This window comes from Shewanella sp. WXL01 (genome assembly GCF_012263345.1).
GTDB lineage: Bacteria > Pseudomonadota > Gammaproteobacteria > Enterobacterales > Shewanellaceae > Shewanella > Shewanella maritima.
On the sequence record NZ_JAAIKQ010000003.1, the window covers coordinates 403,699 to 449,174 of the forward strand.

A 45,476-nucleotide genomic window follows, 5' to 3' on the forward strand; every position below is an offset into this window, starting at 1 on the left:
ATGCAGCAGCAAGCAGATTCTGCCGTCGTGTTGTTAAAAGCATTAGCCAACGAGCGCAGACTGTTTATTTTGTGCCATTTATTGAACGAAGGGGAAATGTGTGTAGGTGAGATGAACAAGAAACTAGGTTTAAGCCAGTCAGCTTTGTCTCAACATTTAGCGTGGTTAAGAAAAGACGATCTCGTTTGTACTCGTAAAGAAGCGCAAACGGTTTTTTATTCCCTGAAAAGTTCCGAGGTTCGCGAGTTAATCCAAGTTTTGGATAACATGTACTGCCATTAGTATTATAAAGGAATCGTTTTTTTAAGCTAATTAACCCGCTATTAGCGCCTTGATACCTGTGGATCAGCCACAGCATATTGAGGCGTTTTTTTATGGTTGGGATATTAGCCCTATTCGTATTAACGCTTAAAACTGCTGTTGAGCAAGGTATAGGGCAAAAAACAGGCAAAAAAAAACCGACTATAAAGTCGGTTTTTTGCATTTATTAACAAAAATTAAGCAAGAGCTTTGATTTTTGCATTTAGACGCGCTTTTTGACGAGCAGCTTTATTCTTGTGAATAAGGCCTTTAGTCGCCATACGGTCAACAATTGGTTGTGCAACTGCGAACGCTTCGGTAGCCGCTTTGTGGTCACCGCTTTGGATAGCAGCGATAACTTTTTTAACGTAAGTACGTAACATAGAGCGACGGCTTGCGTTATGCTGACGACGCTTTTCAGATTGAAGCGCGCGCTTCTTTGCAGACTTGCTATTAGCCAAGGTGCAACTCCTAAAAACTGGATTTGATACTTTTAAAGGCCGAGGAATATGCCTGCTTTTAACCATTTTGTCAATGGTTATGTTGGAATAATCGTCATATCAACAAATTATTCACTCGAGCATGCTTATCTTCAACCCAACTCGTGTAAAATGTGGCGCAATTCTACCAGCTCTTGCGCTCGCGGGACAGGGTTGGAAAGCAATATTTGTCATAAATTCGATTATTTTTTGAAGCATTCGCATCATGGTGGAGGCCAATTGAGCAAAAAATTGTTTAAATCAGGGATGATAGTCAGTTCGATGACGCTGATTTCTCGGGTTCTTGGCTTGATCCGAGATGTTGTTATTGCCAACTTAATGGGAGCGGGCAGTCAAGCTGACGTATTTATTTTTGCTAATAAAATCCCTAATTTTCTGCGCAGATTGTTTGCTGAGGGCGCATTTGCGCAAGCATTTGTGCCAGTTTTAACCGAGTATCAAGAGAAACACACGGCAGAAGAAACCCGTGAGTTGCTCAGTAAAGTGGCGGGGACATTAGGGCTACTTGTTTCTATTGTGACTTTATTTGGTGTTATTGGATCGCCAATTTTGGCCGCATTATTTGGCGGTGGTTGGTTTATGGAGTGGCTTAATGATGGGCCAGAAGCCGACAAGTACCTGCAAGCGCAGTTGATGCTAAAAATCACTTTTCCCTACCTCTGGTTTATTACGTTTACCGCGCTGGCTGGCAGTATCTTAAATACCCGTGGTCGTTTTGCTGTTAGTGCTTTTACTCCTGTCTTCTTGAATATTTCAATTATTGCATTTGCCATATGGTACGCCCCTACGCTGCAGAGCCCTGAAATTGGCCTCGCCTGGGGTGTTTTTGTGGGTGGTTTAGTGCAGTTTTTGTTTCAGATTCCTTTCCTGGCGCGTGAAAAAGCACTAGTAAAGCCAAGTTGGGGCTGGAATCATCCTGGTGTTGTAAAAATTAAGACCTTAATGATCCCCGCGCTATTTGGCGTGTCGGTGTCGCAAATAAACTTATTACTCGATACTTTCATCGCCAGCTTTTTAATGTCTAGTTCGATCAGTTGGTTGTATTATTCAGACCGTTTACTTGAGTTTCCGCTTGGATTATTTGGTATCGCAATTGCCACGGTTATCTTGCCTGCGTTGTCTAAAAAGCACGTAAATGCTGAAGGGGAAGCGTTTAAGCACACAATGGATTGGGGCATTAAAGCTATTCTATTGTTGGGTGCACCTGCGATGATGGGACTCATTGTGTTAGCTCAGCCTATGCTAATGGTGCTATTTATGCGCGGCGCGTTTACTGTTGAAGACACCCAAATGGCTTCTTACAGCCTAATGGCTTATGGCACCGGCTTATTGAGCTTTATGATGATCAAGGTATTGGCACCTGGCTACTATTCGCGACAAGATACCAAAACGCCGGTGCGCTATGGCATTATCGCCATGATTAGTAATATGGGCTTTAACCTGATTTTTGCCATTCCTTTTGGCTATGTTGGCTTGGCGATTGCGACATCTTTATCAGCGTTACTAAATGCAGCCATGCTTTATCGAGGTTTGCATAAACTCGGCGTGTACCAAATTAACGCCTCTACATTGAAGTTTGCACTTCAGGTTATGAGTGCAACTGCGGTAATGGTTGCAGTCATTGTTTACTATTTACCTAGCGAGCTACAGTGGCTTGATTGGGCATTTTCCCAACGGGCGTTGACTCTTGGCGCACTTATTATAGGTGGTGCGACTGTATACTTATTAAGCTTAGTCGCTTTTGGGGTAAGAATTAGGCACCTTAAGCAGGCGGTTTAATGTGCTTGTGCCTTTATGTATGGCTCGGTTTGGGTATATAATCTGCCGATTTGAAATAATTAGAATCTAGGTGTAATGGAATTAATTCGCGGCATACACAATATTTCACCATCACATCATGGTTGTGTGCTTACCATAGGTAACTTCGACGGAGTGCACCGTGGCCACGCCCAAGTGATTAAAAATTTGGTGGAAAAAGCCCAACACTTTCAATTGCCCGCGATGCTAATGACATTCGAGCCACAGCCTCGAGAGTTGTTCTTAGGTGACAAAGCGCCTGCTCGATTAAGCTTGTTGCGCGACAAAATTAGTTTGCTTGATGAATTAGGTATTGAGCGCCTAATTTGTGTGAATTTCACGCCATCGTTTGCCCAGCAGCCTGCCGATCAATTTATCGAAGACTTATTGGTAAAAAAGCTCGGGGTTAAATACCTAGTAGTCGGCGACGATTTTTGCTTTGGCAAAGGCCGCGAAGGCAACTTTGAAATGTTAGTACATGCCGGGGCCAAGTTCGGTTTTACTGTGGTGAGTACACAAAGCTTTTTAGTTGGTTCGCAGCGTGTTAGTTCAACGGCGGTGCGCGAGCAATTAGCATTAGGAAACCTTGAGCAAGCAAGGCGTTTGCTAGGTCATCCTTATATGTTAAGTGGCCGCGTGGCCCACGGGCAAAAGATTGGCCGCACCATAGGTTTTCCGACTGCTAACGTTGCGTTAAAAAGGCAAGTTGTGCCTGTTCGCGGCGTGTATGCGGTAAAGCTACGCTGGCAAGATAGCGATGAATATGAAGGGGTAGCGAATGTTGGCTACCGCCCGACAGTGCAAGGGCAGAAATGCCAATTAGAGGTTCATCTTTTTGACTTTGAAGGTGACCTTTATGGCAAGCGAGTTGAAGTTGAGTTGGTGGCGAAAATTCGCGACGAGCAACCATTTAGCTCGCTTGATGCGCTAAAAAAACAGATTTTGAATGATGCAAATGAAGCGCGCGCTTTGTTTGGCAATGATGCAAGTTGATAAATTCAGCTTTAAATTAACGGTATAGGATCAATGAGCGACTATAAACCTACTCTAAACTTGCCGGAAACAGAGTTTCCGATGCGTGGTAATTTGGCTAATCGTGAGCCAAAAATGCTAAATCGCTGGACTGAAGATGGTCTTTATCAAAAGATCCGTGACAGCCGCAGTGGTCGTGACCCGTTTATTCTTCACGACGGCCCACCTTATGCTAACGGTAGCATTCATATTGGTCACTCTGTTAATAAGATCCTTAAAGACATTATTGTTAAAGCTAAGACGATGTCTGGCTTTGATGCGCCTTATATTCCAGGCTGGGACTGCCATGGTCTACCAATTGAGCTTAAAGTTGAGCAAAAGGTTGGTAAGCCAGGTCATAAAATCTCTGCTGCTGAGTTTAGAGAAGAGTGTCGTAAGTACGCTAAGACGCAAGTTGAAGGTCAACGCGATGACTTCGTGCGTTTAGGTGTGTTAGCCGACTGGAACAAGCCTTACCTCACCATGGATTATGCAACTGAAGCCAACATTGTACGCTCACTTGCTAAGGTAATTGATAGTGGTCACCTACATAAAGGTGTAAAACCAGTTCACTGGTGTACTGACTGTGGCTCTGCGCTTGCTGAAGCTGAAGTTGAATATGAAGATAAAACCTCTCCAGCGATTGATGTTGCCTTTAATGCCGTAGAGCCACAAGCTGTTGCAGCTAAGTTTGGCGCTGAGGTGACTGGCGATATCGCTATGGTTATCTGGACCACAACGCCGTGGACTTTGCCTGCTAACCGCGCACTATCAATCAGCCCTGATTTAGATTACACCCTGGTTGAGTTTACTAAAGAAGATGAAACTAAAACGCTTATTCTAGCGCAAGTACTAGTTGAGTCTTGTCTAGAGCGTTTTGGCGCTGAGTCGCATAAAGTGCTGGGTGAAGTGAAAGGCGCTGAGCTTGAGCTAATGCGCTTTAACCATCCGTTTTATAGCTTTGACGTGCCAGCGATTTTGGGCGATCACGTAACAACAGATGCAGGTACTGGTGTGGTTCACACAGCGCCTGGTCACGGTCAAGATGACTTTGTGGTTGGCCAAAAGTACAACCTTGAAGTGGCAAACCCAGTTGGTGACAACGGTGTGTATAAGCCTGACACTGAGATCTTCGCAGGTCAGCACGTATTTAAAGCTAACAAAGCGATTGTTGAGCTGTTAGCTGAAAAAGGCGTATTGCTGCACCATGAAAACTATCGCCACAGCTACCCACATTGCTGGCGCCATAAAACACCGATTATCTTCCGCGCAACACCGCAATGGTTCATTTCTATGGACAACAATGGTTTGCGTAGCAATGCCTTATCTGAAATCGAAAAAACGCAATGGTTACCAGATTGGGGTCAAAGCCGTATTGAGAAGATGGTTGAGAATCGCCCAGACTGGTGTATCTCACGTCAGCGTACTTGGGGTGTACCGATCACCTTGTTTGTTCATCGCGAAACCGAAGAGTTGCACCCTGATAGCGTCTCGCTAATGGAACGTGTTGCGCACCGTATTGAGCAGCAAGGCATTCAAGCTTGGTGGGATTTAGACGCCTCGGAATTATTAGGTGATGAAGCTGAGCAGTACCGTAAAGTGACTGACACATTAGATGTATGGTACGACTCTGGTTCGACGTTCTCATCAGTAGTTGATTCGCGTCCTGAGTTTAATGGTCACGGCGTTGATTTATACCTTGAAGGTAGCGACCAACATCGCGGTTGGTTTATGTCATCATTAATGATCTCAACTGCAATGAATGGCAAAGCACCATACAAGCAAGTGCTAACTCACGGCTTTACTGTAGACGGTAAGGGCAGAAAGATGTCTAAGTCTATTGGTAACGTGATCACGCCGTTGCAAGTCACTAATAAATTAGGTGCTGACATCCTACGTTTATGGGTTGCAGCGACTGATTACAGCGGTGAAATGACGGTTTCTGATGAAATTCTAAATCGTAGTGCTGATGCGTATCGTCGTATTCGTAACACAGCACGTTTCTTACTGGCTAACTTGAATGGCTTTAACCCTGAAACTGACATGGTTGCGCCACAAGAAATGGTGGCACTGGATCGCTGGGTTGTGCGCCGCGCAGCTGCGCTTCAAGAAGAAATTATTACTGCCTACGATCAGTACAATTTCCATCAAGTGACGCAAAAGTTAATGCAGTTCTGCTCGGTTGAGCTAGGTTCATTCTACCTAGACATCATTAAAGACCGTCAGTACACAGCTAAAGCAGAAGGTCATGCTCGCCGTAGTTGTCAATCTGCGCTTTATCACATTGCCGAAGCTATGGTGCGCTGGATGACGCCAATCTTGAGCTTTACCGCTGATGAAGTGTGGCAGTTACTGCCAGGTGAGCGCGGTGAGTATGTGTTTACTGAAGAATGGTACCAAGGTTTAGAGTCGGTCACTGTTGAAAACGATTTAAGTGACGAATATTGGCAGCAACTACTGACTGTACGTACTGAAGTAAACAAGGTGATTGAGCAAGCTCGTCGTGATAAGCGCATTGGTGGTTCACTCGAAGCTAACGTAACGCTTTACGCTGATGCTGAGTTAAAACAAGCGTTAGCTAAAGTGGGCGACGAGTTGCGTTTTGTGTTGCTAACTTCAGGCGTGACGGTGGTTGACTTAGACCAAGCTGGTGCAGACGCAGTTGAAACTGAGTTAGCAAACCTTAAGCTTGCTGTGGCCAAGAGCGAAGCACACAAATGTGAACGCTGCTGGCATTACCGCGATGAAGTCGGTTCAATCGAAGCGCATCCAACACTATGTCAACGCTGTGTAACCAATATCGAAGGTGACGGCGAGAAGCGTGACTTTGCATAAGGATTAACAATGCCTCTTAAGTTAATGGAAAGTGGCATTCGTTGGTACTGGGTAGCTGTATTAGCCTTTGTGGCTGATCAGCTATCTAAGCAATGGGTGTTAGCAAATTTCGAGCTGTACGAACGTGTCCAGCTTCTGCCTTTTTTTAACTTTACCTACGTACAAAATCCAGGTGCAGCGTTTAGCTTTTTAAGTGAAGCGGGTGGTTGGCAGCGTTGGTTTTTTGCCATTATCGCGATTGGTTTTAGCGTGGTATTGACTTACTGGTTGCGTAAGCAACCTGCCAGTATGTGGCGCGCTAATTTGGCATACACCCTTATTATTGGTGGCGCCTTAGGTAATTTAGTTGATCGCTTGATGCATGGTTTTGTGGTCGACTTCTTAGATTTTTACTGGAATACCAGTCATTTCCCTGCATTTAATATTGCGGACTCTGCTATTTTCGTTGGTGCAGTACTCATCATCTGGGAATCATTCAGCGCTGAAAATCAAGACTCCGGTAACGAAAAAGCCAAAAAAAGCTAGTCGAGTAAAATCGCTAAACAACGAGAATAACAAGTGAGTGATAGTATGTCTGAAGCCTCTGCCATTGTTTGTCATATGAATATCAAGCTAGAAGACGGCTCGACCGCTGATAGCACTCAAGCTTCAGGTAAGCCTGCCAAGTTGAACCTGGGCGACCAGAGCTTGAGCCCAGCCTTCGAAGCCCAGATTAAAGCGCTAAAAGCTGGGGATAAGCACACCTTTACGCTTGAGCCCGTCGACGCTTTTGGTGAGTCAAACCCGGATGCTATTCATCATCTCGACCGTAGCCGCTTTCCTGCTGATATGAAATTGGAAGAGGGCGTGATTGTCAGTTTCGCAGGGCCTGGCGGCAGCGAAATTCCGGGTATCGTTAGAAACCTTGCTGGTGACTCGGTTACTGTTGATTTAAATCATCCACTAGCGGGTCACAAGGTGACTTTTGAGCTTGACGTGGTTGAAGTATTAACCCAATAGGTATTGAACCAAGACGACTAGCTATAAGCTAGTAGGACTAACCATATGTTAAAAGTAGATCCAACTTCTCCAGAGTTAAATATCTTATTGGCTAACCCACGTGGTTTTTGCGCCGGTGTTGATCGCGCCATTAGCATCGTTGAGCGTGCACTCGAGTTATTTGAGCCGCCAATCTATGTTCGCCATGAGGTGGTGCATAACCGTTATGTGGTTGAAAACTTAAAGCAGCGTGGTGCAATTTTCGTTGATGAACTGCACCAGGTACCAGATGACTGCATTGTTATTTTCAGTGCCCATGGTGTGTCTCAAGCCGTACGTAAGGAAGCAAAAGATCGCGGTTTGAAGGTATTTGATGCAACCTGCCCATTAGTGACTAAAGTACATTTACAAGTCACTCGAGCCAGCCGTAAGGGCATTGAGTGCATTTTGATTGGTCACGAAGGTCACCCAGAAGTCGAAGGTACCATGGGTCAATATGACAATAAAAATGGTGGCGTGTACTTAGTAGAGTCTCCTGAAGATGTGGCTGCATTAAAAGTTAACGACCCTGATAACCTATGCTTTGTGACTCAAACTACACTGTCAGTGGATGATACCCTTGATATCATTGCTGCACTGCAACAGAAGTTCCCAAGTATTGAAGGCCCGCGCAAAGATGATATTTGCTACGCGACGCAAAACCGTCAAGATGCGGTACGTAACATGTCGAGCGATGTTGACTTAATGGTCGTAGTTGGCTCAAAGAACAGTTCGAACTCAAACCGTTTACGTGAACTTGCTGAAAAGCAAAATGTACAAGCTTATCTAGTCGATAACGCTGATGATGTTGATGTGAATTGGTTTAATGATGTTAAGCGCGTTGCCGTTACCGCTGGTGCCTCTGCTCCTGAAGTATTGGTTCAACAGGTAGTAGAAGCCATTGCTAAACTTGCCCCAAGTGCAGTCACTGAAGTTGAGGGCCGTAAAGAGGACACAGTATTTGCTGTACCTGCAGAGTTAAGATAAACAACAGCTTACATAGCTCCCACCTTTTCATCGAGGTTGTGAGCCAGAGAAAACGCTGCGTAATATCCCTGAAAACCTAAAGCCTAGCTTTAGGTTTTTGTTTATCTGACGATATAAACTTAATAGATATAGGTGTAATAACACTTGTGTAGTCAGTCTTTCGATTGAATATATCAAATATGTTTAATATACAATTTTGATACTAGATGAGATTAGCCAGTTCGGTTATGATGGTTAATTAATCGTAATTAGCTAAGTTTAAGATTTATAAAGGTAAACGTCGATTAGCAAGGTCAAAAAACTGACAAATTATGGAGGATTGACGTTGAGGTCAGTTAAGCAAAAAGGTTTCTCGTTGATTGAAGTAATGGTTTCCCTGGTCATTCTGGTCATTCTGGTGATTGGGTTAATTGGTATTTTTAATCTTCATATTGTCTCCAAGCAAGGTAGTTTTGAGTCGTTCCAACAGACTCAGGCGTCTTATTATGCCAATGACATTATTAACCGCATGCGCTTAAACGTGGCTGAATTGGCGAACTACGGTAGTGCTTCAGGTACTAGCTACACTGGGCAGTCATTAGTGACTCCGGGAAAAATGTGCGACGAAGGTGCAGTGTGCACTGCGATTGAAATGCGCGAATGGGATCTATTTGACTGGCAAAAACTATTTATTGGTGATGCAGAAATGTCGGGCGGCTCAGGAGTTGGTGGTTTACCTGACCCAACCGCTTGCGTATACGTAGAGGGTAATAATGTAACCGTAGTGATGACCTGGGCAAGCGTACGCAAATTTAACTCAAGTCAGCAGGGGCAAACTGACTACGTGAAAAACTGTGGTGGTTCGAATAACAAGAAACGAACCTATGAAATTCAAACGGCAATCTTTTAGGCAATGACTATGACAAAGTTAATACATCAACGAGGCATGTCATTAGTAGAGTTAATGGTCGCGATGGTCATCAGCTTATTTTTGTCTGCCGGCCTATTCACCATGTTTAACATGTCATCGTCTAACGTGACCACGACAAGTCAGTTTAATCAACTTCAAGAAAATGGCCGTATCGCGCTGACATTGATGGAACGTGATATCAACCAATTGGGCTTTTTCGGCGATTTAACTGGCACAGAGATGATCCTCAATACCAATACTACCAACAGCGCCACTGCGGTAACTTCTGATTGTGTAGGTGGTGGTGTCAATAATGAGACCTTTCCTGAAAATGTTCCTGCTCACTTTCGCAGACTTTGGGGCTTTGAGTATAAAACTACGGTCGAGATAAACTGTAACTCTGCGTTAACGCCGGATAAAGGCACAGACATTATTCAAGTTAAGCGCTTGATGGGGCCATCACTCGCTGCTGCTGATTTAGAATCAAACCGATATTACGCTTCGGTGACTTCCAATGAAATTGAATTTTTTAATGGTAGCGCCACGCCTCCTACCAAATTAAATAGCCGTTTGTGGGAGTATCAGCATCATGTTTATTTTGTTGAAACTGACAATAATATCCCTGTGCTTAAACGCCGAAGCTTAAACATCTCGAATGGTATGAGCAATGAAGAACAGTTAGTTGAAGGTATCGAAAATTTACGCTTTATGTATGGTTTTGATAATGATGGTGATTCAACACCGGATGTGTTTTTACCTGCTGAAGATGTATCCACGTTTATGTGGGACAACCAGGGTTTTCAACGCTTAGTCGCGGTAAAGATATTCGTGTTAGTCAGATCAGTTCAACCAGACCGCACATATAGTAATGATGTTACTTATACTTTAGGTGACAAAGAGATCAGTGGTGCTTCAAGTGCTAATAGCTCAGACCCAGATTATGAGCACTATCGTCGCCGTGTGATGTCGACCACGGTTGTACTAGAAAACCCGGTATTAATAAGAACCTAAACAAAATAAGGGTCTGCAAATGAAGAATTTGAGTTCAATAAGGCGTCAGCAAGGGTTAGTGTTATTTTTCTCGCTTATTGTGCTGATTTTAATGACGATTATAGGGGTTGCACTTGCTGTCAACTCTTCTCAGTCGCTGCGAATGGCTGGTGCCGGCGGTGACAGGGTAGCTGCAACAATGCAAGCGCAGGGTGGCTTGAGTACTGTGATTGATAAAAGTGACTTTTATCAGTTCAGTACCACAAATACAGCAGTGCAGAACGTGAGCGAGATGGACGGCTCGCAGACAATTTCATTAATGCCTTTAAACGACCCAGGTATTGAGGTGAGTTGTCAACGCAGTGAGAAGGCAAGCGCTGCAAACTTAATTGGCTGTCGAAGGATCGAGGTCAGCAGCACGGTCGAATTTGGCCGAGGTGGTTATGGTGAGCTCACCGTAACATCAGGTATTGAGCAAGAAGTGCTCAAAGGGAGTTAGGATATGTTATTTAAACATTCGTTTTTTGCCGCGACCTTTTTGGCTATTGGTAGCGCTGCAACCTCTATGGCACCAGCTCTAGCTGATGATACTGAGTTGTACGTATTGGAGTCTTCAATTCGTAGTAACGATAACCCGCAAGTACTTATTGTCCTCGATACCTCAGGAAGTATGGGCGATAACAAGTTTACAGCACCCACATTTCATGACCAGCCGAGCATTAGCTCATCGACCAAAATCTACTTTTCTCACGATGCGAAAGAAGTTCCTGAAGCGACTAGTACGCAGTTCTTTACCTATGCAAAAAATGGTTGCCATGTATCCAAAGAATTTCTAAAAGACTACGGTACTTATACTGGTTACTTCCGACACTACTTTAACTCTAAATGGTCCAAGTTGCCGCTTTATGACGGTTCACATATCTCAGTGTTAGATTGTTATGAAGACATTGCCGAACAAGAGACCCGTAACGGTTCTGGGCAGCCTACTGGTTACCCAGTTGATGACCTTAGTTCACCTTATAACAACGATATCGAGAAAGCTAAACTTACCGAGTTTGGTTTAGGTGATCCTGTATACCTTTATACTAAAGAGTATATTGATTGGTATCATAAAGATAACAAGCCAAATGGTTGGCCTAATGGTAGTTCTTATACTCGTATGGATGTTGCAAAACGGGTATTGGAAGAAATCGTAGTTAACACCCCTGGTGTTGACTTTGGCTTAGCAATTTTCAATAAAAACTCTAACAATAGTCAGGATGGTGGTCGCATCATTCAAGGTTTCCGTCCTGACAGTATTGCCAACAAAAATGCCACCATTGATATCATTAAAAACTCTTATTCGATCAATGGCAACTACACGCCCCTTTGTGAAACCTTATATGAAGCCTATAGTTACTTGTTTGGTAAGCCAGTTAAGTTTGCCCATGAAACTAGTGGTTCGACTTCAAACCCAACTTATGATTCATCGATTGAGTCAAATGGCGTGTATAAAAACCCTTTCGAAAATAAGCTCTGTCAGTCAAAAGCGTCCATCATTTACGTAACTGATGGTATTCCCAATAATGATCACAATGCTGATGCTGATATTAAAAAACTTCCAGGTGTTGATTTATCTATCGGTGTAGATGTTGTTTGGAGTGGCAAGACAACTACTAATTTAATGCCTTCAGTTGCGAAATGGATGTACACCAATGACGTCAATAGTAATATTCCTGGTATTCAATCAGTAACTACCCATACCATTGGTTTTAGTTCTGGTGCCGCGAACGCCGCGCCAATACTCAAAGCAACAGCTGAAAATGCCGGTGGTAAGTATTACCCAGCTAATTCTGCACAAGAGCTTAAAGCATCCCTACTCAATGTGCTTGCTGAGATTAATAGCCAGGATGCTAGCTTCACTTCACCATCTGTAGTGCTTGATAAAACTCAAACAGGTGATGCCGCTTATTTCGCTATGTTCCTTCCAGATAAAGGACCTCGTTGGTCGGGTAACTTGAAGAAATTTAAAGTGCAATCTGACGGCAATGTGGTCGACAAAAATGACAACGATGCTATCGACTCTACTGGCAGCATCGCAAAAGATGCGTGTCCGCTTTGGACAACGGACTGTAGCGGCAGCGATTACGCTGGTTATAACGTAGAAGATGGCGGTGTGGCTGCTGTAATGCGCAGTACTTACAGAACCAGCGTATCTAGTCGTAAAGTTCTTATCAATAAGGGTAATTCGGGTGATCTTGTTACCTTTAATAAGACCAATATTAAGTTAAATTCAGCGCTGAACACTGACACTAAGCTTGCTGATTATATGGGCGTAACGAAAGACGATATTGATTCGACTCTGGATTGGGCTCGTGGTGTTAACGTTGACGATGAAGTATACAGCGATGAAGCTGGCGCTTCAGCACCGTATCTACGCCAGGATATTATTGGTGACCCTCTCCATTCACGCCCACTGGTGATTAACTATGGCACCGAAGCGTCGCCTAATATTCGTATTCTCATGGGTACCAATCATGGCTTTATGCACATGTTTAAAGATACCGAGAAAGATGGTAATGGCAGTGTTGAGGAGTCATGGGCATTCATGCCTCTCGAGTTACTGCCAAATGTAAAAGGTTTGCGTGATAACCCACAAACTGGTGTTCACTCTATTTATGGATTAGACAGTTCCCCAGTTGCTTATATTGAGCGTAATAACAGCGGGACGGTGAAAAAAGCTTGGGTCTTCTTTGGTATGCGCCGTGGTGGTACCTCATACTATGCTCTGAATGTTACAGATCCTGACGCTCCTAAGCTCAAATGGGTCAAGAGCGTAAGCAATTACTCTACTATGGGTGAAAGTTGGTCCGAGCCTGTCATCACTAAAGTGGCTGGGTGGCCTGCTGGTGCTACAACGGCTGGTGATGCGAAGCCTGTGCTAATTGTTGGCTCAGGATATAACCCGACCACAAAAGACGGTGCTTCAGTAGGCTCAAATGATACCACGGGAGCCGGGGTTTATATCCTAGATGCTAATTCTGGATCTAAGGTACACATGTTTGGCCAGTCATCGACTGGTGCTGATACTGTAATGCCCGGTCTAGTTGACAGTGTTCCAAATAAGGTTGCTGTATTAGACAGTGATAACAACCAACTGACAGACAGAATCTATGTGACCGATACTGGTGCAAATGTTTGGCGTTTGGATTTACCTGGGTTACCGACTGATACTAGTAACCCTTGGTCCGCTTTCAAATTTGCAAGTATGGGCGGGAATACCACATCGTCAGATAGACGTTTCTTTGCGGAACCTGTTATCGCGCAAACAGCATTTAGTAATGTTGCTGAGCATACGTATACAGATACTCAGGGCGTAGAGCATGTGACGACTCAACATCAGAGTATTCCGTATGACGCTATAGCTATTGGTACCGGTCATCGACCTCATCCATTGAATAAGACTCGTCAAGACAAGTTCTTCTTGTTCCAGGACCGGAACATTGTGTCTAAGTCTTTTAGTAGCGCTGCGGGTAATGATACGCCTGATACTCTTACAATCAGCGATTTATATGACGTAACAGCTACGCCTCCAGCGAGTGAGAGTGAATTAATTACTTTTGGCACTAAAAGAGGTTGGTATTATAGTTTTGCCGATGCGGGTGAGAAGTCGCTATCCGCTGCGACTATTGTTCAAGGGCGGGTGTTCTTTACATCTTATGTGCCAGAAACAGGCGCAACTGACAATTCTTGTTTAGTTCCAGGGCAGGGTAGACTATATGGCTTTGACTTGCATAAAGGTGTTCGAGCATACAGCCATTCTAAGGACTACTTTGATATTGGTGAACAAGTGCCGGATACGCCAACATTGATTATTCCAAAGAATGGTTCCAGCGACAGCTATATGTACCTTATTGGTATTGGTGATGCCGCCAACCAAATGGATAAGGAAGATGCGTTACTTGATGACGGGTGTCCTCCCGGTGATGACGCTTGTGTTGGTGGCGGCCTTGGGGTTAACCAAATTTACTACCACTTGAACGAGAACTAGAAATGACAATTAAGTCACATAATCAACACGGTTTTACTCTTATTGAGGCCATGATAACTGTAGTTATTATTGGTATTTTGGCCTCAATTGCTTACCCTTCGTATACTCAGTTTGTTGCTAAAGGGGCTCGTTCTGATGCACTTGCTGCTCTGATGAATGCATCCAACAGGCAGGAACAGTATTATTTAGACCACAAAACGTACACTAATAATATGCGACGTTTAGGTTTGAATGCTCCTACTAACAATAAGACCCATGAGGTTGAAAACGGTTTGTATGAGGTAAAGGCAACAACCGCAAATAGCAGCCGCTTTGTACTGGTTGCTGCAGCTATCGGTGTGCAAAAGACTAGAGATGATGCATGTAAAGAGATACAACTTGATTCTGACGGTGTTAAATCACCAGCGGCTTGTTGGGCAAACTAGATTAAATACTAAAAGTTAGGCGTATTAACACCAATATAAAATGGGCCTTGCTAATTACCTAGCAAGGCCCATTTTAGTGTTGGTTTTAAAATTGTAAATTGCGGTTTCAAGTTTCTATCGTTATCCACTTAGCTGGTTGTAACGCCTTTAACTGCAATTAACCGTAGTCGTTGCCGAGCTAATCTTACCTGAAACACTAACAACGATACCTTTAGAATATTCGCTGGTTTTACTCTCTGGACAATAGTTAATGGTAATTTGCGATGTACCATTAAGCATGCCATCAGCATTAAATGAGATTGGTGAGCTAGTCGATACTTTAATGAAGTCTTTATCGTTAAATCCATCTAGCACGCGAAGAGCATCTGTATTTGCATCTTTAGTCCCGTTTGAGGCAGAGTCTAAAATAACGTTATAGCCATCAATCCAATCGCCAGTGCAACCACCACCCGTACCTGGGCAAATACTCACATTGCGGCTGAAACTAACCGCCTGGCTGCGGCCAAACATAATCGCAGACTCGATACCACTAATTGCTGATTTGGCGCGTGTGCCATAGTACAAATTGGTCAGAGAAGGCACTGCCACTGCTATTAAGATACCAGCGACGATAAGTGTTACCATCAACTCTACAACAGTGAATCCATTTTGCCGTTTCATGTGATTTTCCTTTTTCTTATATATGAATAAGTATAAAGGAAAATCAGCGTCAATACAGTATTGCGATGAACTTGCCAGAGCTGAGAATTAACTCTTACATTCAATTTTCTTAGCTGTAGAAAATCTCACTCTGCCAGCTTGATTGACGATCACAGCCCTAGAGTGGGGACTAGTGTTAGTATCTGGGCAATATCTAAAAGTGCCATTGGTGCCAGATGCAAAGCCGTCGATTTTAAAACGGATGGCTTTGCGGTTGTAATAGGCAATATCTTGCGTGGGAAAAGCCTCGAAAACCTTGATAATTTTGTCATCCCCATCTAACTGATTTCTCGTTCCTGAGTCAAAAAAAGCGGTCATGCCTAATTGCCAGTTATTGTCACAGCGATTATTTTCTAGATGGCAAATCGTCACGGGTTTGCCATAAGTGAGGGCATGATTACGGCCTAATTGAATAAAGCTCTGAACTTTACTTACATGGGTTTGGCTGCGGATTTTTTGCTTTAAAGCCAAAAAGCTTGGTAGTGCTGTGAGGGTAAGTGAGCTAGCAATAACTAAAGTCGTCATTAGCTCAATTAGGCTAAAGCCCTGAGTGCGAGTATGCATATGTTTCATCCTTGAATGTTGTGCTTAATAAAAGCGCCCGCCAAATCCTGTGGCAGGAGTGAGAGTATAGTCGAGGTTTTTTGTTTGTGCCTTGCTATTTGAAATGATTGAGTAAATTGGCGCTTATGCAGTAGACTATTGCAATATTCGTCCTTTGAAACCAAGCTAACGGTATTCAAAAGGAGCATTCGCGTAATTTAAGGAGTGAGTAAATGAAAAAGGTCGAAGCGATCATTAAACCGTTTAAATTAGATGATGTTCGAGAGTCTTTGGCTGATATCGGAATTACGGGAATGACAGTTTCTGAGGTAAAAGGCTTTGGTCGTCAAAAAGGTCATACTGAGCTTTACCGTGGTGCTGAGTACATGGTTGATTTTTTACCTAAGGTAAAAATTGAGCTTGTTATTCAAGATGATGTACTAGACCAAGCACTTGATGTGATTGTTGACACTGCTCGCACTGGTAAGATTGGCGATGGTAAAATCTTTGTGACTGATGTAGAGCGCGTTATTCGTATCCGTACTGGCGAAGAGAACGAAGACGCGGTTTAAGCTTTTATCTTGCCATTGCAATCAAAAATAGCCTCTTAATGAGGCTATTTTTATAGGCGACTTTTGGTAAATTGGGCTATAACTTGTCGCGAATACTCTGGTTTTAATGAACCACTAGCAAGGAGCCTGAGTCGAATCCCTTATCACCGGCTCTGGGGTAAACACTTTAGTATTGTGTTTAAGTGTTTTGCGGTGTTTATCAATGAGTAAATCGGTTGCGACCTTAGCAATTTCAATATTCGGTTGATGCACCGTTGTTAGTTTTGGCAGAGTTTGACGCGAAAACGGGCTATCCTCAAAACCCACAATAGATAGTTGCTTTGGAATATCGAGCCCAGCTAGCCTTGCTGCAAACAATGCACCAGCCGCTATTTCATCGTTACAGGCTACGATTGCGGTTGGTTTATATGCTAGCTCTAGCATTTGATTGGCGCAGTTGACACCTGACTCAAACGAATATTGTCCTTGTAGGATCCATTCGGGTTTTACTTCCAGTTGATGCTTCTCTAGCGCTAGCTTAAAGCCATTAAAACGCTCAATGGTTGATTCATGCTGCTGATCACCGCTAATAAATCCAATATGCTGGTGGCCAAGTTCAATGAGGTGTTCAGTAATTGCTGTCGCACCATGTTGGTCGTTAACCAGCACAGTTAGCGCATCTTCGCTGTCTGAGTTTTCTCCAGCAATAATACGCACATAGTTAGCGTTTATTGAGTCGAGCGCTGCTAGAATATTTGGGTCTTCCGACATAGGCGGCGTGAGCACTAATCCAGCTAGTCTAGACTGCTTGACCATAGAGGTGAGCTCTTGACAGATATTTTCTGAGCGGGAGTTACACGGATGAATCAGCAGTTCAAAGCCTTTATCACGGCAAGACGACAAAATACCATTTTGCATATCAATTACGTAATAAGCATTTGAATTGTCATAAATAAAACCAATAACGTAAGAGCTGGTGCTGGCAAGGTTACGCGCAGCAACATTAGGTTGATAGTTCAACTCTGCAATAGCTTTGTTAACCTTATCGATTGTTGCCTGTCTTACCGAAGGCTCTTTGTTGGTCACACGCGAGACGGTTTTTATGGACACGCCAGCATGTTTAGCAACGTCATTAATAGTAACTTTCATATTGATGCTCAAAGCGCTCTTATCGAACCACGCCTAGTTAATCGCGGGTAAAATAGGGCAAGTTAAGTGTATTTGCTCTAAAGTGGCTATTCTACACAAGTTTGCGTAATTGTTAAAAATCCATAGTGCGCAGTTTTTGATGATTTGGCAATGATCATTTGCTTTCTATTAAACCTCTCTAGGTTGATTCTCCGCTTAATTTGACCTGAATATAGTGGCGAATTTGTCTTTTAATAATGTATTACAAATAAGCCTACTTTCGATGAAAAAAGTGCAATTTATTTACTTATGCCAAACTTGGTTGTTTTATAAACGAAAAAATCTGAGTAAATTTCATCAATAAATCCATGCTTACTAATCTATTGATTTAAATCACGAATAGTTTAAATCTAGTTTGATGCTTGTCACGCTGGATTATGGTTTTGTGATCAAATTGGTTATTTTGTTGTGGCGCAACTGTTAATTATTGTGTAATGTTTAGCCTAGACATGACAGCGTTGTCATTTCTTCGGAAATGGTTATGAACATAAAACGATAATAAGTTATGGAAAGGGAAACAAAGATGCGACCATCTACCTTAAAGAAAACACCACTAGCAACTACTATTGCTCTGCTTATGGGCGGCATGATCTCAACAGGAGTGACTGCAGCAGAGCCAGTAAATGATGAGAATATTGAAAAGATTGAAGTGCGTGGCATGCGCGCATCTTTGAAAGCTTCGGTGAACGAGAAGCGCTTTTCTAACTCTGTTGTCGATGCGGTTACCGCAGAAGACATTGGTAAGTTCCCCGATAGTGATATCGGTGAGTCATTAGGTCGAATTCCTGGCGTTTCAGTGAACCGTCAGTTCGGTCAAGGCTCGCAAGTATCGATTCGTGGTGCTTCAAGTCGCCTAACTCGTACGCTACTTAATGGCCACAGTGTTGCTTCTACTGGTTGGTATGATCAGCAAGATATTGACCGCAGCTTCAACTACAGCCTACTTCCACCAGAAATGGTTGGCTCGATTGTGGTTCATAAGTCTTCTCGCGCCGATATGCCAGAAGGTGGCGTGGGTGGTACTGTGATTGTTGAAACTCGCAAGCCACTAGACTTAGATTCAAATACCGTGTTCTTAAGCGCAAAAGGCGATTATGGCTCAATCTCTGAAGAGACAGACCCTGAATTATCAGGCCTTTACAGCTGGAAGAATGAAGACGAAACATTTGGTTTCTTAGTATCTGCAGCAGGCTCTGAGACAAACTATCAACGCAATGGTATTGAGTCACTTGTTGGCTGGGGTGATATTGTTCCATCAACATTTGAGCAAGAGCGTGAGCGCACTGCACTGAATGCCGCTTTCCAATATCGACCAACTGAGCAGCTTTCTCTTGGTTTGAACTTAATGTCTTTAGACATGAAAGCAAACAATGCTAATACCTCGTTGTTCGTTATGTTCCCTGATGATAAAGATGCTGCTTGTGAACAGCGCAACGCATCAGGTACTTGTACTTTCTATCGCCGTGACGCTAACGATACTAACCCTGGCTGGGCACAAACCTGGGCACGTAAAGCGAGCATGGACTCAAAAACGGTCGACTTCGACTTCGCTTATGAGGCTGACAACTTTACCCTAGAAGGTCGTGTGGGTAACACCAAATCTGAAGGTGGTACTGACTTAACTGCAAACTATGGTTTCTGGTTAGGTACACCTGCAGACTTTGCTGGTACTTATGATGCAACAGGCGATGTGATCAACATTGATATTGCAAACAAGAACTTCACTGCAGAAGATTTTGGTGGCCAATTATCACCAGCAGGTTGGTCGCTTAAGAAGCAGCCAAACTCAGATGAAGAAACCTATGCTCAGTTTGATGTCACAGTCCCAGTAGAGCTGGGTGCGATTACTTCGTTTAAATCAGGTGTGCGTTATGCAGACCATGATGTAAAGCAGCTAACGCTACCTGCAATTGTCGCTGCTGATGTTGCCGCTAAAGACGCTTCAGCATATTACAATGGTCAAGTTTCTTCAGGCGCCGGTTTTACACTACCTAAGCCAAACCTTGATGCGATGATTAACGATGCATACGCAGCTATCGAAGGTTTCTCAAGTGAAGGTGCAGTATACAAATCGGGTTACGGTACCATTAATGAGAAGAACCTAGCGCTTTACTTAATGGCTGATTTTGAAGCTGAAGGTATCCGCGGTAACTTTGGTTTACGTTACATCTCGACTGATGCTGAATCTGACTACTATGCCCTGCAAGCTGATGGTACTTATGCGGATAACCTCAGCAAAGACAAAGCTAGCTTCAGCGACGTGTTACCAAGCATCAACGTTGCGTTTGACGTGACCCAAGATGTGATTATTCGTGCATCGGCTGCGCAGGTTATTTCGCGTGCTAACTATGCAGATATGTTCGCATCTTCAGCGTTAGTGGGTTATGCGGATGGTACTGCTGGTAATGAAGTGGTTAACACGGGTAACGTTGGCCTTAACCCTTACAAAGCTACTCAAGCCGATTTAGGCGTTGAGTGGTACTTCAGCCCTGATGGACTTGTAAGTGCTACATACTTTATCAAGGACATTAGCTCATTCATTACGACAGAGCAGCTGCTTGATCAGCAAGTGGGTATTGTTGACCCAGATTCTGGTGTAGATAACTGGACTGTATCAACCAAAACAAATGGTACCGGCGGCACAATTAAAGGTATCGAGTTACAACTTCAAGATGCGTTTGATAATGGCCTAGGTTATTCAGCTAACTATACATTTGCAGAATCTGATGCCCCAGCATCGAACTACCCTGATGAAATCAGCGTGTTCTCAGATTCATCTAAGCACACTGTTAACCTAGTTGGCTTCTATGAGATGGATGATTTTGCAGCGCGCGTAGCTTATAACTGGCGTAGTGAGTATATGATCCGCGAGCTGCCATACTTCTACGGCAACCGTGAGCATGAGGCATACGGTACACTTGATTTAAGTGCTAGCTATGCAATCACTGACTACCTAGGTGTGACCTTTGAAGTAGTTAACCTACTTGAAGAAGACAGCATTCAAAAAGGTATCGCGCCATCTGGTGCTGAGGTGAAGCCTGAGCTTAAAGATGGTTACCCGGCATGGAGCTTTGAAGGTGAGGCTCGTTACAAGTTAGGTATGACGTTAAGATTCTAATCTCTGATTTGAAAGTCTTTAACTAAGCAAAGCATCAAAGCCAGTTACCCCAGTAGCTGGCTTTGTTTTTTAGAGGATGGATAAGTGCAAATATCTAAAGTTGCTATTATTGGCGGCGGCACAGCAGGTTGGCTTGCTGCGAATCACTTAGGGCTAGCTCTTGCTGGACGAGGTATTCAGCTAACGCTTATAGAGTCGCCCGACATTCCAACAATTGGTGTCGGTGAGGGTACAGTGCCGTCTATTAGACAGACCCTAAAGCGCTTTGGGATCCGTGAAACCGAGTTTATTCGTAGTTGCGATGTGTCGTTCAAGCAATCGATTAAATTTCAAAATTGGCTTAATAAACAGCTTCATGGCGAGGGTAACTTTTATCATCACTTGTTCGACAATCCATTTCGGTTTGGCGAGCAACACTCAAAGGCGTGGTATCAAGATTGGCAAAGTAGTCAAACAGATAGCGCTTATGCTCAAACCGTTTCACCTCAGTTTGCCGCCTGTGAAGCCAATTTAGCCCCTAAGCAAATCACAACGCCTGAATATGAATCTGTTTGTGGCTATGCCTATCACTTAAATGCCGCTAAGTTTGCCCAGTTGCTAAGTGACAATGCCAAGGGCAAATTTAATGTCGAGCATGTTAAAGCGAACGTACTTGATGCCAAGCTGCACGCCAACGGCGCGATTAAATCGCTTATATTGGATAAGCACAGCGCGCAGCCTGAGCGTGAGTTCGACTTTTATATTGACTGCAGTGGTTTTGAGTCGATTTTGCATGCCAAGGTGTTAAAAAGTGATTTTGTGGATAAATCCTCGCAGTTGTTTGTTAACCAAGCGCTGGTTGCTCAGGTGCCAACCGATGAGTCAAAAGCTTTGCCGCCTTATACGCTAGCAACAGCTCATCAAGCAGGGTGGATTTGGGATATCGCACTGCCGAGCCGCAGAGGTTGCGGTTTAGTATTTTCAGACAATTATATCTCAAGCGAGCAGGCACAAGATAAGTTTGCCAAGTATTTAGGCGCGGCAGCTGCACAAGCCAGCATTCGACAAATACCCATGAAGGTGGGTTATCGAAAGCAGTTTTGGCAGCAAAACTGTGTGGCACTTGGCTTAGCCCAGGGGTTTCTTGAACCAATTGAAGCAACCTCAATTTTGCTCACCGACTTTAGCGCTGATTACCTCGCTAAGCGTTTCCCAAGCTCAACTGAACAAATAAGCTTATTTCGCGAGCGCTTCAATCATACGATGACTTACGCATGGGAGCGGGTAGTGGAATTTGCCAAACTGCATTATTGCCTATCTGACAGAATTGATAGCCAGTTTTGGATTGATAATCGCACTGCTGAATCTATCCCTGATGGGTTAAAGCAAAGGTTAGCACTATGGCAAACTGCAATGCCGATTACGGATGATTTTTTCTCGCGCTTTGAAGTGTTTAATTTAGACAATTATTTATACGTCCTTAATGGCATGAAGTTTAAGGGCGACTTTGTGGCTGCCTCTTCACAATCAAACAAAAGTGCAGGCAAAGGCAATCCGGCTATCGAGTCAATGGCTAATCAGTTATTAGCTGAGTTGCCCGAACATCGAGATTTAATCAACAAAATCCACCAATTTGGGCTGCAAACGGTTTAGTTTGGCGCTTTTTTGACCGAACCCCATTCTAGTCAGCAGTTAATGATAAATTCACTTGTAATTCGCAGGTAAGTTGGTAGTTTCAAGGATGTTCAAATTCATTACAAAAAGCACATGTCCTACATTTGATGATTAAGTGCTATTACAGGAGTAAAAATGGCTAACCAAATTACATTATTAGACCATGCTAAACATGGCGAACTAAAAATTACTAACACTGATTTCGCCCACGTAGCTGATCAACACATTGTGCCTATTTCACTACATGAAATTTCTCGCGCAGCCATTGAGTATCCTGTGGTATTTGTTAAAAACGCAGAGTCTGGTGAGTTCCAGTCTGTGGTTATGCTAGGTCTAAAACCAGGTCAAAACCTGAGTGTTAAAGACGGTAAGTGGCAAGGCCTTTACGTACCTGCTGTTATTCGTGACTATCCACTAGGTCTAGTACTTAACCCAGAAGTGAAAGACAAAGTTTGGATTGGTATTCGTGAAGAAGCTAAAGAAGTGAGCAAAGACGAGGGTCAGCCACTATTTGAAGGCGAGAAAGAAACTCCGTTCTTAGAAGCACGTAAAAAAGCGCTAATTGAGCACTTCGAGCAAGATCAAGCTACTCGCAATATTCTTGGTTTCCTAGGCGAAAAAGAGCTACTGAAGAGCCAAGCTATCACTGTTGAAGTAAACGGTGAAAAGCGCAATATCAACGGTTTATACATCATTGATGAAGCTAAACTAAACGATCTTTCTGACGAAGATTTCCTAGAGCTACGTAAGCGCGGTCTACTAGCACCTATCTATGGTCACCTAACGTCAATGAATCAAATCAACCGTTTAGCTCGCACTGAAGCTATGGGTTAATGGTTGCGCTGCAGGGTTCTCATTGAGAATTCGTTAAGCAAATAAAAAGAAGCCGGTTTCAACTGTGAAACCGGCTTTTTAATACCTGGAGGCAATGGGTGATGAATGGACCCTAGACCAGGTTTTTCAGGACGTACTTATTATAAAAATCCATAGTCCAAATTAGCTTTAGCGCCTTGAACCTCAATGGCGACTTTAAAGTTCTCTACATCTGATTGCCAATCAACATCATCCAGTGTTAGCAGGTAAGTCCCTGATTGCAGCTCTTTTACGCTTAGTTCGCAATCTTGTTGCTCAATACATTTACCCTCATAGGTTTGGTGCCAGGCAAGTTCATATTTAACCGAATGCGCTGAGTCATTTGGGTAACCCATTAACAATAAGTTGAACTCAGTTGCACCGGTTATCGCAAGGTCGTCATCGCCCGTGAGCTTAACCGTAATTTCGCCTTGTTTAGGTAAGCTTGTGACCAGGCCAACCTTGATAGTGTTGGTTTCATCAATCGCAATTGTGGTGACAGGCTCAGGTGTTGGCACCTCTGGCTCTTCGATAACATCATCATCACTGTTACAGGCCGTTATCCCGCTAACGCATGCACCGATCAGCAACAAATAAATTAACTTTTTCATTTGTCTTCTCCTTGTTAGTGGCCGCCATGGCAAGTGTCACATGCCATATTGGTTTTCACACTAGGTGCAAAGGTCGAGCTTGAAGTGTGACAGCTCTGACAGCTTTCAACAGTGCTTGAGATTGGGTGAGCATCAACCGCTTGACCGTCAAAGGCATCGTTGAGCATAGAAACCACTTCATAAACTACAGAAGCAGATAGTTGTTTACAGCGCATGCCTTTCTCGCTGAATGATTTGCCATTCTCACGCGCCCATAAGCTGATAGATGAGTGACACAGAATACTGTTTGCTTTGGTTGGCGTACCAACTTGTTCAAGCGTTGTTGCTTTATCTTCACCAATACCAGCTAGGAATTCATCAGTTTGAATTGGCAAGGCTGTATTTTCGTAGTAGCGCATGGTTTGTCCGAGCAAGACATTAGCAGGTTCGCCATTAACTGACAGCAAATTCATCAACATAGCGGTGGCGTTAATATTACCGCAAACCGTGCCTTCGCCTAGCATGCCTGCATAGCCATAGTGCGCCATTGCGGTAGGCACTTGAGCAAATTTGTCGGCATCAGCAGAGCTTGACTCTGCAAGGCTTGCGATAATGCTGTCGAACACCTGGAACATACAGCCATTACCTGTCTCGTAAGCACGTTTTGCTACTGCCATTGGATCAAGTTTTGCGTAGGCTAAGCGAGTACCTACTTCGAGTTTCCACTCACCTGTGTTGTTAGTTACTGCGGCCAAAACAGGATTGGCGAGTATTGCGCCACCTGCTGCCGCTGACGAAATACCAATAATACGACCAAGTGCTTGTCTTCTATTTAAGGTGTCCATAAGTACGCTCTCCACTGTTTTTGTCATCATTTTTATTAAGCTGATTTCACTACTAACTGGCTGTCGTTACAGAGTGTGGCTAGTGGTTGATAAATCAGCTTTGTTACTGGGTTAATTAGATGATGGCAGGTTGTGAAAACCGAAATGGGATCTTGGTCATAGTAATTTTGCACTTGAAAAAGCTGCTCTATTAGATTTTTCTGTTGAATTAATGTGCTACTTAATTGTTAGGTTTTAGATTTTAATTCCAATAATTTATTGTTGTGCGATATGTAATCTCAATTACTGGGTTTTACAGCAAAATTTACATGATTTTTAGTGTGATTGAACTCACAAACCCTTGAGTTGGCAGGTGTTAATCTGTAACCGCGAAGTGACTAAGTAGTAAATAGCTTGAGGTAGGTTGGAGCAATATGAGGTTAGATGATTTTGAATTAGACCTGAGTAACAGCTTACTGATCAATAGCCAAACTCAGCAGCAATATCACCTCACAAGAACCGAGTTGCAAGTGCTTGAGCAGTTAGCTTTGCATGCCAATCAAGTGATGACTAAAGGTCAGTTAGCGTGTGCAGGCTCAGGCGAGCCTGTAATGAGTGAGTCTGCCGTGGCCAAGGCGGTTTTTACGTTGCGAAAGCACCTTGGTGAGCATTATGAAAACATCATCGAAACCGTACCTAAGCAAGGGTATCGTTTAAACCTGCGTGAGCAGTCTCCAGAGTGGCTGCAAAAGCGTAAGAAGCACCTGTTAGTACTCGGCGTTGGTTTACTCGTATCACTCATCGTGCTGATGATGAGTATTGCTGGTATGCATAAGTACATCTGGTTTGAGCAGGCAAAATCTCCGGTAAAACAAAGTCGTAACGTCACCTTGGAGAGTCAGGAGCAGCTACATTTGGTTTGGTTAACATCTCCAAAAGCTTCTTCCGATCAAATTGACCATATGGAGCGCAGTATTCTTAGTGCATTGAATAAATGCGCTGAAGTTCAATGGCGGTACGTATACCTAGCGATTTCTAATGATATGCAAGTGCTCAATATTTCGATGGAAGGTGTCGACGATGATGGACATTCCCACGTAAGGAATATTAAAACCAGCGACTTCTCTCTTGCCCCGACCTACATATCATCCTTATGGCTAGAGGAGGTATCGCTCTGTGGTTAGTAAGAATCAGTGGATAGCAATTGTCCTTACGTTGGCGTGTGTTATTGGCGTGATAGTATACCAGCACCTTAAAGCGACCGAAGTCTATATCGTGCTGTCTTGTCGCAATGAGCTGGTGGCAAGTGACCCAGATTCGGGGCTATTGCAAAAGCATGGTTTAATCGCTGATTTTACCCTGCAGAATCGCTCAGCAAGCATTAGCTATCGCTACTTTACTCATGCTGGACTTCCGATTGCTACCCTGCATTTACAAGGTGACATACTCAGCGCTCATAAGGCTAAAGATGTGTATGTTCTTAACCTGGTTCATAGTGAGCTAGTGCGTCATCATCCAAGTATCGAGCTGCCGCAACATGCTAATCATCTGCAGGCTTTTGCTAATCGTAATATTGATAAACAAGGCGTGCACAATCTAACGATCAGAATATTAAAAACCATGGATAAGCAAGATCTTGCACTGTTGTACTTTCTGCCGAGCACTAACATTTGTGCCTGTAATTTGGTGAAGATGCGTTAGCTTTGAAATTACTCGTAAATAAGTCTGCTTATGAATTTTTGTTAGTAAGTGGTTATCGAGGCTAATGACATTGGTAGTTAGTTACCTCTCCCTATCAGTAGGGCGAGGTAGCTGCAGAAGTTACATGGCTATTTAACTTCGAGGTCAAAGACTACATTGATTGAAGCTGAAAAGCTGATTGTAGTTTGAAGATACCTTCCTGGGGCAAGGTCTGCGTGCTTAATGCGAGAGCCTGTTACTTCAATCCGTTCTACGTCCGCAGAGCGGTAACCATAATTGTAGCTACTAGAGTTGGGATTAATGCTATAGATTTTACCTAGTTTTGCTCCAAATGCATTGGCAAGAGACTCAGCTTTTTCCTTAGCATTGGTAATAGCTAAGTTGTTTACTTTGTCTTTTAGAGAAGCTGCTTTTGAAGAGATAAGCTCAATGTCATCTAGTTGATTTATTTCAACACTCAGTGCGAAATCAATGAGATCATTAAGCTGGTCAATTTGCTTGAGCGTTATCGTAATGTCTCGGCTGGCTACATGTCCTTTAATAACGTCATTTCCGTCATCGTCGTAAGTTAGATTTGGCTCAACGACAAGCTTTGACGCTGATACGCCGCTTTTATCTACCTTAAAATTCTCAATGCCAGCTAGAAGTCGATTAATTCTACCATCGACTTCTTGTTTAGCTTTCAGAGCTGAGTCTTGAATACTGTTCACTTCAAATGACACTTTTGCTTGATCGGGTTTTGCTGTGATTTCGGCATAGCCTTTCAATTGGATGTGGCGGTGGTTGGGTAGAGGTGAGTTGGCGTGGCTATTGACTGAAATCAATACTAGTGTTGCTAGCAGGGTAGTTAATACCACGGTTGAACGTATGGTGCTCATTGGACATCCTTGTTTGATATTTTCGTTGTGTGGTAGAGGTGTTCTAGGTTTGGACTTTTGTACAAGTTATCAGTAGTTATTAATTAGTACAATATTGTTTTTAAACAAAAAAGCGAACCAAAAGGTTCGCTTTGAATGATACTATTTTTGTCAAAACTCGACTAGAACACCATCTCAGGTACGTTATCTGGTACTACTAGCTTGCCTGCTGTTTTGGCTTTGATTTCTTCAACGCTCACACCTGGTGCGCGCTCAAGTAGATGGAATGCACCGTCTTTAATTTCTAAAAACGCCAGGTCTGTCATCACACGTTTGATACAGCCGAAACCTGTGAGTGGTAACTCACACTGTGGTAGTAGCTTAGAATTGCCTTTTTTGTCGGCATGCATCATGGTGACAATGATGTTATCTGCGCCGGCAACTAAATCCATTGCGCCGCCCATGCCTTTAATTAGCTTGCCTGGGATCATCCATGAGGCGATTGAGCCGTTAACGTCGACTTCAAATGCGCCCAGCACAGTTAGGTCAACATGACCGCCGCGGATCATGGCAAAGCTCTCTGCCGATGAGAAAAATGATGCGCCATCTACCGCTGTTACGGTTTGCTTACCTGCGTTAATGAGGTCTGCGTCAATGGTGTCTTCGGTTGGGAACTCGCCCATCCCCAGTAAACCATTTTCTGATTGCAGCATAACGTTCATGCCCTCTGGTACATAGTTAGCCACCAGCGTTGGAATACCAATACCTAGGTTAACGTAGTAACCGTCTTGCAGTTCTTTCGCTACACGTTGAGCAAGTTGTTCTCTTGTAAGTGCCATGTGCTTGCTCTCCTTATTCTGCCGCTTTTACGGTGCGTTGTTCGATGCGTTTTTCAAAGTTGGCTTTGATTAAACGGTCAACGTATATGCCCGGTGTGTGGATATGATTAGGGTCTAACTCACCCGGCTGAACAATTTCTTCTACTTCAACCACAGTGACTTTACCGGCGGTGGCCATCATAGGGTTAAAATTGGCGGCGGTTTTGCGAAATACCAGATTACCCATGGTATCGGCTTTCCAGGCTCTAACTAGCGCAAAGTCAGCGGTTAGTGACTCTTCAAGTACATAGTTACGGCCTTTGATTTCGCGGGTTTCTTTGCCTTCAGCGACCGGTGTACCGTAGCCCGTTGCGGTGAAGAAGGCGGGAATACCTGCGCCGCCAGCACGGATTTTCTCAGCGAGTGTGCCTTGAGGCGTTAAAATCACGTTAAGCTCACCCGATAGCATTTGCTGTTCAAAGGTGGCGTTCTCACCTACATACGAGGCGATCATGGTTGAGATCTGACGCTGTTGTAGCAGCAAACCTAAACCAAAATCATCAACACCAGCATTGTTTGAGATAGCGGTTAGCCCACTTACGCCCATGGTCACCATGTGGTTGATTAAGCCTTCTGGGATACCGCATAAACCAAATCCACCTACCATGATGGTCATGTCGTTGCTTAAGCCTGTTAAGGCTTCCTCATAGGAGTGGACTACCTTGTTGAATCCAGCCATGTGTTTATCCTTTTCTTTTGTTTTCATTACTCGCTAACACTGCAAGTAACGGCAAATTGGTTGTGCTTGTTCTTTGAGGTTTAGAGCAGGGCATTAGCGACTTTCGAGCCGTTTGTTCTACCAAGAACCTGACTAATAGCGTGACCTGCTTTAGCGAGTTTTGTCAGGTCGATATCTGTTTCTATGCCCATACCATTAAGCATATAAACCACATCCTCAGTAGCAAGGTTACCTGAGGCCCCTTTAGCGTAAGGGCAGCCACCCAGTCCTGCTACCGATGCGTCAATGACACTGACACCGGTTTCTAAACAAGCAAGAATATTGGCAAGCGCTTGACCATAGGTGTCGTGAAAGTGCAGCGCAAGCTTATCTACAGGTACCTGTTTTGCCACGGTTTCCACCATTCTACGGGCCTTTACTGGCGTGCCAACGCCTATGGTGTCGCCAAGTGATATTTCGTAACAGCCCATGTTGTAAAGGATGGCAGACACGCGAGCCACTTCAGCTACATCTATGTCGCCCTCGTACGGGCAGCCAAGCACACAAGACACATAACCTCGCACTGGAATATTTAGCGATTTTGCTTTTTCCATCAAAGGGATAAAGCGCTCGATTGATTCTTCAATCGAGCAGTTAATATTCTTCTGGCTAAAGCTTTGTGAAGCGGCACCAAATATTGCCACCTCATCAACGCCTGCATCGAGGGCAAGCTCGAAACCTTTTAAATTTGGTGTTAGGGCGCTGTATTGCACGCCTTGTTTGCGCTTAATTGACTTGATAACCTCGCTAGAGTCAGCCATTTGTGGCACCCATTTAGGTGATACAAAGCTGCCCGCTTCAATGCGGTTAATACCCGCATCGGCTAGGTTTTCAATCAGCTGTACTTTGGCGTTACTCGATACGGGCACTTCATTTTGCAAACCGTCACGGGCACCAACTTCAAAGATACTGACTTTATTTGGCAACATTTAGCTTTCCTCGGTGTTTGGTGTCACATCCAGCAGCTGCGCACCATCAGAGACTAACTCGCCACTTTGAAAGTAAAACTCGCTTACCGTGCCGTCGTAGGGCGCCTCGATGGTGTACTCCATCTTCATGGCTTCCATTACCAGCAGACCTTGGCCTTCGGTAACGCTATCTCCCACTTGAACTAAATGGGTGACGACGGTGCCATTCATTGGCGCTTTGAGCTTTTCTGCACTGTCGACGGTATCTTGAGCGAGCTCAGCTACTACAGATTTAAACTGATAGCTGCCAGAAGCTAAAAACAGGGTTAACTCGTCAATCTGCTCGCTCACTGCCACCTTCATCTTGTGACCGTTTATTTCGCCGTGAAGCATGCCATCAACAATCTCGCCGCTTAGTTTCAACGCTTGACCATTTAAGCCAAGGTGAAGGGCATGGCCGAGATCGGTTAACACTAAATCGTGCTGATTATGGTTATCTTGTGCATCAAGTAACGACACATAATGCACTGCGGCGCTGTTGAGTCTAAAGCCACTGACTTGATTCCAAGGTGAGTATGGGTCGTGGCTATTTATCGCATTTAGTTTGGCAACTTGCTGGCGCTTTAACACCTGGTACAAGGCGGCTAGGGCAATCGCGTTGTCAGCTTCGTTATGAACTTGACCAATCAAGGTGTCGCCGTAACGGTCAATAAAGTCGGTGCTAAAGTCTGCATCAACAAATGCTTGATGCTCAGCGATGTTAGTCAGAAACTCGATGTTATGTTTAAGGCCGCTGATTTGATATTCGCTTAGTGAGTGGCTTAGGCGCTGTAATGCGCGCGGGCGCGACTCATCCCAAACGATCAATTTAGCGATCATCGGGTCGTAAAAGTTACTGATGACATCGTTTTCACGAATGCCGCTGTCGATGCGCACATAGCGGTTTTGATCAGGCTCGCGCAAATAGTTGAGCTTACCTGAAGCTGGTAAAAACTCGTTATGCGGGTCTTCAGCGTAAATACGAGCTTCAAATGAGTGACCATGAATGGTGACTTCATCTTGCTTTAGCGGTAGCTCACCGCCACTAGCCACAACCAGTTGCCACTTAACCAGATCTTGACCTGTGACCAGCTCTGTAACCGGGTGCTCTACCTGCAGGCGGGTGTTCATTTCCATGAAGTAGAAGCTGTCGTCAGTATCTAACAAGAACTCGACTGTGCCTGCACCTTCATAGTTAATCGCTTTAGCAGCTGCGACTGCAGCTTCACCCATTTGCTTGCGCAGTGCGTCGCTTAAACCTGGCGCAGGCGCTTCTTCAACTACCTTTTGGTGACGGCGCTGAATAGAGCAGTCGCGATCAGACAGATAAATGGTATTGCCAGCTTTGTCGGCAAACACTTGAACTTCAACATGGCGAGGCTGGCGCAGGTAGCGCTCCATCAATAGTTTATCGTTACCAAATGATGATGCAGCTTCACGGCGAGCCGAGTTAATTGCATCTAGCACTTCACCTTGGCTTTCGACAATACGCATGCCTTTACCGCCGCCACCAAAGGCCGCTTTAATCAACATTGGGAAGCCAACTTTTTCAGCCTCTGCGAGTAATACTGCATCGCTTTGGTCATCACCGTGATAACCAGGCACTAGCGGTACATTGGCGTTGCCCATGATTTCTTTAGCAGCACTTTTGCTACCCATTGCATCGATAGCATCGCTACTTGGGCCAATAAACTCGATGCCATTTTGCTCACACAGAGAGGCAAACTCAGCATTTTCAGACAAGAAACCATAACCCGGGTGGATGGCTTGCGCGCCTGACTGTTTGGCGATTTCAATAATGACGTCGCCTTTGAGGTAAGACTCAGCTGGGGCACTGCCACCTAGATAAAATGATTCATCGGCCATGGCAACATGGCGAGCTTCTCTGTCTGCATCTGAATATAGGGCAACGGTGCGAATGCCCATCTTGTTGGCCGTTTGGATAATACGGCAGGCAATTTCACCGCGGTTAGCAATAAGGATTTTAGTAAACATTATTCGGCTCCTTGCGGCTTACTGCCTGATAGCTGCCAGTTTGGCATACGCTTTTCAAAGAATGCATTGAGACCTTCCTGGCCTTCATCTGAGACGCGGATTTTGGCGATTTGCTCACTGGTGTAATTAAGTGTGTTTTGGTCGATAACGCCATCTTCAAGTTTGGCAACCAGGGTTTTCACCCACGCCATGCCTTGTGGACTATTTGCTTTAAAGGCGTCGATAAAGGGTTTAGCTGCCGCTTCTAGGTCATCATTAATCTCATGGATAACTTGATGGCTTAGTGCGGTTTGTGCGTCAAAGCGCTCAGCTGTGAGCATATAGCGGCGAGCTTGACGATTACCCATGGCGCGTACCACGTAAGGGCTGATCACAGCGGGAATAAGTCCGAGTTTAACTTCGCTTAAACAAAAGCTGGCGCGGCTGTTAGCAATAGCGATATCGCAGCAGCAAATAAGCCCTAGTGCACCGCCAAATGCGGCGCCGTTAACCAGTGCAATTGTTGGCTTGGGAAATTTATCTAGTACATGCATGAGTTTAGCAAGCTGATTGGCATCACTAAGATTTTGCTCAAAGTCCATTTGCGCTTGTTTGCGCATCCAGTTGAGATCGGCCCCGGCGCTAAAGTTTTTGCCATTGGCTTTTAGCATTAGCATTTGGCAGGCGTCATCAGCGGCGAATGCTTCAATCGCAGTAATCATCTCAGCGATCATGACTTCATCAAAGGCGTTGTGCTTTTCAGCGCGGTCGAGAATTAACTCACCAATCCCTTGATTCAGCTGACACTCAATATGCTCAAAGCTTGGATTTATTTTTGTCATAGTTGTCATCCTCAGCTTACATGCGGAACACACCAAACTTGGTGTCTTCTATTGGGGCATTAAGTGCGGCAGATAAAGCTAAACCTACAACGTCACGGGTTTGTGCTGGGTCGATGATGCCATCGTCCCACAAACGTGCGCTGGCATGATATGGGTGGCCTTCTTTGTCGTATTGCTCAACAATTGGTGCGCGGAATTTTGCCTCATCTTCACTTGACCAGTCTTGACCTTTGCGGGCTAAACCGTCACGGCGCACGGTCGCAAGTACGCCAGCGGCTTGCTCGCCGCCCATCACTGAGATTCGGGCATTTGGCCACATCCACATCATGGTAGGGTCGAATGCGCGGCCACACATACCATAGTTACCTGCGCCATAACTGCCACCAATAATGACGGTAAATTTAGGCACGCTGGCACAAGAAACTGCGGTCACCATCTTAGCGCCGTGCTTGGCAATGCCTTCATGCTCGTATTTTTTACCCACCATAAAACCGGTGATATTTTGCAAGAACAATAGCGGCACTTTGCGCTGACAACATAGCTCTATAAAGTGAGCGCCTTTTTGTGCCGACTCTGAGAACAAGATGCCATTGTTAGCGACAATACCCACTGGATAGCCATGAATACGTGCAAACCCACATACCAGAGTGTTGCCATAGTTAGCTTTAAACTCGTCAAAGTCTGAGTCGTCAACTAGGCGGGCAATGACTTCTTTTACATCAAACGGTTTCTTTAAGTCAGTGCCAACAATGCCGTATAGCTCGTTGATGTCATACTTTGGTGGTTTTACTGCACTAAGCTGCGCCGCAATTTGTTTTTGATGATTTAGACGGGCGATTGACTTACGAGCTAGCTCAAGTGCGTGTTCGTCATTTTGCGCCATGTGATCGGCAACGCCTGAAATTTTGGTATGCACCTCAGCGCCACCAAGCTCTTCTGCTGATACTTCTTCACCAGTTGCAGCTTTAACTAGTGGTGGCCCGGCTAAGAAGATGGTGCCTTGCTCTTTTACAATAATTGACTCGTCTGCCATCGCAGGTACGTACGCGCCACCTGCGGTGCAAAGCCCCATGACCACAGCCACCTGCGGAATACCTTTAGCCGACATTTGCGCCTGATTAAAGAAGATACGACCAAAATGATCTCTATCTGGGAATACTTCATCTTGGCGGGGCAAGTTAGCGCCGCCTGAGTCCACCAGATAAATACAAGGAAGATGACAGCGATGAGCAATATCTTGCGCGCGCAGGTGTTTTTTCACGGTCAGTGGATAGTAGGTGCCGCCTTTTACGGTCGCATCGTTTGCGATAATCATGCACTCAACGCCGCTAACACGGCCGATACCCGCAATTACACCTGCTGCTGGGACTGCCTCGTCGTACACTTCAAATGCAGCGAATTGTGAGATTTCTAAAAATGGCGAGCCAGCATCAAGCAGCTTTTCTACGCGCTGGCGTGGTAGCAGCTTGCCACGAGACAAATGGCGCTCGCAGGCAACGGGGCCACCACCTTGTTCGATTTGGCTGAGTTTTAGTTTTAGGTCATCGACAAGTGCAACCATGCCATCAGACTTGGCTTTAAACTCATCACTGCGGGCATTAATACGGCTAGTTAATTGCGTCACAACTCATATCCTTTATGAAGCAAGTGCTGCGAGCGCGTAACCAAGTGGAAAGGGGAAGTCTTAGTCACGCGCCGCATTGCACTTATATGTGGCTAATGCAGTATTTGGCAGCGGTTACCGCTGCTTCTATTTATTGGTTTTGAATTAGTACTTGTATTGGTACTTCTATTTGTACTAATTGGGGCACTCATTTCACGTGCATCCTAACAAGTGCATGTGAACGAGTGCCTGGATCTTAGCGTTTATTTAGATTCGTTATATAGCTCTCGGCCAATCAGCATACGGCGAATTTCTGATGTGCCTGCGCCAATCTCATAAAGCTTGGCATCACGCAACAGTCGCCCTGTAGCGTACTCATTGATGTAGCCGTTACCGCCTAATAGCTGAATAGCATCGAGCGCCATTTTGGTGGCTAGCTCTGCGCTGTATAAAATGGCGCCAGCAGCGTCTTTACGGGTGGTTTCACCGCGGTCACATGCTTGAGCTACGTTGTAAACATAGGCTTTAGCTGCATTCATACCCGTGTACATGTCAGCGAGTTTGCCTTGTACCAGTTGGAATTGACCAATAGATTTACCGAACTGCTCACGCTCATGAATGTATGGCACGACTATGTCCATACAAGCATTCATAATGCCTAGCGGACCACCAGACAGCACAACGCGCTCATAATCTAAGCCGCTCATCAGCACTTTAACGCCATTGTTTAGGCCGCCTAGAATGTTCTCTTCTGGTACTTCACAATCTTCAAATACCAGCTCACAGGTGTTTGAGCCACGCATGCCGAGCTTGTCTAGCTTTTGCGCTGTGCTAAAGCCTTTAAAGGTTTTCTCAATAATGAATGCGGTTATGCCGTGTGGGCCTTTGTCGAGGTCGGTTTTGGCGTAAACAACCAGGGTATCGGCATCAGGACCGTTAGTGATCCACATTTTGTTGCCATTTAGAATGTATTTGTCGCCTTGTTTGCGGGCAAATAACTTCATTGATACCACATCAGAACCCGCATTAGGCTCGCTCATCGCAAGCGCGCCAATATGCTCACCGCTAATAAGTTTTGGTAGGTACTTGGCTCTTTGCTCGTCGTTGCCGTTGCGGTTAATTTGGTTTACACATAGATTTGAGTGGGCGCCATAGCTTAGGCCGATAGAAGCAGAAGCCCGTGAAACTTCTTCCATAGCGACAACATGCGCTAAGTAGCCCATGCCTGCTCCGCCAAACTCTTCTGGGACAGTCACACCAAGCAAGCCCATTTCACCTAGCTTTGGCCACATGTGATTCGGAAAGGCATTTTGCTGGTCAACTTGCTCTGCAATTGGCGCGATTTCGTTGCTAGCAAAGCTGGCTACGGCGTCGCGCAGCATGTCGATATCTTCACCTAAACCGAAGTTTAGGCTTGAGTATAGTGATGTCATTGCTTGTGTCCTGTTGAAAGTGTACTGCTTTTGTTAGTACTTAATTTATTTGTAGTTTTAGTTGAGGGCTTCGCTCTTTGGTGGCGTTTAGCCCTATTTTGTCATTGTTTTTTATTGTTATCTTTTAACGCTATTTGTTGTCTAAATATTTGGTGTTAAGGGTCTTACTAAGGTGTCTTTAATGAGCACTTTTATTAGTTACTTTTCTACCCGTTTTTATCTTTTTGCTGTTGCTGTCTATTTACTCGCAGTCTCTAAGGCATCACGACATTGCTGCTCTGCTGAGTTCAGCTCCATCAATACCACTTTAATGTCGTCCATTTGCTGCTGCAGCGCGGCTTTCTTTTCATGTACTAGTTCGAGCATGGTGTTTAGCTGAGTCGTACTGGTCTTGTCGGCATCGTAAAGTTCAAACAAGCGGCGCGTTTCAGCCAGTGAGAAGCCAAGACGTTTACCACGTAGAATGAGTTTTAGACGTACTCTATCTTTCAGGCTGTAAATTCGGGTTTGCCCGCGACGTTTTGGCTTGATCAAGCCTTGATCTTCGTAGAAACGAATACTACGAGTGGTGATATCAAACTCTTTTGATAAGTCACTTATGGAATAGGTCGATTGCTGGGAAATGCTTGTACTCATCAGGGCACCAAAAATGTTTCTTTTGATGCAAGATATATGAAGTTTACGTAAAGGTAAAGTTTGCGCAGGAGTTTGTGTTGTGCAAGTGTTAATTCAAGTTGCCAGTTAAACAGTGTTCTAAGATAAAGCTATTATTAATTAATGTATTGCGGCTAATTTCAAATGGAAGTTAAGTGCTGTTTAGTACTTGCTGATGTATGAATTCAGGCAATAGTGTACTGTCTTATCCCTAAGTCTAATAGGGTTAATGGTTGAAATTTGCTCATAATCAGTTACTAAGCGAAGTCAAAATTCAAAGTGTTAAGTCATGAGTTTATTAATTCTGCAGTAGATTAGGTGGTGAGCATGGATCAAGGATTAGAGTTACATACCCGCTCAATTGAGCAACCAGAAGCGTTTTGGGGTGAAGCTGCCAAATTAATAGATTGGCAACGCAATGCCGAGCAGGTGCTGGATTCATCCGCTGCGCCGTTATATCGCTGGTTTAGCGGCGGAGCCTTAAACACTTGCTATAACGCCGTTGATCGTCACGTAGAAGCAGGGCGTGGTGAACAGATTGCAATTGAGTATGTGAGTCCTGTTACTGGACATAATCGCTCTATTAATTACTTAAGCTTGCAAAAACAAGTGGCGCGTCTGGCCGGATTGCTTAAATCATTGGGTGTGGAGAAGGGTGACCGAGTTGTCATCTATATGCCTATGGTGCCAGAAACAGCCTTTGCTATGTTGGCTTGTGCTCGTATAGGTGCGATTCACTCTGTAGTGTTTGGCGGTTTTGCTGCCAATGAGCTGGCTACGCGGATAAATGATGCTAAACCTAAAGTTGTGTTAAGTGCCTCTTGCGGCATTGAGCCTTCCGGCGTAGTGGCTTACAAGCCATTATTGGATGATGCACTAGCGCAAGCTAGTCACAAGGTTGATAACTGCGTGATTTTGGCACGGCCGCAATATCAGTGTGACTTAACTGATGGGCGTGACCTTGATTGGTATAGCGCTGTTGCTGACGCACCCGAAGCAGAGTGTGAAGTCATTGCCGCTACAGACCCGTTATATATTCTTTATACCTCAGGTACTACTGGCACACCTAAAGGCGTGGTGCGCGATAATGGTGGTCACGCTGTAGCGCTTGCCTGGTCAATGAGCCATATCTATAACATTGAAGCGGGTGATGTATTTTGGGCAGCGTCTGATGTTGGCTGGGTTGTGGGTCACTCTTACATCGTATACGGGCCGTTATTGGTGGGGGCGACCACGTTGTTGTATGAGGGTAAACCTGTAGGTACGCCTGATGCAGGTGCGTTCTGGCAAACCATTGCCAAGTATAAGGTCAAAAGCTTCTTTACTGCGCCTACGGCTATACGTGCAATTAAGCGTGAAGATCCAGATGGTGAGTTGATTAAACCGTATGACCTATCTTGCCTTGGGCAAGTGTTCTTAGCTGGAGAACGTTGCGATCCAGATACCCTTGAGTGGTGTCAAAGCAAGCTTGATAAACCTGTGATTGATCATTGGTGGCAAACCGAAACCGGTTGGCCTGTTGCTGCAAATCTGATGGGTGTTGCGCCTTTGCCGGTTAAGCCAGGCTCGCCGGCGCGAGCTGTACCGGGTTATCAAGTCGAGGTACTTGATGCTATGGGTGAACAAGTTGGCGCAAATGAGACTGGCAATGTGGTGATAAAACTGCCATTGCCGCCGGGCACTTTGCCAACATTGTGGCAAAACGATCAACGTTATCAAGATAGCTATTTAAGTATGTATGACGGCTATTACTTAACTGGTGATGCGGGCTACATAGATGAAGATGGCTATCTTTATATTATGAGCCGTATTGATGACATCATTAATGTCGCCGGGCATAGGCTGTCTACTGGGCGCTTTGAAGAGGTCTTGTGTCAACATGACTCAGTCGCTGAAGCTGCGGTTATTGGCGTAAGCGATAAGTTGAAAGGGCAGCTGCCGCTAGGGTTAGTGGTGTTAAAAGCAGGCGCAAGAGCCGATCACGATGTTTTATATAAAGAGCTATTAACTCTGGTTCGCTCTGAAATTGGCCCTGTAGCTGCATTTAAACTAGTCAGCGCAGTGCCTAAACTGCCTAAAACGCGATCAGGCAAAATCTTGCGCGCCACCATGCGTAAGATAGCCGACAATCAGGATTACAAAGTGCCAGCGACCATTGAAGACCCGCAAACCTTAGATATAGTGCAAAATACCCTAACGCGAATGGGTTACAGCAAGGCATTAACTCAAGCGGTAAGTTAACCAAAGCGTACAGCATATAAAAGCCATTGCTGCATTAACTGTAGCAACGGCTTTTTAAACTAAGAACAATGAAGCTTTAAGTGGGTACAAGAGGCGATGGTGCTTTATCTATGCGCTATCGTATTAATTTGCTGTGAGATTTTTACACCGTACTCAAACACCTCTCTCAAGTCGATTTGACGCTATTATCATCATTTGTAAAACAGATATATCGCTACAGATTACAATTGTTAGTGAGATGCATTATCGCTGGTAATTTAGTTACCAAAATCGCTATAATTGCGCCCCATTATAGAGTGCCCTAGAGGCATCACCCTCTGACCTGCGGAAAATAATCGAATGAATACCCACGCCCAAATGTCAAATATCGGGGTTATCGGCCTCGGTGTAATGGGAAAAAATCTCGCGCTTAATATCGCTGATAACGGCTACCATGTAGCCGTTTTTGACCTTGACCATCAAAAGGTTATCGCCACAGTTGAGCAAGAACAAGCTGAGCGTTTGGCAGACAAAGCGCCGCGCATGTTAGCTTGTAATAATATTTCAGAAATGCTCAATAATTTGGCTACTCCGAGAGTAATTGTGCTGTCTGTACCAGCTGGTGCTCCGGTTGATGGCGTGTGCCAAAGCTTAATTGAGGCAGGCATCGAGCCACAAGATATCGTGGTTGATACTGGTAACAGCTTATGGACCGATACGGTTGAGCGTGAGAAAAACTATCGCAGCCAATTCAAGTTCTTTAGCTCTGCGGTATCGGGCGGGGAAGTCGGTGCACGCTTTGGTCCATCGTTAATGCCAAGTGGCGATGAATCAGCATGGAAATATGTCGCACCCGTTTGGAGTGCAATTGCAGCTAAGGTCGATGCTGAAACAGGTTTACCGATAGAGCGTTTTGAGCCAGGTAACCCTGTGACTCAAGGTGAGCCATGTACTGCCTACATTGGACCTGCAGGTTCAGGCCATTATGTGAAAATGGTGCACAATGGCATTGAGTACGCCGATATGCAGCTTATCTGCGAAGCGTACCAGCTATTAAGTGAAGCTATAGGCTTATCGGCCCAGCAGGTAGGTGATATCTTCAAGCGTTGGAACCAAGGTAGTTTAAATAGCTACTTAATGGGAATTAGTGCTGAAGTATTGCAGCAGCAAGACCCGCTAACGGGTAAGCCGCTGGTGGAAATGATCCTTGATAAAGCAGGGCAAAAGGGCACCGGCTTGTGGACTGCTGTAAGCAGCTTACAAATTGGCTGCCCTGCACCAACTATTGCTGAAGCTGTATATGCGCGCGCTGTGAGCACTCAAAAAGACTTACGCGTGCAACTGCAACATAAGCTTGCAGGCCCGCAAGGGCTATCGTTAACAGATAGTGAAAAAGCAGAGTTTATCGACAACCTTGAAGCTGCATTGTATTGCGCCAAAGTGAGCTGCTATGCACAAGGGTTCCAGCTAATGGCAATGAATGCCAAAGAGCAAGGCTGGACGCTAAACTTCGCTGAGATTGCAAAAATCTGGCGTGCAGGCTGTATTATCCGCGCAACCTTCTTACAGTCTATTACCAAGGCTTATCAACAAGACCCGCAACTAGCTAACTTGCTAATGGCTGACTCGTTCAATCAAACCATTGCTGAAAAACACCTAGGTTGGCGTAAAACCGTTGCGCAAGCTGTAATGGCAGGTATTCCTGCGCCGTGTATTAGTTCAGCGCTGGCTTATTACGACAGCTACCGCTGTGAAACATTGCCTGCAAATTTGCTTCAAGGTCAACGTGACTTCTTTGGTGCTCATACATTTGAGCGTACCGATAAGCCAGCGGGTGAGAAGTATCATCTAGACTGGAGCGCGCCGCAGCGAACCTTATCTAAGCTGTAATCGATTAGATGATATTTAAATAAAAAACGCCTCGATTTTCGAGGCGTTTTTTTAGGGGTATTCTAATTTCGGTTAATGACCAATAGTGAAGGCTAACCCTACACTAAATAAGGCGCTGAACGTCATAGTGAGTTTGGCTGTTTGCCCAAGTATTGGGTTAAGTGCTTCGCCAGTATTATCTTGAAATGCCTGACTTAGGTTGCGGGCAATAATCAGTGAAACCCCAGCTAGCAGCACGGGTAAGCCTTTTAAATAACCTAAAAAGAAGCCGCCAATGATAATGGCAAATGGCAGGTACACTAGGCTTTGGTAAAGTACTTTCGCTTGCGCTTCACCAATTCTCACGGCCAGCGTGTTTTTACCTGCTTTAGTATCAGTATTAATGTCGCGAGTGTTGTTCACCAGCATGATCGCGGCATTAAAAAAGCCAATAGCGCTACCCAGTAACCAGGCGCTGAGGCTGGTGGTGCCTGCTTGCAAGTAATAGCTGCCTACCACGGCAACCAAACCGAAAAACACAAATGCTGCGACTTCGCCTAAGCCATGTGATGCCAATGGGTAAGGGCCGCCACTGTAGCAAAGTGCACCAAGCATGGACGCTGCTGCCAAAATCGCAATCGGCCAGCCGCCATGAATAATAAGATAAAAACCCACAGCAAATGCGAGCAATAGGGTAATAATCATACCGTTGCGCACCGCTGTTGGAGACAACATGCCGCTTTGAGTTACCCGGGTTGGGCCAAGACGCTCATCGGTGTCGATGCCGTTTTTAAAGTCAAAATAGTCATTGGCGAGGTTGACTGATATTTGCAGTAGCACACCACAAAGCATAGATATGGTGGCAATAAACCAACTAAATTGCTCAAGCTCAATTGCGAGCATGTTACCGATTAATAAAGGGCCAATCGCCGCAGGCAAAGTGCGCGGGCGAATAGCAAGAAGCCAAGGTTGAATCATTTACGCATAAGAAAGATGAGTGAATATTAGTCGTTATAATAACAAAATATTGTCTTGTTTGCTTTGATGAAATAGTGCGCTTTATCACCAATTGTTAATTGAGGTTTATCCTATACCAATCAGTACAAGTATGTGATCATTCTTACTAGTTACTTCTTATTGATTAAGAAGGCTTATAACTTCGTTAAAAATTTTATAGGTAGAGCAACTAGCTGCAATTTCTGCCTTGTTCTAAGCGATTTTTCCCGCGTAACCTCTGCTCACACATTTATCCTAATTGGTATATCCGCATCAGAATGGGAATATCCCTATGATTAAGGTAATCTTAGCGGATAAGTCTATATTAATAGGATCAAAAATGAGCCAAGTACTCAATAACTTATTAACCATGCTTGATTTGGAGCAAATTGAAGTTGGGTTGTTTCGCGGGCAAACCGAGGATATAGGTTTTGGTCATTTGTTTGGCGGGCACATCATGGCGCAGGCGATGATCGCGGCTAAAAATACTGTCGATCCCAGTCGTAATATTCATTCTTTCCATTCTTACTTTTTGCGTGCAGGTGACGAGACTCAACCAATCGTTTATGAAGTTGAAAACATGCGTGATGGTGGAAGTTTTAGCGCAAGACGAGTAAAGGCTATTCAAAAAGGCGTGCCGATTTTCTTTATGTCTTGCTCGTTTCAATCTGAAGAAGCAGGATTTGATCATCAAAGCGAGATGCCGCAAGTGGCGGGGCCTGATGGTTTGTTAAATCAACAAGAGCTTGCTATGACGCTGCGAGATAAAATACCGCCGCATGTGTTAGAAAAGTTTGTGGCAGATAGCCCGTTTGAGATGCGTTTAGTTGAGCCTGCCGATATTGTGATGCCAAAGCAAACCAAACCTGAGCGTCATGTGTGGGTGCGAGCCAATGGCAATATTCCTAGTGATCACTCAATTCAAGAGTCATTATTGTCCTATGTGTCTGACTTTAACTTCTTAGTGACTGCAGCTCAGCCTCATGGTGTATCCTTCTTAACGCCAGGCATGAAGATGGCAACAATCGATCACGCTATGTGGTTCCACCGTCCATTTAATCTTGATGATTGGTTGCTTTATAGTATTGAGAGTACCAATGCGACTGGCGGTAGAGGTTTTGTAAAAGGTCAGTTCTTTGACCAGCAAGGTAACCTGGTAGCTTCGGCAACCCAGGAAGGTTTAATGCGAATGACAAACAAGGGAAAATAGCGTGAGAACTGCAATGAAGTTATTTAAGCCGATTTTACTATTAGCGTTAGTATTAGGGTTAACTGCTTGCGTCACGGTGAAGCCGGAAGAGCCTGTGGTGGTGAATGGTTTTGCTGGGTATTTGGAAGATGTCACCTTGCCACAGGGGAGCACCATTAATATAGCGGTAATCGACTTCGACACTCCGGGCGCGATTATTGCGCAAAAGAATTTTGATATTGTGCGGGCGCCAGTGCCGTTTAAGTTTATCTTTAAGAAAGAGATGATTGACTCAAGCGTCAATTATGGCGTGGTGGCGATGATCAGTTATAACGGCCGCGTACTGTTTCAAACCTACGACAAATTTGAAGTCATCAACAACGGTAAGCTCACCACTGAAGTATTGATGAAACCTGTAAAGTAAGGCCAGACAATCACTTCGAGCTAGTTCACACATTCATCGTTTAGCCATTGATTATATTTTCTGGCGAACGATAATGTGTGCCCCTTGTTTTAATCTGTTAGGTCATCCCCTTGGCTGGCGCAACCTCACCTTCGCAACCAATTAATCCTAAACGTCTCACCTGGGCGCTCTGTTTAGCCTCTGTCGTCATTTATATCAACCTTTATACCTTGCAAGGCATGTTGCCTTTGATCGCCGAGCATTTTGATGTAACAGGCGCCAACGCCACACTTATTCTTTCGGTGACCAGTTTTAGTTTGGCATTTTCACTGCTTATGTATGCGGTGTTATCTGACAGAGTAGGGCGGCTATTACCTATGGTAGTCAGTTTGTGGGCTTTGGTGCTGTCAAACTTGCTATTGATCTGCGCCAATGAGTTTGAAACCTTGATGCTGGTGCGACTGGTTCAAGGTGTGCTTTTAGCGGCCGTACCTGCGATTGCGATGGCTTATTTTAAAGAGCAATTGCCAGCAGAGTTTATGTTAAAAGCCGCAGCAGTTTACATTATGGCTAATAGCTTTGGTGGTATTTCAGGGCGGATATTTGGTGGCCTGATGGCGCAGCACTTAGATTGGCAGCAGTCGATGATAATGATGTTTACTGTGACCTTGATTGGCGTGGCTGTTGTGACTTATCTATTGCCGCGCTGTGAAGTGAGGCCTGAAAAGCAGCAATTGCCCATTATTGAAAAAATGCGCTACGACCTAAAAGGTTTTGTATTGCATTTGTCTGACTCACAAATGCGCTTGGTGTACCTGATTGGCGGTCTCGCATTTATGATGATGGTTAATCAATTTAGCTTTATTCAGTTGCATTTGATGGAGTCGCCATATTCCCTTAGCCGTTTCGCCGCAACCTTGATTTTTTTGTGCTATTTAAGCGGTTCAGTCTCGTCTTATTCATCGGCGCGGCTGATCATGAAGTACGGTACTACCAAGCTGTTTAAGCTTGCATTAGCCTTGATGCTCATCGGTAGTTTAATTACGCTGCATGACACCTTGCTGTGGATTGTGGTTGGCTTTTTAGTGACCGCCAGTGGTTTCTTTTTAGCTCACAGTTGTTGCAATAGCTTTGTTGCTGTAAGGGCAACGGCTCATCGAGCTAAAGCGACATCATTATATTTATGTAGCTATTACTTAGGTGCGGCGCTCGGCGGTCCATATTTAATGGTTTTTTGGCAACAAAATAAATGGGATGGGGTAGTGCTAGGTTCAATGGTGCTGATAGCTTTGATGCTGGTGGCCATTGCGCGAATAACTTATTTAGAGCGTCTAGTTAAAGCTCAGTCTATCTAAATTTCACTATTGGCTAAATACATCGAAGATATGGGCGAGTGCCCTGATAAAAAAGAGATAATTAAGCGTTTATGTAAAGCCAAGTCTATGCAGTTAGGCTTGGCTTTTTTATTTGTGCAGCGAGGTATTTTGTTAGAGGTGTTCGCTCATAGGCATTTGCTTAATCAAAACCACTAAAAATCTTTAGTTGAATCCAATCGTAAGAATGCAGCGGCCAGCCTTGTTTCTACAAAATTAGCATTAAGTAAGGTAGCTGGTATGGTTGGATCAAGGTTATAAACTGCGGCGGAGAAATTTTATAGACGCAAATGTGCTGAGGCTTTTATTAAGCTTTATAACGGGATAAGGGAAATATGGTGGTCGCTACTGGGCTCGAACCAGTGACCCCCTCCTTGTAAGGGAGGTGCTCTCCCAGCTGAGCTAAGCGACCTGGGATACTTATCTATCAAAGATTGATAGTAAGATTTTTTATGAGATTTGAATTCATCGCTTCAACATACCAAGAAGATATGGTGGTCGCTACTGGGCTCGAACCAGTGACCCCCTCCTTGTAAGGGAGGTGCTCTCCCAGCTGAGCTAAGCGACCTGGGATAAATTCGACTAAAAACTTAGTCTAGTGATAGTTAATATGGTGGTCGCTACTGGGCTCGAACCAGTGACCCCCTCCTTGTAAGGGAGGTGCTCTCCCAGCTGAGCTAAGCGACCTGGGATATTAATCTATCAAAAAGGTTTTAATGCCATCTTCTACCAAAGAATGGTGGTCGATACTGGGCTCGAACCAGTGACCCCCTCCTTGTAAGGGAGGTGCTCTCCCAGCTGAGCTAATCGACCTGGGACCTTTTTATAGTGCAGAACATGGTGGTCGCTACTGGGCTCGAACCAGTGACCCCCTCCTTGTAAGGGAGGTGCTCTCCCAGCTGAGCTAAGCGACCTGGGATATCCTGCAAATCATTTCATTAGTGAAATGATGGTGGTCGCTACTGGGCTCGAACCAGTGACCCCCTCCTTGTAAGGGAGGTGCTCTCCCAGCTGAGCTAA

Annotated in this window: 39 protein-coding genes and 6 tRNA genes (1 of these 45 running past the window's edge); 23 read left to right on the forward strand and 22 right to left on the reverse strand. The window is 44.6% G+C overall.

The genetic code is table 11. The features are described from left to right. A protein-coding gene (locus G3R49_RS10510) for a metalloregulator ArsR/SmtB family transcription factor (RefSeq protein ID WP_130601577.1) crosses the window boundary here: on the forward strand, positions 1-282 show its 3' portion. 15 nt of this gene lie to the left of the window's left edge; only the last 282 of its 297 coding nucleotides appear in the window; its start codon lies off the left edge, out of view; the stop codon is at positions 280-282. Between the two features lie 215 nt (positions 283-497). Here G3R49_RS10510 and rpsT read toward each other — a convergent pair whose 3' ends face one another. Beyond that, positions 498-761 carry a 30S ribosomal protein S20 gene (rpsT, locus tag G3R49_RS10515; RefSeq protein ID WP_130601579.1) on the reverse strand — a complete coding sequence of 88 codons (264 nt, stop codon included), beginning with the start codon at positions 759-761 and terminating at the stop codon, positions 498-500. Between the two features lie 258 nt (positions 762-1,019). On the opposite strand from rpsT, the gene murJ reads away from it, so the two are divergent. The 11 genes from murJ (at position 1,020) to G3R49_RS10570 (ending at position 14,781) form a co-directional block, all read left to right on the forward strand. Then, positions 1,020-2,579 carry a murein biosynthesis integral membrane protein MurJ gene (murJ, locus tag G3R49_RS10520; RefSeq protein ID WP_167869615.1) on the forward strand — a complete coding sequence of 520 codons (1,560 nt, stop codon included), beginning with the start codon at positions 1,020-1,022 and terminating at the stop codon, positions 2,577-2,579. Between the two features lie 75 nt (positions 2,580-2,654). After that, complete coding sequence (gene ribF, locus G3R49_RS10525) at positions 2,655-3,590, forward strand: bifunctional riboflavin kinase/FAD synthetase (RefSeq protein ID WP_130601583.1); 936 nt, start codon at positions 2,655-2,657, stop codon at positions 3,588-3,590. A gap of 33 nt (positions 3,591-3,623) precedes the next feature. Continuing rightward, the gene (gene ileS / locus G3R49_RS10530) at positions 3,624-6,443 is read left to right on the forward strand and encodes an isoleucine--tRNA ligase (protein WP_167869616.1); all 2,820 of its coding nucleotides are present in this window, start codon (positions 3,624-3,626) and stop codon (positions 6,441-6,443) included. Positions 6,444-6,452: 9 nt separating this feature from the next. Continuing rightward, a complete protein-coding gene (lspA, locus tag G3R49_RS10535; protein ID WP_130601587.1) occupies positions 6,453-6,968 on the forward strand; it encodes a signal peptidase II in 516 nt (171 codons plus the stop codon). Between the two features lie 45 nt (positions 6,969-7,013). Next, the gene (gene fkpB / locus G3R49_RS10540; RefSeq protein ID WP_167869617.1) at positions 7,014-7,442 is read left to right on the forward strand and encodes an FKBP-type peptidyl-prolyl cis-trans isomerase; all 429 of its coding nucleotides are present in this window, start codon (positions 7,014-7,016) and stop codon (positions 7,440-7,442) included. A gap of 45 nt (positions 7,443-7,487) precedes the next feature. Then, positions 7,488-8,447 carry a 4-hydroxy-3-methylbut-2-enyl diphosphate reductase gene (ispH, locus tag G3R49_RS10545; RefSeq protein WP_130601591.1) on the forward strand — a complete coding sequence of 320 codons (960 nt, stop codon included), beginning with the start codon at positions 7,488-7,490 and terminating at the stop codon, positions 8,445-8,447. A 325-nt stretch (positions 8,448-8,772) separates the two neighbouring features. Next, positions 8,773-9,336, forward strand: coding sequence for a type IV pilus modification protein PilV (gene pilV, locus G3R49_RS10550; protein WP_280954603.1), 564 nt, complete (start codon positions 8,773-8,775; stop codon positions 9,334-9,336). A 9-nt stretch (positions 9,337-9,345) separates the two neighbouring features. Further along, the gene (locus G3R49_RS10555) at positions 9,346-10,347 is read left to right on the forward strand and encodes a PilW family protein (protein WP_245335333.1); all 1,002 of its coding nucleotides are present in this window, start codon (positions 9,346-9,348) and stop codon (positions 10,345-10,347) included. A gap of 37 nt (positions 10,348-10,384) precedes the next feature. Beyond that, the gene (locus tag G3R49_RS10560) at positions 10,385-10,825 is read left to right on the forward strand and encodes a pilus assembly PilX N-terminal domain-containing protein (protein ID WP_167869745.1); all 441 of its coding nucleotides are present in this window, start codon (positions 10,385-10,387) and stop codon (positions 10,823-10,825) included. A 3-nt stretch (positions 10,826-10,828) separates the two neighbouring features. Further along, positions 10,829-14,356 carry a pilus assembly protein gene (locus G3R49_RS10565; RefSeq protein WP_245335334.1) on the forward strand — a complete coding sequence of 1,176 codons (3,528 nt, stop codon included), beginning with the start codon at positions 10,829-10,831 and terminating at the stop codon, positions 14,354-14,356. A 2-nt stretch (positions 14,357-14,358) separates the two neighbouring features. Continuing rightward, positions 14,359-14,781 (forward strand): type IV pilin protein, encoded by a 423-nt coding sequence (locus tag G3R49_RS10570; RefSeq protein ID WP_130601597.1) that lies wholly within the window; start codon positions 14,359-14,361, stop codon positions 14,779-14,781. Positions 14,782-14,928: 147 nt separating this feature from the next. Here the strand turns inward: G3R49_RS10570 and G3R49_RS10575 are convergent, their stop codons facing one another. Next, the gene (locus G3R49_RS10575) at positions 14,929-15,441 is read right to left on the reverse strand and encodes a GspH/FimT family pseudopilin (RefSeq protein WP_130601599.1); all 513 of its coding nucleotides are present in this window, start codon (positions 15,439-15,441) and stop codon (positions 14,929-14,931) included. 87 nt (positions 15,442-15,528) lie between these two features. After that, on the reverse strand, positions 15,529-16,044 hold the full coding sequence (locus G3R49_RS10580; RefSeq protein WP_130601601.1) for a GspH/FimT family pseudopilin: 516 nt from the start codon (positions 16,042-16,044) through the stop codon (positions 15,529-15,531). 212 nt (positions 16,045-16,256) lie between these two features. Here G3R49_RS10580 and glnB point away from each other — a divergent pair, with 212 nt between their 5' ends. Then, the gene (gene glnB / locus G3R49_RS10585; protein WP_130601603.1) at positions 16,257-16,595 is read left to right on the forward strand and encodes a nitrogen regulatory protein P-II; all 339 of its coding nucleotides are present in this window, start codon (positions 16,257-16,259) and stop codon (positions 16,593-16,595) included. 114 nt (positions 16,596-16,709) lie between these two features. Here the strand turns inward: glnB and G3R49_RS10590 are convergent, their stop codons facing one another. Beyond that, positions 16,710-17,723: a LacI family DNA-binding transcriptional regulator gene (locus G3R49_RS10590; RefSeq protein ID WP_130601605.1), complete on the reverse strand. Its 1,014-nt coding sequence runs from the start codon at positions 17,721-17,723 to the stop codon at positions 16,710-16,712. A gap of 562 nt (positions 17,724-18,285) precedes the next feature. On the opposite strand from G3R49_RS10590, the gene G3R49_RS10595 reads away from it, so the two are divergent. The 3 genes from G3R49_RS10595 to G3R49_RS10605 all read left to right on the forward strand — a co-directional run bounded on the left by G3R49_RS10595 (position 18,286) and on the right by G3R49_RS10605 (position 23,367). Continuing rightward, positions 18,286-20,880 carry a TonB-dependent receptor gene (locus G3R49_RS10595; protein WP_167869619.1) on the forward strand — a complete coding sequence of 865 codons (2,595 nt, stop codon included), beginning with the start codon at positions 18,286-18,288 and terminating at the stop codon, positions 20,878-20,880. A gap of 84 nt (positions 20,881-20,964) precedes the next feature. Then, positions 20,965-22,512 carry a tryptophan halogenase family protein gene (locus tag G3R49_RS10600; protein WP_167869620.1) on the forward strand — a complete coding sequence of 516 codons (1,548 nt, stop codon included), beginning with the start codon at positions 20,965-20,967 and terminating at the stop codon, positions 22,510-22,512. Between the two features lie 156 nt (positions 22,513-22,668). Beyond that, the gene (locus tag G3R49_RS10605; protein ID WP_130601611.1) at positions 22,669-23,367 is read left to right on the forward strand and encodes a SapC family protein; all 699 of its coding nucleotides are present in this window, start codon (positions 22,669-22,671) and stop codon (positions 23,365-23,367) included. 140 nt (positions 23,368-23,507) lie between these two features. Here G3R49_RS10605 and G3R49_RS10610 read toward each other — a convergent pair whose 3' ends face one another. Together G3R49_RS10610 and G3R49_RS10615 are read right to left on the reverse strand one after the other, a co-directional pair. Further along, positions 23,508-23,996, reverse strand: a complete 489-nt coding sequence (locus G3R49_RS10610) for a hypothetical protein (RefSeq protein ID WP_130601613.1) — start codon at positions 23,994-23,996, stop codon at positions 23,508-23,510. 14 nt (positions 23,997-24,010) lie between these two features. After that, positions 24,011-24,820 carry a cytochrome c3 family protein gene (locus G3R49_RS10615; protein ID WP_130601615.1) on the reverse strand — a complete coding sequence of 270 codons (810 nt, stop codon included), beginning with the start codon at positions 24,818-24,820 and terminating at the stop codon, positions 24,011-24,013. 413 nt (positions 24,821-25,233) lie between these two features. Here G3R49_RS10615 and G3R49_RS10620 point away from each other — a divergent pair, with 413 nt between their 5' ends. Continuing rightward, positions 25,234-25,983, forward strand: a complete 750-nt coding sequence (locus G3R49_RS10620) for a winged helix-turn-helix domain-containing protein (RefSeq protein ID WP_167869621.1) — start codon at positions 25,234-25,236, stop codon at positions 25,981-25,983. Further along, the gene (locus tag G3R49_RS10625; protein WP_130601619.1) at positions 25,976-26,500 is read left to right on the forward strand and encodes a hypothetical protein; all 525 of its coding nucleotides are present in this window, start codon (positions 25,976-25,978) and stop codon (positions 26,498-26,500) included. The genes G3R49_RS10620 and G3R49_RS10625 overlap by 8 nt, the downstream gene beginning before the upstream one ends. 128 nt (positions 26,501-26,628) lie before the next feature. Here G3R49_RS10625 and G3R49_RS10630 read toward each other — a convergent pair whose 3' ends face one another. The 9 genes from G3R49_RS10630 to G3R49_RS10670 all read right to left on the reverse strand — a co-directional run bounded on the left by G3R49_RS10630 (position 26,629) and on the right by G3R49_RS10670 (position 36,388). Continuing rightward, positions 26,629-27,378 carry an SIMPL domain-containing protein gene (locus G3R49_RS10630; RefSeq protein WP_167869622.1) on the reverse strand — a complete coding sequence of 250 codons (750 nt, stop codon included), beginning with the start codon at positions 27,376-27,378 and terminating at the stop codon, positions 26,629-26,631. Between the two features lie 161 nt (positions 27,379-27,539). Continuing rightward, positions 27,540-28,196, reverse strand: coding sequence for a CoA transferase subunit B (locus G3R49_RS10635; RefSeq protein WP_130601621.1), 657 nt, complete (start codon positions 28,194-28,196; stop codon positions 27,540-27,542). A 13-nt stretch (positions 28,197-28,209) separates the two neighbouring features. Continuing rightward, positions 28,210-28,914: a CoA transferase subunit A gene (locus tag G3R49_RS10640; protein ID WP_167869623.1), complete on the reverse strand. Its 705-nt coding sequence runs from the start codon at positions 28,912-28,914 to the stop codon at positions 28,210-28,212. A gap of 80 nt (positions 28,915-28,994) precedes the next feature. After that, positions 28,995-29,882 carry a hydroxymethylglutaryl-CoA lyase gene (locus G3R49_RS10645; RefSeq protein WP_167869624.1) on the reverse strand — a complete coding sequence of 296 codons (888 nt, stop codon included), beginning with the start codon at positions 29,880-29,882 and terminating at the stop codon, positions 28,995-28,997. Next, the gene (locus G3R49_RS10650) at positions 29,883-31,895 is read right to left on the reverse strand and encodes an acetyl/propionyl/methylcrotonyl-CoA carboxylase subunit alpha (RefSeq protein WP_167869625.1); all 2,013 of its coding nucleotides are present in this window, start codon (positions 31,893-31,895) and stop codon (positions 29,883-29,885) included. After that, the gene (locus G3R49_RS10655) at positions 31,895-32,725 is read right to left on the reverse strand and encodes an enoyl-CoA hydratase-related protein (protein ID WP_167869626.1); all 831 of its coding nucleotides are present in this window, start codon (positions 32,723-32,725) and stop codon (positions 31,895-31,897) included. Before G3R49_RS10655 ends, G3R49_RS10650 begins: the two co-directional genes overlap by 1 nt. Positions 32,726-32,732: 7 nt before the next feature. Continuing rightward, the gene (locus G3R49_RS10660; RefSeq protein WP_130601631.1) at positions 32,733-34,340 is read right to left on the reverse strand and encodes a carboxyl transferase domain-containing protein; all 1,608 of its coding nucleotides are present in this window, start codon (positions 34,338-34,340) and stop codon (positions 32,733-32,735) included. Between the two features lie 242 nt (positions 34,341-34,582). Then, the gene (locus G3R49_RS10665; RefSeq protein WP_167869627.1) at positions 34,583-35,752 is read right to left on the reverse strand and encodes an isovaleryl-CoA dehydrogenase; all 1,170 of its coding nucleotides are present in this window, start codon (positions 35,750-35,752) and stop codon (positions 34,583-34,585) included. Positions 35,753-35,989: 237 nt separating this feature from the next. After that, a complete protein-coding gene (locus tag G3R49_RS10670) occupies positions 35,990-36,388 on the reverse strand; it encodes a MerR family DNA-binding transcriptional regulator (protein ID WP_130601635.1) in 399 nt (132 codons plus the stop codon). Positions 36,389-36,733: 345 nt separating this feature from the next. Here G3R49_RS10670 and G3R49_RS10675 point away from each other — a divergent pair, with 345 nt between their 5' ends. Both G3R49_RS10675 and gndA read left to right on the forward strand, forming a co-directional pair. Further along, on the forward strand, positions 36,734-38,647 hold the full coding sequence (locus G3R49_RS10675; protein ID WP_167869628.1) for a propionyl-CoA synthetase: 1,914 nt from the start codon (positions 36,734-36,736) through the stop codon (positions 38,645-38,647). A 339-nt stretch (positions 38,648-38,986) separates the two neighbouring features. After that, a complete protein-coding gene (gene gndA, locus G3R49_RS10680; protein WP_167869629.1) occupies positions 38,987-40,516 on the forward strand; it encodes an NADP-dependent phosphogluconate dehydrogenase in 1,530 nt (509 codons plus the stop codon). A 72-nt stretch (positions 40,517-40,588) separates the two neighbouring features. On the opposite strand, the gene G3R49_RS10685 is transcribed toward gndA, so the two are convergent. Beyond that, a complete protein-coding gene (locus G3R49_RS10685) occupies positions 40,589-41,470 on the reverse strand; it encodes a 1,4-dihydroxy-2-naphthoate polyprenyltransferase (protein ID WP_167869747.1) in 882 nt (293 codons plus the stop codon). Positions 41,471-41,831: 361 nt separating this feature from the next. Between G3R49_RS10685 and tesB the strand changes: the two genes are divergently transcribed. From tesB to G3R49_RS10700, 3 genes are all read left to right on the forward strand, one after another. Then, complete coding sequence (tesB, locus tag G3R49_RS10690) at positions 41,832-42,701, forward strand: acyl-CoA thioesterase II (RefSeq protein ID WP_167869630.1); 870 nt, start codon at positions 41,832-41,834, stop codon at positions 42,699-42,701. 13 nt (positions 42,702-42,714) lie between these two features. After that, positions 42,715-43,104, forward strand: a complete 390-nt coding sequence (locus G3R49_RS10695; RefSeq protein ID WP_130601643.1) for a YbaY family lipoprotein — start codon at positions 42,715-42,717, stop codon at positions 43,102-43,104. 110 nt (positions 43,105-43,214) lie between these two features. Continuing rightward, a complete protein-coding gene (locus G3R49_RS10700) occupies positions 43,215-44,438 on the forward strand; it encodes an MFS transporter (protein WP_210147187.1) in 1,224 nt (407 codons plus the stop codon). 354 nt (positions 44,439-44,792) lie between these two features. On the opposite strand, the gene G3R49_RS10705 is transcribed toward G3R49_RS10700, so the two are convergent. The 6 genes from G3R49_RS10705 to G3R49_RS10730 form a co-directional block, all read right to left on the reverse strand. After that, a tRNA-Val gene (locus G3R49_RS10705) sits at positions 44,793-44,868 on the reverse strand. Between the two features lie 80 nt (positions 44,869-44,948). Further along, a tRNA-Val gene (locus G3R49_RS10710) sits at positions 44,949-45,024 on the reverse strand. 43 nt (positions 45,025-45,067) lie between these two features. Continuing rightward, a tRNA-Val gene (locus tag G3R49_RS10715) sits at positions 45,068-45,143 on the reverse strand. Between the two features lie 50 nt (positions 45,144-45,193). Further along, a tRNA-Val gene (locus G3R49_RS10720) sits at positions 45,194-45,269 on the reverse strand. 25 nt (positions 45,270-45,294) lie between these two features. Then, positions 45,295-45,370: transfer RNA gene (locus G3R49_RS10725), tRNA-Val, on the reverse strand. Positions 45,371-45,406: 36 nt separating this feature from the next. Beyond that, positions 45,407-45,476, reverse strand: a tRNA-Val gene (locus G3R49_RS10730).

What these genes read in the sequence shown, in the direction of transcription:
- G3R49_RS10580 (WP_130601601.1), bottom strand. Translation starts at nt 16,044, where the DNA reads ATGCATACTCGCACTCAGGGCTTTAGCCTAATTGAGCTAATGACGACT.
- G3R49_RS10630 (WP_167869622.1), bottom strand. Translation starts at nt 27,378, where the DNA reads ATGAGCACCATACGTTCAACCGTGGTATTAACTACCCTGCTAGCAACA.
- G3R49_RS10565 (WP_245335334.1), top strand. Translation starts at nt 10,829, where the DNA reads ATGTTATTTAAACATTCGTTTTTTGCCGCGACCTTTTTGGCTATTGGT.
- ileS (WP_167869616.1), top strand. Translation starts at nt 3,624, where the DNA reads ATGAGCGACTATAAACCTACTCTAAACTTGCCGGAAACAGAGTTTCCG.
- glnB (WP_130601603.1), top strand. Translation starts at nt 16,257, where the DNA reads ATGAAAAAGGTCGAAGCGATCATTAAACCGTTTAAATTAGATGATGTT.
- G3R49_RS10575 (WP_130601599.1), bottom strand. Translation starts at nt 15,441, where the DNA reads ATGAAACGGCAAAATGGATTCACTGTTGTAGAGTTGATGGTAACACTT.
- G3R49_RS10635 (WP_130601621.1), bottom strand. Translation starts at nt 28,196, where the DNA reads ATGGCACTTACAAGAGAACAACTTGCTCAACGTGTAGCGAAAGAACTG.
- G3R49_RS10610 (WP_130601613.1), bottom strand. Translation starts at nt 23,996, where the DNA reads ATGAAAAAGTTAATTTATTTGTTGCTGATCGGTGCATGCGTTAGCGGG.
- G3R49_RS10605 (WP_130601611.1), top strand. Translation starts at nt 22,669, where the DNA reads ATGGCTAACCAAATTACATTATTAGACCATGCTAAACATGGCGAACTA.
- ispH (WP_130601591.1), top strand. Translation starts at nt 7,488, where the DNA reads ATGTTAAAAGTAGATCCAACTTCTCCAGAGTTAAATATCTTATTGGCT.
- G3R49_RS10670 (WP_130601635.1), bottom strand. Translation starts at nt 36,388, where the DNA reads ATGAGTACAAGCATTTCCCAGCAATCGACCTATTCCATAAGTGACTTA.
- tesB (WP_167869630.1), top strand. Translation starts at nt 41,832, where the DNA reads ATGAGCCAAGTACTCAATAACTTATTAACCATGCTTGATTTGGAGCAA.
- G3R49_RS10615 (WP_130601615.1), bottom strand. Translation starts at nt 24,820, where the DNA reads ATGGACACCTTAAATAGAAGACAAGCACTTGGTCGTATTATTGGTATT.
- G3R49_RS10620 (WP_167869621.1), top strand. Translation starts at nt 25,234, where the DNA reads ATGAGGTTAGATGATTTTGAATTAGACCTGAGTAACAGCTTACTGATC.
- G3R49_RS10590 (WP_130601605.1), bottom strand. Translation starts at nt 17,723, where the DNA reads ATGAAAGTTACTATTAATGACGTTGCTAAACATGCTGGCGTGTCCATA.
- lspA (WP_130601587.1), top strand. Translation starts at nt 6,453, where the DNA reads ATGCCTCTTAAGTTAATGGAAAGTGGCATTCGTTGGTACTGGGTAGCT.
- G3R49_RS10570 (WP_130601597.1), top strand. Translation starts at nt 14,359, where the DNA reads ATGACAATTAAGTCACATAATCAACACGGTTTTACTCTTATTGAGGCC.
- G3R49_RS10640 (WP_167869623.1), bottom strand. Translation starts at nt 28,914, where the DNA reads ATGGCTGGATTCAACAAGGTAGTCCACTCCTATGAGGAAGCCTTAACA.
- fkpB (WP_167869617.1), top strand. Translation starts at nt 7,014, where the DNA reads ATGTCTGAAGCCTCTGCCATTGTTTGTCATATGAATATCAAGCTAGAA.
- G3R49_RS10675 (WP_167869628.1), top strand. Translation starts at nt 36,734, where the DNA reads ATGGATCAAGGATTAGAGTTACATACCCGCTCAATTGAGCAACCAGAA.
- G3R49_RS10695 (WP_130601643.1), top strand. Translation starts at nt 42,715, where the DNA reads ATGAAGTTATTTAAGCCGATTTTACTATTAGCGTTAGTATTAGGGTTA.
- ribF (WP_130601583.1), top strand. Translation starts at nt 2,655, where the DNA reads ATGGAATTAATTCGCGGCATACACAATATTTCACCATCACATCATGGT.
- G3R49_RS10655 (WP_167869626.1), bottom strand. Translation starts at nt 32,725, where the DNA reads ATGACAACTATGACAAAAATAAATCCAAGCTTTGAGCATATTGAGTGT.
- G3R49_RS10555 (WP_245335333.1), top strand. Translation starts at nt 9,346, where the DNA reads ATGACAAAGTTAATACATCAACGAGGCATGTCATTAGTAGAGTTAATG.
- G3R49_RS10650 (WP_167869625.1), bottom strand. Translation starts at nt 31,895, where the DNA reads ATGTTTACTAAAATCCTTATTGCTAACCGCGGTGAAATTGCCTGCCGT.
- G3R49_RS10645 (WP_167869624.1), bottom strand. Translation starts at nt 29,882, where the DNA reads ATGTTGCCAAATAAAGTCAGTATCTTTGAAGTTGGTGCCCGTGACGGT.
- G3R49_RS10595 (WP_167869619.1), top strand. Translation starts at nt 18,286, where the DNA reads ATGCGACCATCTACCTTAAAGAAAACACCACTAGCAACTACTATTGCT.
- G3R49_RS10665 (WP_167869627.1), bottom strand. Translation starts at nt 35,752, where the DNA reads ATGACATCACTATACTCAAGCCTAAACTTCGGTTTAGGTGAAGATATC.
- gndA (WP_167869629.1), top strand. Translation starts at nt 38,987, where the DNA reads ATGAATACCCACGCCCAAATGTCAAATATCGGGGTTATCGGCCTCGGT.